General features: G+C 58.9%; 52 protein-coding genes and 1 pseudogene (1 of these 53 running past the window's edge). 30 read left to right on the top strand and 23 right to left on the bottom strand.

Going from position 1 to position 54,020, the window contains the following annotated elements:
- Positions 1–209 precede the first annotated feature (209 nt).
- Positions 210–386, top strand: a complete 177-nt coding sequence (locus KGB14_RS24260) for a hypothetical protein (RefSeq protein WP_223489156.1) — start codon at positions 210–212, stop codon at positions 384–386.
- Positions 387–408: 22 nt separating this feature from the next.
- On the opposite strand, the gene KGB14_RS24255 is transcribed toward KGB14_RS24260, so the two are convergent.
- Positions 409–1,320, bottom strand: a complete 912-nt coding sequence (locus tag KGB14_RS24255; RefSeq protein ID WP_223489154.1) for a helix-turn-helix domain-containing protein — start codon at positions 1,318–1,320, stop codon at positions 409–411.
- Positions 1,321–1,499: 179 nt separating this feature from the next.
- Between KGB14_RS24255 and pobA the strand changes: the two genes are divergently transcribed.
- Positions 1,500–2,693: a 4-hydroxybenzoate 3-monooxygenase gene (gene pobA / locus KGB14_RS24250; protein WP_223489152.1), complete on the top strand. Its 1,194-nt coding sequence runs from the start codon at positions 1,500–1,502 to the stop codon at positions 2,691–2,693.
- Between the two features lie 79 nt (positions 2,694–2,772).
- Positions 2,773–4,290, top strand: a complete 1,518-nt coding sequence (locus KGB14_RS24245; protein WP_223489151.1) for an MDR family MFS transporter — start codon at positions 2,773–2,775, stop codon at positions 4,288–4,290.
- A gap of 136 nt (positions 4,291–4,426) precedes the next feature.
- Here KGB14_RS24245 and KGB14_RS24240 read toward each other — a convergent pair whose 3' ends face one another.
- From KGB14_RS24240 to KGB14_RS24225, 4 genes are all read right to left on the bottom strand, one after another.
- On the bottom strand, positions 4,427–5,275 hold the full coding sequence (locus KGB14_RS24240) for a cache domain-containing protein (protein WP_223489150.1): 849 nt from the start codon (positions 5,273–5,275) through the stop codon (positions 4,427–4,429).
- A gap of 159 nt (positions 5,276–5,434) precedes the next feature.
- Entirely contained in the window at positions 5,435–6,304 is an 870-nt protein-coding gene (locus KGB14_RS24235) for an ATPase (protein WP_223489149.1), read from the bottom strand.
- Positions 6,305–6,421: 117 nt separating this feature from the next.
- The gene (locus KGB14_RS24230; RefSeq protein ID WP_223489148.1) at positions 6,422–7,414 is read right to left on the bottom strand and encodes an NAD-dependent epimerase/dehydratase family protein; all 993 of its coding nucleotides are present in this window, start codon (positions 7,412–7,414) and stop codon (positions 6,422–6,424) included.
- Between the two features lie 96 nt (positions 7,415–7,510).
- Positions 7,511–8,404, bottom strand: coding sequence for a LysR family transcriptional regulator ArgP (locus KGB14_RS24225; protein ID WP_223489147.1), 894 nt, complete (start codon positions 8,402–8,404; stop codon positions 7,511–7,513).
- A 96-nt stretch (positions 8,405–8,500) separates the two neighbouring features.
- On the opposite strand from KGB14_RS24225, the gene KGB14_RS24220 reads away from it, so the two are divergent.
- The 5 genes from KGB14_RS24220 to KGB14_RS24200 all read left to right on the top strand — a co-directional run bounded on the left by KGB14_RS24220 (position 8,501) and on the right by KGB14_RS24200 (position 14,313).
- Positions 8,501–8,902, top strand: coding sequence for an ACT domain-containing protein (locus KGB14_RS24220; RefSeq protein ID WP_223489146.1), 402 nt, complete (start codon positions 8,501–8,503; stop codon positions 8,900–8,902).
- Positions 8,903–8,908: 6 nt separating this feature from the next.
- Positions 8,909–9,511, top strand: coding sequence for a LysE/ArgO family amino acid transporter (locus tag KGB14_RS24215; protein WP_223489145.1), 603 nt, complete (start codon positions 8,909–8,911; stop codon positions 9,509–9,511).
- Between the two features lie 175 nt (positions 9,512–9,686).
- Positions 9,687–10,283, top strand: a complete 597-nt coding sequence (locus KGB14_RS24210; RefSeq protein ID WP_223489144.1) for a superoxide dismutase — start codon at positions 9,687–9,689, stop codon at positions 10,281–10,283.
- A gap of 425 nt (positions 10,284–10,708) precedes the next feature.
- Positions 10,709–12,760: a putative bifunctional diguanylate cyclase/phosphodiesterase gene (locus tag KGB14_RS24205; RefSeq protein WP_223489143.1), complete on the top strand. Its 2,052-nt coding sequence runs from the start codon at positions 10,709–10,711 to the stop codon at positions 12,758–12,760.
- A 209-nt stretch (positions 12,761–12,969) separates the two neighbouring features.
- The gene (locus tag KGB14_RS24200) at positions 12,970–14,313 is read left to right on the top strand and encodes an imelysin family protein (protein ID WP_223489142.1); all 1,344 of its coding nucleotides are present in this window, start codon (positions 12,970–12,972) and stop codon (positions 14,311–14,313) included.
- Positions 14,314–14,367: 54 nt separating this feature from the next.
- On the opposite strand, the gene KGB14_RS24195 is transcribed toward KGB14_RS24200, so the two are convergent.
- The gene (locus KGB14_RS24195) at positions 14,368–14,694 is read right to left on the bottom strand and encodes a DUF190 domain-containing protein (RefSeq protein WP_223489141.1); all 327 of its coding nucleotides are present in this window, start codon (positions 14,692–14,694) and stop codon (positions 14,368–14,370) included.
- Between the two features lie 229 nt (positions 14,695–14,923).
- Between KGB14_RS24195 and KGB14_RS24190 the strand changes: the two genes are divergently transcribed.
- From KGB14_RS24190 to KGB14_RS24170, 5 genes are all read left to right on the top strand, one after another.
- Positions 14,924–16,351, top strand: a complete 1,428-nt coding sequence (locus KGB14_RS24190) for a di-heme oxidoredictase family protein (RefSeq protein ID WP_223489140.1) — start codon at positions 14,924–14,926, stop codon at positions 16,349–16,351.
- Between the two features lie 27 nt (positions 16,352–16,378).
- Positions 16,379–17,443 (top strand): imelysin family protein, encoded by a 1,065-nt coding sequence (locus KGB14_RS24185; protein ID WP_223489139.1) that lies wholly within the window; start codon positions 16,379–16,381, stop codon positions 17,441–17,443.
- A gap of 14 nt (positions 17,444–17,457) precedes the next feature.
- Positions 17,458–18,555, top strand: a complete 1,098-nt coding sequence (locus KGB14_RS24180) for a DUF1513 domain-containing protein (RefSeq protein WP_223489138.1) — start codon at positions 17,458–17,460, stop codon at positions 18,553–18,555.
- A gap of 205 nt (positions 18,556–18,760) precedes the next feature.
- Positions 18,761–19,909, top strand: coding sequence for an efflux RND transporter periplasmic adaptor subunit (locus KGB14_RS24175; RefSeq protein ID WP_223489137.1), 1,149 nt, complete (start codon positions 18,761–18,763; stop codon positions 19,907–19,909).
- Positions 19,910–19,922: 13 nt separating this feature from the next.
- Positions 19,923–22,949, top strand: a complete 3,027-nt coding sequence (locus KGB14_RS24170; RefSeq protein ID WP_223489136.1) for a multidrug efflux RND transporter permease subunit — start codon at positions 19,923–19,925, stop codon at positions 22,947–22,949.
- 56 nt (positions 22,950–23,005) lie between these two features.
- Here the strand turns inward: KGB14_RS24170 and KGB14_RS24165 are convergent, their stop codons facing one another.
- The 5 genes and pseudogenes from KGB14_RS24165 to colR all read right to left on the bottom strand — a co-directional run bounded on the left by KGB14_RS24165 (position 23,006) and on the right by colR (position 26,139).
- Positions 23,006–23,233, bottom strand: a complete 228-nt coding sequence (locus KGB14_RS24165) for a hypothetical protein (protein ID WP_223489135.1) — start codon at positions 23,231–23,233, stop codon at positions 23,006–23,008.
- Positions 23,230–23,340: pseudogene (locus tag KGB14_RS24160) on the bottom strand (InaA protein); the annotation flags it as partial. The gene KGB14_RS24165 and the pseudogene KGB14_RS24160, both read right to left, overlap by 4 nt.
- 7 nt (positions 23,341–23,347) lie before the next feature.
- The gene (locus tag KGB14_RS24155; protein ID WP_223489134.1) at positions 23,348–24,016 is read right to left on the bottom strand and encodes a class I SAM-dependent methyltransferase; all 669 of its coding nucleotides are present in this window, start codon (positions 24,014–24,016) and stop codon (positions 23,348–23,350) included.
- A 169-nt stretch (positions 24,017–24,185) separates the two neighbouring features.
- The gene (locus tag KGB14_RS24150) at positions 24,186–25,466 is read right to left on the bottom strand and encodes a sensor histidine kinase (RefSeq protein WP_223489133.1); all 1,281 of its coding nucleotides are present in this window, start codon (positions 25,464–25,466) and stop codon (positions 24,186–24,188) included.
- Positions 25,456–26,139 carry a two-component system response regulator ColR gene (gene colR / locus KGB14_RS24145; protein WP_223489132.1) on the bottom strand — a complete coding sequence of 228 codons (684 nt, stop codon included), beginning with the start codon at positions 26,137–26,139 and terminating at the stop codon, positions 25,456–25,458. The genes KGB14_RS24150 and colR overlap by 11 nt, the downstream gene beginning before the upstream one ends.
- Before the next feature lie 196 nt (positions 26,140–26,335).
- On the opposite strand from colR, the gene KGB14_RS24140 reads away from it, so the two are divergent.
- Together KGB14_RS24140 and KGB14_RS24135 are read left to right on the top strand one after the other, a co-directional pair.
- Positions 26,336–28,285, top strand: coding sequence for an LTA synthase family protein (locus KGB14_RS24140; protein WP_223489131.1), 1,950 nt, complete (start codon positions 26,336–26,338; stop codon positions 28,283–28,285).
- A gap of 53 nt (positions 28,286–28,338) precedes the next feature.
- The gene (locus tag KGB14_RS24135; RefSeq protein ID WP_223489130.1) at positions 28,339–29,076 is read left to right on the top strand and encodes a phosphatase PAP2 family protein; all 738 of its coding nucleotides are present in this window, start codon (positions 28,339–28,341) and stop codon (positions 29,074–29,076) included.
- A 171-nt stretch (positions 29,077–29,247) separates the two neighbouring features.
- On the opposite strand, the gene groL is transcribed toward KGB14_RS24135, so the two are convergent.
- From groL to KGB14_RS24115, 4 genes are all read right to left on the bottom strand, one after another.
- Entirely contained in the window at positions 29,248–30,891 is a 1,644-nt protein-coding gene (groL, locus tag KGB14_RS24130; RefSeq protein WP_074874047.1) for a chaperonin GroEL, read from the bottom strand.
- Positions 30,892–30,940: 49 nt separating this feature from the next.
- On the bottom strand, positions 30,941–31,234 hold the full coding sequence (locus KGB14_RS24125; RefSeq protein ID WP_007898444.1) for a co-chaperone GroES: 294 nt from the start codon (positions 31,232–31,234) through the stop codon (positions 30,941–30,943).
- A gap of 246 nt (positions 31,235–31,480) precedes the next feature.
- Positions 31,481–31,957: an FxsA family protein gene (locus KGB14_RS24120; protein WP_223489129.1), complete on the bottom strand. Its 477-nt coding sequence runs from the start codon at positions 31,955–31,957 to the stop codon at positions 31,481–31,483.
- A gap of 66 nt (positions 31,958–32,023) precedes the next feature.
- Positions 32,024–32,755 (bottom strand): HugZ family protein, encoded by a 732-nt coding sequence (locus KGB14_RS24115; RefSeq protein ID WP_223489128.1) that lies wholly within the window; start codon positions 32,753–32,755, stop codon positions 32,024–32,026.
- A 165-nt stretch (positions 32,756–32,920) separates the two neighbouring features.
- Here KGB14_RS24115 and KGB14_RS24110 point away from each other — a divergent pair, with 165 nt between their 5' ends.
- Positions 32,921–33,679 carry an SDR family oxidoreductase gene (locus tag KGB14_RS24110; protein ID WP_223489127.1) on the top strand — a complete coding sequence of 253 codons (759 nt, stop codon included), beginning with the start codon at positions 32,921–32,923 and terminating at the stop codon, positions 33,677–33,679.
- Between the two features lie 110 nt (positions 33,680–33,789).
- On the opposite strand, the gene apbC is transcribed toward KGB14_RS24110, so the two are convergent.
- Positions 33,790–34,884 (bottom strand): iron-sulfur cluster carrier protein ApbC, encoded by a 1,095-nt coding sequence (apbC, locus tag KGB14_RS24105; RefSeq protein WP_008069516.1) that lies wholly within the window; start codon positions 34,882–34,884, stop codon positions 33,790–33,792.
- A gap of 256 nt (positions 34,885–35,140) precedes the next feature.
- Between apbC and metG the strand changes: the two genes are divergently transcribed.
- The 8 genes from metG to KGB14_RS24065 all read left to right on the top strand — a co-directional run bounded on the left by metG (position 35,141) and on the right by KGB14_RS24065 (position 42,014).
- Positions 35,141–37,192 (top strand): methionine--tRNA ligase, encoded by a 2,052-nt coding sequence (metG, locus tag KGB14_RS24100; RefSeq protein ID WP_223489126.1) that lies wholly within the window; start codon positions 35,141–35,143, stop codon positions 37,190–37,192.
- Between the two features lie 131 nt (positions 37,193–37,323).
- A complete protein-coding gene (locus KGB14_RS24095; protein WP_223489125.1) occupies positions 37,324–37,893 on the top strand; it encodes an Rnf-Nqr domain containing protein in 570 nt (189 codons plus the stop codon).
- Positions 37,890–38,897, top strand: coding sequence for an electron transport complex subunit RsxB (gene rsxB / locus KGB14_RS24090; protein WP_223489124.1), 1,008 nt, complete (start codon positions 37,890–37,892; stop codon positions 38,895–38,897). The genes KGB14_RS24095 and rsxB overlap by 4 nt, the downstream gene beginning before the upstream one ends.
- Positions 38,884–39,876: an RnfABCDGE type electron transport complex subunit D gene (locus KGB14_RS24085; RefSeq protein ID WP_223489123.1), complete on the top strand. Its 993-nt coding sequence runs from the start codon at positions 38,884–38,886 to the stop codon at positions 39,874–39,876. The genes rsxB and KGB14_RS24085 overlap by 14 nt, the downstream gene beginning before the upstream one ends.
- Complete coding sequence (locus KGB14_RS24080; RefSeq protein ID WP_223489122.1) at positions 39,873–40,481, top strand: RnfABCDGE type electron transport complex subunit G; 609 nt, start codon at positions 39,873–39,875, stop codon at positions 40,479–40,481. The genes KGB14_RS24085 and KGB14_RS24080 overlap by 4 nt, the downstream gene beginning before the upstream one ends.
- Positions 40,478–41,092: an Rnf-Nqr domain containing protein gene (locus KGB14_RS24075; RefSeq protein ID WP_223489121.1), complete on the top strand. Its 615-nt coding sequence runs from the start codon at positions 40,478–40,480 to the stop codon at positions 41,090–41,092. Before KGB14_RS24080 ends, KGB14_RS24075 begins: the two co-directional genes overlap by 4 nt.
- Positions 41,089–41,727: an endonuclease III gene (nth, locus tag KGB14_RS24070; RefSeq protein WP_223489120.1), complete on the top strand. Its 639-nt coding sequence runs from the start codon at positions 41,089–41,091 to the stop codon at positions 41,725–41,727. The genes KGB14_RS24075 and nth overlap by 4 nt, the downstream gene beginning before the upstream one ends.
- A gap of 107 nt (positions 41,728–41,834) precedes the next feature.
- Complete coding sequence (locus KGB14_RS24065; protein ID WP_007898493.1) at positions 41,835–42,014, top strand: PA3496 family putative envelope integrity protein; 180 nt, start codon at positions 41,835–41,837, stop codon at positions 42,012–42,014.
- Between the two features lie 89 nt (positions 42,015–42,103).
- Here the strand turns inward: KGB14_RS24065 and KGB14_RS24060 are convergent, their stop codons facing one another.
- Positions 42,104–42,730 carry a response regulator transcription factor gene (locus KGB14_RS24060; protein ID WP_223489119.1) on the bottom strand — a complete coding sequence of 209 codons (627 nt, stop codon included), beginning with the start codon at positions 42,728–42,730 and terminating at the stop codon, positions 42,104–42,106.
- A 550-nt stretch (positions 42,731–43,280) separates the two neighbouring features.
- Here KGB14_RS24060 and KGB14_RS24055 point away from each other — a divergent pair.
- On the top strand, positions 43,281–43,868 hold the full coding sequence (locus tag KGB14_RS24055; RefSeq protein WP_223489118.1) for a hypothetical protein: 588 nt from the start codon (positions 43,281–43,283) through the stop codon (positions 43,866–43,868).
- 171 nt (positions 43,869–44,039) lie between these two features.
- Here KGB14_RS24055 and KGB14_RS24050 read toward each other — a convergent pair whose 3' ends face one another.
- Together KGB14_RS24050 and KGB14_RS24045 are read right to left on the bottom strand one after the other, a co-directional pair.
- Positions 44,040–45,257 carry an argininosuccinate synthase gene (locus tag KGB14_RS24050; protein WP_223489117.1) on the bottom strand — a complete coding sequence of 406 codons (1,218 nt, stop codon included), beginning with the start codon at positions 45,255–45,257 and terminating at the stop codon, positions 44,040–44,042.
- Positions 45,258–45,386: 129 nt separating this feature from the next.
- Positions 45,387–46,295 carry a flagellar protein MotY gene (locus tag KGB14_RS24045; protein WP_223489116.1) on the bottom strand — a complete coding sequence of 303 codons (909 nt, stop codon included), beginning with the start codon at positions 46,293–46,295 and terminating at the stop codon, positions 45,387–45,389.
- A 157-nt stretch (positions 46,296–46,452) separates the two neighbouring features.
- Here KGB14_RS24045 and pyrC point away from each other — a divergent pair, with 157 nt between their 5' ends.
- Positions 46,453–47,499 carry a dihydroorotase gene (gene pyrC / locus KGB14_RS24040; RefSeq protein WP_105345080.1) on the top strand — a complete coding sequence of 349 codons (1,047 nt, stop codon included), beginning with the start codon at positions 46,453–46,455 and terminating at the stop codon, positions 47,497–47,499.
- Positions 47,496–48,173 (top strand): ribonuclease T, encoded by a 678-nt coding sequence (gene rnt, locus KGB14_RS24035; RefSeq protein WP_223489115.1) that lies wholly within the window; start codon positions 47,496–47,498, stop codon positions 48,171–48,173. Before pyrC ends, rnt begins: the two co-directional genes overlap by 4 nt.
- A 76-nt stretch (positions 48,174–48,249) precedes the next feature.
- Here the strand turns inward: rnt and KGB14_RS24030 are convergent, their stop codons facing one another.
- Positions 48,250–48,852: a peroxiredoxin gene (locus tag KGB14_RS24030; protein WP_007898510.1), complete on the bottom strand. Its 603-nt coding sequence runs from the start codon at positions 48,850–48,852 to the stop codon at positions 48,250–48,252.
- A gap of 315 nt (positions 48,853–49,167) precedes the next feature.
- Here KGB14_RS24030 and KGB14_RS24025 point away from each other — a divergent pair, with 315 nt between their 5' ends.
- Both KGB14_RS24025 and bfr read left to right on the top strand, forming a co-directional pair.
- Positions 49,168–49,386: a bacterioferritin-associated ferredoxin gene (locus KGB14_RS24025; RefSeq protein ID WP_123358041.1), complete on the top strand. Its 219-nt coding sequence runs from the start codon at positions 49,168–49,170 to the stop codon at positions 49,384–49,386.
- A gap of 198 nt (positions 49,387–49,584) precedes the next feature.
- Positions 49,585–50,058 (top strand): bacterioferritin, encoded by a 474-nt coding sequence (bfr, locus tag KGB14_RS24020; protein WP_223489114.1) that lies wholly within the window; start codon positions 49,585–49,587, stop codon positions 50,056–50,058.
- 152 nt (positions 50,059–50,210) lie between these two features.
- Here bfr and grxD read toward each other — a convergent pair whose 3' ends face one another.
- The 3 genes from grxD to KGB14_RS24005 all read right to left on the bottom strand — a co-directional run bounded on the left by grxD (position 50,211) and on the right by KGB14_RS24005 (position 53,184).
- Positions 50,211–50,552 (bottom strand): Grx4 family monothiol glutaredoxin, encoded by a 342-nt coding sequence (gene grxD / locus KGB14_RS24015; protein ID WP_034149018.1) that lies wholly within the window; start codon positions 50,550–50,552, stop codon positions 50,211–50,213.
- Positions 50,553–50,649: 97 nt separating this feature from the next.
- Positions 50,650–52,758, bottom strand: a complete 2,109-nt coding sequence (locus KGB14_RS24010) for a molybdopterin oxidoreductase family protein (RefSeq protein ID WP_223489113.1) — start codon at positions 52,756–52,758, stop codon at positions 50,650–50,652.
- A 135-nt stretch (positions 52,759–52,893) separates the two neighbouring features.
- A complete protein-coding gene (locus KGB14_RS24005; protein WP_223489112.1) occupies positions 52,894–53,184 on the bottom strand; it encodes a hypothetical protein in 291 nt (96 codons plus the stop codon).
- A 466-nt stretch (positions 53,185–53,650) separates the two neighbouring features.
- Here KGB14_RS24005 and argF point away from each other — a divergent pair, with 466 nt between their 5' ends.
- On the top strand, positions 53,651–54,020 hold the start of the coding sequence (argF, locus tag KGB14_RS24000) for an ornithine carbamoyltransferase (RefSeq protein WP_223489111.1). Its footprint extends 551 nt past the window's final position; 370 of the gene's 921 nt are visible here — the first part of the coding sequence; its start codon is at positions 53,651–53,653; its stop codon lies off the right edge, out of view.

Genomic DNA, 54,020 nt, shown 5'->3' with positions numbered 1-54,020 from the left:
CGGGAATAGGCTGGTCTGGTTTCGTGGTTCACCTTGGATATACGCCACAGCAAAAATGCCCCGTATCTTTCAATACGGGGCATTTTCTTGAATCGTTGCGCAAATGGCTAGGTTTTCACACAGTCTGCTTCGGCAGCTCCTACACAACTCATCCGCGCTGACCTATGCTCAACGTAGTACCGAAAGGTATTCGTTCAGAGGTCAACGCCATGAACATCAAAACAAGAAGATACCTCGCCATTTTCATCACTTGCGCGGCGACGCTGGCGCTATATGGCACAGCGGCCTGGCGTGTCGAGCAGTTGCGACAAGTGCCCCATGAATACGCGAGCTGCAACTTCGAGCGCTGCATTCCCCACAACGCGACCCTCAACGCCCTCCGATAACCCTCCGATAATGAAGGGGGGTTCAGGCCTCGCTATCCTGATCGGCATGGTCCTGATCGGCCTTCAAGCGGTCGCGAAAGGCCTTGGGCGAAATCCCCACGCGACGCCGGAACAGGCGTGTGAAGTTGGTCGGATCGGAAAACCCCAACACGTCGGACATTTCATAAATGGTCATGCTGGTGTAGGTCAGCAAGCGCTTGGCCTCCAGCAATTGACGCTCGTGCATGATCTGCAACGCCGGTTGCCCCGCCAGTTCACGGCACGTGCCGTTGAGGTGGGACACGGAAATCCCCAGCCGATGGGCCAGGTCCTCGACCTTGACGTGCTGGCGATAGGTCTCTTCCACCAGCTGAATAAAACCGTTGAGGTATTCCCGGGCACGCTGTGGGCGCTGACTGGCGGTATGGCGCTGAATCACCTGACGGCTGATCCACACCATGATCACGCTGACCAGCGAATGCATGAGCATTTCCCGAGCCGGTTGATGGCCGGTGTATTCGCTTTGCAGCGCTGAAAACAGGCTGTTGAGGTACTCGCTGTCCTTGCCCGCCGGGTAGCTTTCGGCCTGCGCCAGAGCGTTCACCGAATGACCCAGTTGCGCCTGCAGGTGGGCGATCAACGGCGCGGCCAGCGTGACGACGAACCCTTCGACGTCCTCGGAAAACCGATAACCATGCACCGATAACGGCGGCAGGATCAGGATGGCCGGCTCGGTCAATTGTGAGCGTTTACCTTCGATTTGAAGCTCTGCCTGACCTTTGAAGACGAAGAGCAACTGACACAAATCGGCGTGGCGGTGGGGTTTGATTTCCCATTGATGTTCGCGGCTGCGTTTGGAAATGGTTTCGCAGTGCAACAAGTCAGGGGTCGGCCAGTCCAGGCTTTCACCGTAGAGTTTGAACACCGGAATCGACGGCAGGTCAGGCTTGTTCATCACTTCAATCCAGGCCTCGAGGGTAACGGGGCGATAATCGCACCGATTGGCAGAATGTACAGGTATCGGCTCAGTTTTCACCTTCAATTGACAGACTCGCAAGTGAAAAATGCAAGTACTCGATCCATAAAAATCATTCACCGGCCTTGGCCGCGTGGAGCTTGCGAGTCATAAAAACAATGAAAACGCTAAAAACCCAAGTTGCCATCATCGGCGCCGGCCCCTCTGGTTTGCTACTCGGCCAATTGCTGCATAACGCCGGCATCGACACCCTGATCCTCGAACGCCAGACCCCGGACTATGTGCTGGGTCGCATCCGCGCCGGGGTCCTCGAACAAGGCATGGTAGAGCTGTTGCGTCAGGCCGGGGTGGGTCAGCGCATGGACACCGAAGGGCTGGTTCACGCAGGCTTCGAACTGGCCCTCGACGGACGCCGCGTACACATCGATCTGCAGACGCTGACCGGAGGCAAAACCGTAATGATCTACGGTCAGACTGAGGTCACCCGCGACCTGATGGCCGCCCGTCGGGACGCCGGTGCGCAGACGATTTATGAAGCCGGCAACGTCGTCCCCCACGGCATGAAAACCGCTGAACCCTATCTCACCTTCGACAAGGACGGCGAAACCTGGCGACTCGATTGTGACTACATCGCCGGTTGCGATGGTTTCCATGGCGTGGCGCGGCAGTCGATCCCCGCTGACTGCCTGAAGGTGTTCGAGCGGGTGTATCCGTTCGGCTGGCTGGGAATTCTCGCTGACACGCCGCCCGTTCACGAGGAATTGGTCTACGCGCGGCATGAACGGGGTTTTGCGCTGTGCAGCATGCGTTCGCCGACACGTACCCGTTATTACCTCCAGGTTCCGGCCCAGGATCAAGTCGAGGACTGGTCCGATCAGCGCTTCTGGGATGAGCTCAAATCCCGTCTGCCGACCGCCCTCGCCGACGCGCTGGTGACCGGTCCGTCGATTGAAAAAAGCATCGCGCCACTGCGCAGTTTCGTGGTCGAGCCGATGCAATACGGGCGGATGTTCCTGGTCGGCGACGCCGCGCACATCGTCCCGCCCACCGGCGCCAAGGGCCTGAACCTGGCGGCCAGCGATGTCAGTACGTTGTTCAATATTCTGCTGAAGGTTTACCGCGAAGGCCGTGTGGATTTGCTGGAGAAGTATTCCGAGGTCTGCTTGCGGCGGGTGTGGAAAGCCGAGCGGTTTTCCTGGTGGATGACCTCGATGTTGCATCGCTTCGACGAGCACGACGCGTTCAGCCAGCGCATCAGCGAATCGGAGCTGGCCTATTTCGTGGACTCCGAGGCGGGTCGAAAAACCATCGCGGAAAATTACGTCGGCCTTCCTTATGAGGCTATCGAATAGCTTCCTACCGACTTACACTGGCGAGCATCCCCGCTCGCCTTGCCTCTGGCGGGTCCATCACTGCCCGCAGGTTTTACCCGTGACCAATCTCAACCAGCCTGAAACGCCCAAACCGGCCATTCGCAGCGTGCTGATCGCCCTGATGCTGGCGATCTTTCTGGGCGCGCTGGACCAGACCATTGTCGCCGTATCGATGCCGGCCATTTCCGCGCAATTCAAGGACGTCAGCCTGCTGGCCTGGGTGATTTCCGGGTACATGGTAGCGATGACCGTGGCGGTGCCGATCTACGGCAAACTCGGCGATTTGTATGGCCGCCGCAGGTTGATGCTGTTCGGCATGGGGCTGTTCACCCTGGCTTCGTTGTTCTGCGGTATGGCGCAGAGCATGGAGCAACTGGTGCTGGCGCGGATTCTTCAGGGCATCGGCGCCGGCGGAATGATTTCGGTGAGCCAGGCGATCATCGGCGACATCGTGCCACCCCGCGAACGCGGTCGTTATCAGGGTTACTTCAGCAGCATGTATGCGGTGGCCAGCGTGGCCGGCCCGGTTCTCGGTGGCTACATGACCGAATACCTGTCCTGGCGCTGGGTGTTTCTGATCAATCTTCCACTGGGCCTGGGTGCCTGGCTGGTGGCCCACCGCACACTGGTGGGGCTGCCAGTGCCACAGCGCAAGCCGATCATCGACTACCTCGGTACGTTGCTGATGATCATTGGCCTGACGGCGTTGTTGCTGGGCATCACTCAGGTCGGCCAGGGCCATTCGTGGCGCAGTGCCGAAGTGGCGGGTTTGCTCGGTTGTGCGGTGGTGGTGCTGGCCGTGTTCGTCTGGCATGAACGACGGGCGCGGGAACCGTTACTGCCGATGCATTTGTTCGCCAACCGCAACGCGATCCTCTGCTGGTGCACGATTTTCTTCACCAGTTTCCAGGCGATTTCCTTGATTGTGCTGATGCCGCTGCGTTTTCAGAGCGTCACCGGTGCAGGGGCCGACAGCGCCGCGCTGCACTTGTTGCCGCTGGCCATGGGCTTGCCGATAGGCGCGTACTTCGCCGGGCGCCGGACATCGGTGACCGGTCGTTACAAACCGATGATCCTGACCGGTGCCCTGCTGATGCCGTTCTCGATTCTCGGCATGGCGCTCAGCGCGCCTCAGTCGTTTCTGCTGAGCAGCCTGTTCATGTTGCTCAGCGGCATCGCCAGCGGTATGCAGTTCCCGACTTCATTGGTAGGCACGCAAAACTCGGTGGAACAACGGGACATCGGCGTCGCCACCAGCACCACCAATCTGTTCCGTTCCCTGGGTGGCGCAGTGGGTGTGGCGTTGATGTCGGCACTGCTGCTGGCGTTGTTGCAGGATTCGAGTTTTGCCCACCTGGCCGGCTCGTCGCTGATGGCTGAAGGGCGTTCGGGGAATGTTCTGCTGGACGGTTTGAACGCCGCGCCAGGTGATGCGCAAAACGCCTTGCGCGCTGAGCTGCTGCTGACCTTCCGGCATTTGCTGATGGTCAGCGCAGCGGTGTCATTGCTGGGGTTGGCGGCGGCGATTGCCATGCCGAACAGAGTGTTGCGGGGGCGGGAGGACACGGTTAGATAGTGGGGACCGAGTCGCCTGCAATCGCGAGCAGGCTCGCTCCCACATTGGATCTCGGCCGTATGCAACATCTGTAACCAATGGAGATTTACTGTGGGAGCGAGCCTGCTCGCGATTGCGGTCTTTCAGTCACCTTGAATCAAGGGCTGTAATACCCCGCCGCCACCAGAAAATGCCCGACCTTTTTCAGGTAGGCATGCTTGTCTTCCACTTTGCCGGTCACCGGGTTTTTCCAGCGGTACTCGTATTCTCCGTCATCCTGTTTGGCCATCAGCGCCAGAATCGGCTCGCCCACCGGTTTACCTTCCGGATCCTTGATCTTGCTGAAATCGGTATTGATCAACCGCAGATTGGTGCCGTGGGCGACATAACGCTGGTTATTCAGGTCGACGACGAAGACGTACAGGTCATCCTGCAAGTAACCGCCCTTGAGGGCGTTGATGGCGGTGAGCGTGCCCTTCTCGTCCTTGGCCAGATCGGCCGCTGCTTTGTTCAACAAGGCCATCGCCTGCTCCGCTGACGCCCGTGGCAAGTAGTAACCCACCGCCAGAATCCGCTGGCCAATGCGCTGATAGAACACATGCTTGCGTTCGACCTTGCCGTCGGCCCAGTTCTGCCAACGGTATTCGGCCTGCTGAATGCCGTTACCCTCTGGCACTTTCAAGGCGTCCTTGAAGGCTTTCTGCACATCCGGCCCGAGCACCTCGGACACATCACGGCCGATCAATGCCGAAGACGGCCCGCCGCTGGCGAGCATCACGCCCTTGGTATCGACCACGAAGACATAACGATCCTTGTCGACAAACTCGCCCTGACGGCTGAACGCCGCGAAAGCCTTGTCACCCTGCTCGTGGTAATAGGCCAGGGCTTTTTCCAGCAAGGCTTTGGCGGCCTGGCTGTCATCCTTTTCCGCCGTGGCTGCGTGAACTGGACCCAGGCACAGCAAAAGCAACCCGCCCAGCCAGGCTAGTTTGTGAAGAACCCCCATAGCGCATTCCCCGTTCTTGTTAGTGTTTCAAGAGCGTAGACGGCTTGGGGCTATGTATGAATATTCAGGAAACGGTGGCGCAGAGGCTTGCCCTACTACCAGTCAGTCAAGATGCAAAACCTGTGGGAGCGGCGTTTAACTGACTGGCTCGCCTTCGGGCTATTGAGGCCGGGCGCGCAGCTGCTGTTGCAGATTCTGGATCTGCGCTTGCAGGGTGTTGATGTTGCGGGTGACCTGGCCGCGGAAGGCGTCGAACTCGGCGGTGTTGGTGCCACCTTGTGCGGCGGCCGGACGGTTGTCCTGTTGGCTTTTGAGCACAATCATGTCTTGCTCCAGGCGCTCGACAGCGGCGCTGGGGTTGCCTTGTCTCTTCAGCGCGGCGATGTCGGCGCCCAGGCTTTTGAGTTGGGCGTCGACTTTGCTGGTATCGGCCGGCGCGCTCTTCAACGCGGCCAGTTCGCCGCTCAAGGCTTTGACCTGAGCCTGCAACTGAACATTGGCGGCTTGTTGTTCGGTGGTTTGCGCAGTCATTTGCGCCAGGCGCTTGTCCAGATCGGAGGTCTGGCCGAGCACGCCTTGCTGCTGTTTGCTTTGGTCCTGAAGTTTGCTTTCCAGCTGTTTGCTCTGATCCTGGAGCTTGCCTTCCAGCTGTTTGATTTGCAGCTTCAACGCTTCACTGTCGGTGTTGACGTTGGACTGGCTGGCCACGACCTTGCCGGAAATGTCCTGCAAGCGCCCCGCCGCTTCCTCACTGATGCGCGCAAAACTTTCCTGGGTTGCCACCAGTTGTTGTTCCATCAGCGAGATCTGCTGAAAACTCCACCAGGCAAGGCCGGCGAAGGCAAAGAACAATGCGCCGACCAATGCCCACAGAGGGCCGGTGCTCGGGCCTTTGACCTTGACCACCGGAGTGGTGCGCGAATGCACGGAAGTGCGAGCGGTGGTCGGAAAATCATCGTCATCGAGGCTGTCGGCGCGCAGGCTCGGAACATCGTCGAAGTCGTCGTTGGCATCGTTACGCATGGGCATTAGGGTCAACCTTTGTGGAACGCGGTGATGGCTTGATGCGGCGAAGTATAACCCCCGCTGCCGCACCGGTTGACCCTGAACCCCGAACTCGGTTCAGTAAGGGGCCGCCCTTGTGTGTCAGCGAATGTCTTGAGCCTTCCACCAGCCGCAGAATTCATCGAGGGCGGTCCAGAGGCTGACTTTGGGATCGTAGTCCAGATAATGCCGTGCGCGGCTGATGTCCAGGGTGAAGTTCTTGTTCATGACTTGCATGCCCAGCCGCGACAGGGTTGGCTCGGGACGACCTGGCCACAGCTTGCACACGCCCTCGTTGAGCGCGGCAAGGCTGTAGGCCAGGCCGTAGGAACGGTAACGGGTAACTTGTGGGACATCCATTTTGCGCATCACGTAATTGACCACATCCCACAACGGAACCGGCGCTCCATTGCTGATGTTGTAGGCCTTGCCCAGAGCCGAGCCGCTGGCCAGCAAGCTGCTGAGCAACGCTTCATTGAGGTTTTGCACGCTGGTGAAGTCGACCTTGTTCAGGCCATTGCCAATAATCGCCAACCGTCCTTTGCGCTGCATCTTCAGCAGCCTGGGGAAAATGCTCATGTCGCCGGCACCCGTCACGAAACGCGGGCGCAGGGCCAGGGTTTCGAGGCCGAATTCCTGAGCGCCGAAGACTTTTTGCTCGGCCAGGTATTTGGTCGCGGCGTAGGGATGTTTGAAGCGCTTGGGCACCTGTTCTTCGGTCAATCCCAGATGATCGCGACCATCGAAGTAGATCGACGGCGACGACAAGTGCACCAGGCGCCGAACCCGCTGCTTCAGGCAGGCCTCGACCACGTTCTCGGTGACCTCGACGTTGCCTTGATGAAAGTCCTGATACCGTCCCCACAAACCGACTGCGCCGGCGCAATGGACCACGGCTTCGACGTCTGAACACAGGTCACGCGCCAGTTGCGGGTCGCTCAAGTCGCCCTGAATGAATTCGGCGCCACGGCGCACCAAGTGCTCGACGCTTTCGGCCCGGCGACCGTTGACCCGCACGTCCAGGCCCTGCTCCAGGGCGAAACGCGCAAAACGTCCGCCAATGAAGCCGCTTGCGCCGGTGACCAGAATCTTCATGAATTGCTCCGAATATTTCGTTTTGCGTTTTGCGTTTTGCGCTTTGCGCTTTGCATATTGCATATTGCGTAGGGCGTGAGGTCTTGACGCTGCCCGTCAGTCCAACGGCACCAGCCATTGCTTCGATGAGCGCACCAATTGATCGGTGAGTAACGCCAACAGCTGACCGCCGTTGCGCCAATGATGCCAGTACAGCGGCACATCGATCGGCTTATCTGGCAAAAGCTCCACCAGTTGGCCGCGCTCCAGTTGATCGCGCACCTGCAATTCAGGCACCAGCCCCCAGCCAAGCCCTGCTTCCGTGAGACGAAGAAAGCCTTCGGACGATGGGCATAAATGGTGTTCGAAACCGCCGTCCACACCGACGGATGCGAGGTAGCGATGCTGTAGGAAATCGTCCGGGCCAAACACCAGGGCCGGGGTTTTGGCTAACTGATCGGCGCGCACACCTTCGGGAAAATTCCGGGCAATGAACGCCGGGCTCGCCATCGCACGGTAACGCATCGCCCCCAACAGAACGCTGCGCGCACCGGCCACCGGCCGTTCACTGGCGCAGACACACCCCGCCACTTCGCCTGCGCGCATGCGTTTAAGGCCGACGGTCTGGTCTTCCACCACCAGATCGAGCAATAGATGTTGTTCCGCGCAAAAGTCGCCCACCGCCTCGGCCCACCAGGTTGCCAGGCTGTCAGCGTTCAGCGCGATGCGCAGGCGTTCGGGCAGGCCTTCTTCGTCCAGCGCCGGGACCAACGTTTGTAGATCGCGCTCCAGCAATCGCACCTGTTGCACATGGTTGAGCAATCGTCGGCCAATCTCCGTCGGGGCCGGTGGCGTGACGCGCACCAGCACCGGTTGGCCGACCCGTGCCTCCAGCAGTTTGATCCGCTGGGAGATGGCCGATTGGGACAACCCCAACACCTGCGCGGCACGTTCGAATCCGGCCTGTTCGATCACCGCGGCGAGCGCGGAAAGTAATTTATAGTCGAACATCAGTTTTCCTAATGAGCGATCAGCACTATTGGTTTTTCTTATACAGCTTTCAACCGGAGAATGGCCAGCAAGAACTTTTGAACAAGGATCACCGACATGACTGGCGAAACTTCACTGGCAACCCTGCTACGCAGCATGAGCCCGCATCTCAATGACGGCGAATACGTGTTCTGCACCCTGCGCGACGGCAAGTTGCCTACAGACCTGGAGATCGTCGGCAGCTTTCGCGAACGGGAAGGCCTGACAGTGATTCTGGAACGTTCCCACGCCGAAAAGGCCGGTTTCAGCTTCGACTACGTCGCCGCCTGGATCACCTTGAACGTGCACTCGGCCCTCGAAGCCGTCGGCCTGACCGCCGCGTTCGCCACGGCGTTGGGCCAGGCCGGCATCAGTTGCAACGTGATCGCCGGTTACTACCACGACCATTTGTTCGTCGGCCAGGCCGATGCCGAACGCGCCCTGCAGGTACTGCGGGATCTGGCGGCCAACGCGGAGTAAAAACGTATGTGGCAAAGTTATGTAAACGGCCTGTTGGTGGCCGCGGGGCTGATCATGGCGATCGGCACTCAGAATGCGTTTGTGCTGGCTCAGAGCCTTCGGCGTGAACATCATCTGCCGGTGGCGACGCTCTGCGTCATCTGCGATGCGTTGCTGGTGGCCGCCGGGGTATTCGGCCTGGCGACGGTGCTGGCGCAAAACCCGACCCTGCTGGCCATCGCCCGTTGGGGCGGCGCGGCGTTTTTGCTGTGGTATGGCAGCCTGGCGCTGCGTCGGGCCTGCTCGAAACAAAGCCTGCAACAGGGTGAAAACCAGACGGTACGTTCACTGCGGGCGGTGCTGCTCAGTGCGTTGGCGGTGACGCTGCTCAACCCGCATGTCTATCTGGACACCGTGTTGCTGATCGGCTCCCTCGGCGCACAACAGACAGAGCCCGGTGCTTATGTCGTGGGCGCGGCCAGTGCGTCATTGCTGTGGTTTTTCACGTTGGCGCTGGGTGCGGCATGGCTCGCACCCTGGTTGGCACGGCCGGGCACTTGGCGAATCCTCGATTTGCTGGTCGCTGTCATGATGTTCACCGTGGCCTTTCAATTAATCACTGCCAGCTGATTATTCCAAAAGGCTCTGGAACCTCTATTCCACACAGTTGTTGCGTGGTTATGCCGCACCCCCGGTGCTATGATCCGATCCCTGCGCCGCAAAGAGTACAAACTCTTCGGCGCATGTCTGGCCGCCCGTGATCGGCCTTGCGCTCACCGCAACTGACCTGATTAGGAGAATCATCATGGCTTTCGAATTGCCGCCGCTGCCTTACGCACACGATGCCCTGCAGCCGCACATTTCAGAGGAAACTCTGCAATACCACCACGACAAGCACCACAACACCTATGTCGTGAACCTGAACAACCTGGTGCCAGGCACCGAGTTCGAAGGCAAGACCCTGGAAGAAATCGTCAAATCTTCCTCGGGCGGTATCTTCAACAACGCCGCTCAGGTCTGGAACCACACTTTCTACTGGAACTGCCTGGCACCAAACGCCGGCGGTCAACCAACCGGCGCGCTGGCTGATGCCATCAATGCAGCTTTCGGTTCGTTCGACAAGTTCAAGGAAGAGTTCAGCAAGACGTCCATCGGCACCTTCGGTTCCGGTTGGGGCTGGCTGGTGAAAAAGGCTGACGGTTCCCTGGCCCTGGCCAGCACCATCGGCGCCGGCAACCCGCTGACCAGCGGCGACACCCCGCTGCTGACTTGCGACGTCTGGGAACACGCTTACTACATCGACTACCGCAACCTTCGTCCGAAGTACGTCGAAGCGTTCTGGAACCTGGTCAACTGGAAGTTCGTGGCTGAGCAGTTCGAAGGCAAAACCTTCACCGCTTAAGCTTCGCGCCAGTCAAAAAACCCGGCTTTGGCCGGGTTTTTTTATGGGCCGGGGAAATGGGTACATCCCTATAGCCGCCTTCGCGGGCAAGCCTCGCTCCTACGGGGGCAGCGGTCATATACAAAATCCGTGTACGACCAAATCCTGTGGGAGCGGACATTCCCACAACGCGGGTGGCATTCGCCCCCTTGTCTCCACAGCACAGCGGTCTAACATCAACTACGAGGAAAAATTGTCCCGACCTCCTCAAGTTGAAGGCCCCGACAACCGACACAGTGTTAATAGGGCAAATACTCCAAGCAGCAACATATCGGCCAAGCTACCGGCAAAACGCCCTGGGTTGGATTGTCCCTTTGACTGCCATCACGGGATTGCCAATACTCATCGCAACTTGACGCTACCCGCACGGAACAAGGAATAACCCTTTGAAGCTGGAACTCAAGAACAGCTTGTCGGTGAAGTTGCTCCGGGTCGTGCTCCTGTCGGCATTGATCGTGGGCGTGGTCTTGAGCTGCGCGCAAATCGTTTTCGATGCCTATAAAACACGTCAGGCCGTGGCCAACGATGCCCAGCGCATCCTCGACATGTTCCGCGACCCTTCAACCCAGGCCGTCTACAGCCTGGACCGGGAAATGGGCATGCAGGTAATCGAAGGCCTGTTCCAGGATGATGCCGTGCGCATGGCCTCCATCGGCCATCCCAATGAAGCCATGCTCGCGCAAAAAACCCGCGAGTTGCAGCACTCCAGAAGTCGCTGGCTGACCGACCTGATCCTTGGCAAGGAACGCACCTTCACCACCCAACTGGTGGGGCGCGGCCCCTACAGCGAGTACTACGGCGACTTGAGCATCACGCTCGATACCGCCACCTACGGTCAGGGGTTCATCGTCAGTTCGGTGATCATCTTCATCTCTGGCGTTTTGCGCGCCCTGGCCATGGCCCTTGTGCTGTATCTGGTCTATCACTGGCTGCTGACCAAACCGTTGTCGCGGATCATCGAACACCTGACCGAAATCAACCCGGACCGGCCCAGCGCACACAAGATTCCGCAGCTCAAGGGTCATGAGAAAAACGAACTGGGGATCTGGATCAACACCGCCAACCAGTTGCTCGAATCCATCGAGCGCAACACTCACCTGCGCCACGAAGCGGAAAACAGCCTGCTGCGCATGGCCCAGTACGATTTCCTCACCGGTTTGCCGAACCGTCAGCAATTGCAGCAACAGCTGGACAAGATCCTCGTCGACGCCGGCAAATTGCAGCGTCGGGTCGCAGTGCTGTGTGTCGGGCTCGATGATTTCAAGGGCATCAACGAACAGTTCAGTTATCAGACCGGCGACCAATTGCTGCTGGCCCTGGCCGATCGCCTGCGGGCTCACAGCGGTCGCCTCGGCGCCCTCGCCCGTTTGGGGGGCGACCAGTTCGCCCTGGTCCAGGCCGACATCGAGCAACCCTACGAAGCGGCTGAACTGGCCCAAAGCATTCTCGATGATCTGGAAGCGGCGTTCGCCCTCGATCATCAGGAAATCCGCCTGCGCGCCACCATCGGCATCACCCTGTTCCCCGAAGACGGTGACAGCACCGAGAAGTTGCTGCAAAAAGCCGAGCAGACCATGACCCTGGCCAAGACTCGCTCGCGCAACCGCTATCAGTTCTATATCGCCAGCGTCGATACGGAAATGCGGCGGCGCCGCGAGTTGGAAAAAGACCTGCGCGATGCCTTGATCCGCGACCAGTTCTACCTCGTTTACCAGCCGCAGATCAGCTACCGCGATCATCGCGTGGTGGGTGTCGAAGCGTTGATTCGCTGGCAGCATCCCGAACACGGTCTGGTACCGCCGGACCTGTTCATCCCGCTGGCCGAGCAGAACGGCACCATCATCGCCATTGGCGAATGGGTGCTGGATCAGGCCTGCAAACAATTGCGCGAGTGGCACGATCAGGGTTTCGTCGACCTGCGCATGGCGGTCAACCTGTCCACGGTGCAATTGCACCACGCCGAGTTGCCGCGAGTGGTCAACAACCTGCTGCAGATGTACCGCCTGCCACCGCGCAGCCTGGAGCTGGAAGTCACCGAAACCGGCCTGATGGAAGACATCAGCACCGCCGCCCAGCACTTGCTGAGCCTGCGTCGCTCCGGCGCGCTGATCGCCATTGACGACTTCGGCACCGGTTATTCATCACTGAGTTATCTGAAAAGCCTGCCGCTGGACAAGATCAAGATCGACAAGAGCTTCGTTCAGGACCTGCTCGATGACGACGACGATGCGACCATCGTTCGGGCCATCATCCAGCTGGGCAAGAGCCTCGGTATGCAGGTCATCGCCGAAGGCGTGGAAACCGCCGAACAAGAGGCCTACATCATCTCCGAAGGCTGCCACGAAGGTCAGGGCTATCACTACAGCAAACCGCTGCCGGCACGGGAATTGAGCGCCTACCTCAAGCAAGCGCAACGCAGTAACGCGGCTATTTTGTAGAAGATCAAAAGATCGCAGCCTCGTTTCACTCGACAGCGCCTACACAAGCACCCGGTTCATGCGTTCTCTTGATCTACGGCACATCTCCCGCCTGAATAAGAAATATTTACAAGCGCACCCTTTACACATAATGCGAAAGATTTGCATTATGTTGCAGTTTTGCGCCCCCCCGCGCCTGTCCAATCAACTACCGAAGCAGGATGTTCGCCATGATTCGTATGCCCCTGGCCACCGCCAGTCTGCTGGCCATCGCTATTTCCCTCGCCGGTTGCGGCGAAGGCAAAGACAAGGCTGCCGCGCCACAAGCGCCGACACCGGCTGCCAGCACTGCTGCTCAGGCTGCGCCTGCTGCCACCGGTAAAGTCGACGAAGCCGCCGCCAAGGCTGTGGTCGCGCACTACGCCGACATGGTCTTTGCCGTTTACAGCGACGCCGAATCCACTGCGAAAACCCTGCAAACCGCCGTCGACGCATTCCTCGCCAAGCCGAACGCCGACACCCTCAAAGCCGCCAAGGCTGCCTGGGTCGCGGCCCGCGTGCCTTACCTGCAGAGCGAAGTGTTCCGTTTCGGCAACACCATCATCGACGACTGGGAAGGTCAGGTGAACGCCTGGCCACTGGACGAAGGCCTGATCGACTACGTCGACAAATCCTACGAACACGCACTGGGTAACCCGGGTGCCACTGCCAACATCATCGCCAATACCCAGGTTCAGGTTGGCGAAGACAAGGTCGACGTGAAAGACATCACCCCGGAAAAACTCGCCAGCCTGAACGAGCTGGGCGGTTCCGAGGCCAACGTCGCCACCGGCTACCACGCCATCGAATTCCTGCTCTGGGGCCAGGACCTGAACGGCACCGGCCCTGGCGCCGGTAACCGTCCGGCTTCCGACTACCTGGAAGGCAAAGGCGCTACCGGCGGTCACAACGATCGTCGTCGCGCCTACCTGAAATCCGTGACCCAACTGCTGGTCAACGACCTGCAGGAAATGGTCGGTAACTGGAAGCCGAACGTGGCTGACAACTACCGCGCCACCCTGGAAGCGGAACCGGCTGAAAGCGGTCTGCGCAAAATGCTGTTCGGCATGGGCAGCCTGTCCTTGGGCGAACTGGCGGGCGAGCGCATGAAGGTTTCCCTGGAAGCCAACTCCCCGGAAGACGAACAGGATTGCTTCAGCGACAACACCCACAACTCGCACTTCTACGACGCCAAAGGCGTGCGTAACGTGTACCTGGGCGAATACACCCGCGTCGATGGCACCAAAATGACCGGCGCCAGCCTGTCGTCCCTGGTGGCCAAAGCCGACCCGGCAGCCGACACCGCGCTGAAAGCCGACCTGGCCGCCACCGAAGCCAAAATTCAGGTCATGGTCGATCACGCCAACAAGGGTGAGCACTACGACCAACTGATCGCGGCCGGTAATACCGCTGGCAACCAGATCGTGCGCGACGCCATCGCTTCGCTGGTCAAGCAGACCGGTTCGATCGAAGCGGCCGCCGGCAAACTGGGCATCAGCGACCTGAACCCGGACAACGCTGATCACGAGTTCTGATCAACGCGGGTCAAGTCACTGGAAAAGGCGACTGTCGAGTCGCCTTTTTACATTTCAGGGGCTGGCTTTTTGACCCAGGGTGCCCAATTCGATTGGCGCCTTGATGTAAAACAGGGAAAGGTCTTCGGCGTCCAGGCGCTGGAACAGGCGCGTCAACTCATCTTCAGTGAGGGCCAGGCGGATTTCGATGGGTTGGTCGGCCAATTCGAAAAGATGCGAAGAGTGCAACTGCCCGGAATGCCCGAAACCCTCGATGCCGGTGGTCATTGTCGCGCCGCGCAAACCCAGTTCCTTGGCCAGATCGACCACCCATTCACCGAGCATCCTGCCCTCATGACGGCGACTCTGTTGGGTGAAGAAAATCACCAGAAAACCATTCATGATTGACCTCCGCAAAACGCGCAAAACCTACAGGTTCAGCATAGCCATGCCGACCCTCGCAGGCTGGCCCGACTGCACCCGCACTGACAGCCGGGCAAATCGGGGAGGCTGAAGGTTCAAGGACGCCGATGTCTTGCCTTACATCAAGTAAACGATAATTCCTCTTATTCAAACTCCCCTGCCCTGTTAGACTTTGCGCCCTTGTTTGGCTCGTCTTGCAGGATGTCCGATGCCCTCGCTGCCTCTTCGCTTGTCCGCACTGTTGCTGGCCCTGGGCCTGAGTGCCTGCGATGACGCCCCGCGTTTTACCCACGCCGAACCCGGTGAAGCCCGCTCCGGTGGCAGCGCAACGGTACGCAAGACCGATCAGAACGCATTCTCCCTGCCGTCCGCCAATCTGCCGCCGTCACGGCGCGTCGATTTCAGCGTCGGCAACAGTTTCTTTCGCAGCCCCTGGGTGATCGCACCGTCGACCACCACCGCCCGCGATGGCCTCGGCCCGCTGTTCAATACCAACGCCTGCCAGAACTGCCACATCAAGGACGGGCGCGGTCATCCGCCCACGCCCGATGCGCCGAATGCGGTGTCGATGCTGGTGCGCCTGTCGATTCCCGATGCGCCGGCCTACGCCAAGGTCATCGAACAACTGGGTGTGGTGCCGGAGCCGATCTATGGCGGCCAGCTCCAGGACATGTCTGTGCCCGGCGTCGCCCCGGAAGGCAAGGTGCGCGTCGATTACACGGCGGTCCCGGTGCGCTTCAAGGACGGCAGCGAAATCGAGTTGCGTAAGCCGACCCTGCAGATCACCCAACTCGGCTACGGCCCGATGCACCCCGACACGCGTTTCTCGGCGCGTATCGCACCGCCGATGATTGGCCTGGGCTTGCTTGAGGCGATCCCCGACGAGGCCATCCTGGCGAACGCCGAGGCCCAGTCCCGGGAGAAAAACGGCATCGCCGGACGACCGAACCGGGTCTGGGACGACGCGCAGCAGAAAACCGTCTTGGGGAGATTTGGCTGGAAGGCCGGGCAACCGAACCTCAACCAACAAAACGTTCATGCGTTCTCTGGTGATATGGGCCTCACGACCAGCCTGAGACCCGTTGATGACTGCACCGACACGCAAACCGCTTGCAAACAGGCGCCCAACGGCAATGGCCCGGATGGCGAGCCGGAAGTCAGCGATAACATTCTGCGTCTGGTGCTGTTTTACAGCCGTAACCTCGCGGTGCCGGCCCGTCGCGATGTCGGCGCGCCGCAAGTGCTGGCCGGCAAGAATCTGTTTTTCCAGGCGGGATGCCAGTCCTGCCATACCCCGAAATACACCACCGCCGCCAACGCCGCGGAACCTGAATTGGCCAATCAAGTGATTCGCCCTTACAGCGACCTGCTGCTGCATGACATGGGCGACGGCCTGGCCGACAACCGCACCGAGTTCCAGGCCAGCGGCCGCGACTGGCGTACGCCGCCGTTGTGGGGCATCGGCCTGACGCAGGCGGTCAGCGGCCACACCCAGTTCTTGCATGACGGCCGTGCCCGCAATCTGCTCGAAGCCGTGCTCTGGCATGGCGGCGAGGCGGAGGCGGCGCAGCAACAGGTTTTGTCTTTCAATGCCGAGCAGCGCGCGGCGTTGCTGGCGTTTTTGAATTCCCTTTAATACGTATTCCTTCAGCGGGAGCCCGACATGTTCCGTCCCAAATTGTTGTTCACCAGCCTTGCCGCCCTCGCCCTGGGCGCCTGTTCGCCCCAGGACCCGCAAGCGGTCACGTCGGCGGCGATCGCCAAGCAAGTGATCCTGCCGACTTACAGCCGCTGGGTCGAAGCCGACCGGCAACTGGCGGTCAGCGCCTTGGCGTTCTGCCAAGGCAAGGAAACCCTGGACACCGCCCGCGCCGACTTCCTGCACGCGCAGAAAGCCTGGGCCGAGTTGCAACCGCTGCTGATCGGGCCGCTGGCCGAGGGCAACCGTTCGTGGCAAGTGCAGTTCTGGCCGGACAAGAAAAACCTCGTCGGCCGTCAGGTCGAGCAACTGGTCACCACGCAACCGCAGATCGATGCCGCCGCCCTGGCCAAGTCCAGTGTTGTGGTTCAGGGGCTCTCGGCCTATGAATACATCCTGTTTGACAGCAAGATCGACATGGCCGACAGCGCCCAGAAAGCCAAATACTGCCCGCTGCTGACCGCCATTGGCGAACGTCAGAAGCAATTGGCCGAAGAGATCCTGTCGCGCTGGAACACCAACGACGGCATGCTCGCGCAGATGAGCAAATTCCCGAACCAGCGCTACGCCGATTCCCACGAAGCCATCGCCGATCTGCTGCGCGTGCAGGTCACCGCGCTGGACACCCTGAAGAAAAAACTCGGCACGCCGATGGGCCGTCAGAGCAAGGGCACGCCACAGCCGTTCCAGGCCGATGCCTGGCGCAGCAAGTCGTCGCTGCAAGGCCTGGAAGCGAGCCTGGCCGCAGCACAGACCGTCTGGGTCGGTGTCGACAACAAAGGCCTGCGCAGTCTGTTGCCGAGCGAGCAGAAACCCTTGGCCGACAAGATCGATGCGGCCTACTCAGCGTCCCTGAAACTGTTCGCCAGCACTCAGCGCCCGCTGACCGACATGCTCACCGACGACGCCGGACGCCAGCAACTCAACGATCTCTACGACAGCCTCAACGTTGTCCATCGCCTGCACGAAGGCGAGCTGGCCAAGGCGTTGGGCATTCAACTGGGCTTCAACGCCAACGACGGTGACTGATGAGGGCAAGTGCCATGCTGCGACGCCAGGCTCTGACGTTAGGGAGTTTGCTGCTGGGTGCGGTGACACTGGGCGGCTGGACGCTGTTCAAACAGAAGGACAAAAGCCCGCTGCTGCTCTCGGCGCGGGACGATGGCGACGGCAAGCACTACGCCGTCGGTTATCGGCTGGATGGCACCCGGGTGTTTGCCACCCAGGTCGGCCAGCGCTGCCATGACATCATCAACCACCCGACGTTGCCGATAGCGCTGTTCGTCGCCCGGCGTCCGGGTACCGAGAGTTACCTGATCGATCTGCGCGACGGCACGCTGCTGCAAACCGTGACGTCGCAGTCGAACCGGCACTTCTACGGTCATGCGGTGATTCACCGGAGCGGCGACTGGTTGTACGCCACCGAGAACGATACCTCCGATCCGGGCCGTGGCCTGCTCGGTGTGTATAAGTTCGAAGGTGAGCGACTGGTGCACAGCGGCGAGCTTTCCACCCACGGCGTCGGCCCGCATCAGGTGTCGTGGATGCCCGATGGCGAGACGCTGGTGGTGGCTAACGGCGGCATTCGCACCGAAGCCGAAAGCCGGGTCGAAATGAACCTCAACGCCATGGAGCCGAGCCTGGTACTGATGCAGCGCGATGGCACGCTGTTAAGCAAGGAAACACTGGCTCAGCAGATGAACAGCGTGCGGCACTTAGGCATCGCCAGCGATGGCACCATCGTCGCCGGTCAGCAGTTCATGGGCGATGCTCACGAGTCATCGGAGCTGCTGGCGATCAAGCGCCCCGGCCAACCGTTCGTGGCGTTCCCGGTGCCCGAGCATCAATTGCAGGCCATGGGGCATTACACCGCCAGCGTTGCCGTGCACAGTGAACTGCGTCTGGTTGCCCTGACCGCGCCACGGGGCAACCGCTTTTTTATCTGGGACCTGGACAGCGGTGAAGTACGCCTTGACGCACCGCTTCCCGATTGCGCCGGTGTCGGCGCCGTGGCCGATGGTTTTGTCGTGACCTCCGGTCAAGGCCGCTGCCGGTACTACGATTGCCGCCAGACGACCCTCGTCGCAAAACCTCTGGAATTGCCTGCCGGGCTCTGGGACAACCACCTGCATCTGATCTGACTTCATCCTCCCTGTAGGAGCGAAGCTTGCTCGCGAAAGCGGTGTGTCAGCCAACTAATCTACTGACTGATACACCGCTTTCGCGAGCAAGCTTCGCTCCTACAGGGTTTGCGTCATTCTGTAATAACTGCCAGTTGGAATCCCCCTCATACTCAGAGTAATGTTCCCGACTGTCTCACCTGATTTTCTCCAAGGAACTGGAAATATGCTGCGTCGCCGCATGCTGATCATGTTGGGTGTTGTTCTGCTGATCGTGCTGCTCCTGGCCGGTTACAAAGCCTTCTCTATCTACACCATGATGAAAGGCTTCTCCGCGCCGAAACCGCCGATAAGTGTCGCCGTGGCCACCGCCACCGAACGTCCGTGGCAAAGCCGTTTGCCAACGGTCGGCACCCTCACGGCGCTGCAAGGGGTTGACCTGAGTATGGAGATCGCCGGCACCGTCAAGGAGGTGCAGTTCGAGTCCGGGCAGAAGGTCAAGGCAGGTCAACCGATCCTGCAACTCGACACCTCCGTTGAAACGGCCCTGCTGGCAACCGCTCAAGCCGACCTGGGGCTGGCGCAACTGGATTATGGTCGCGGCAGCCAATTGGTCGGCAGCCAGGCTATTTCCAAAGGCGAGTTCGACCGACTCTCGGCGGTGTTGCAAAAGAGCCGGGCCACGGTCAATCAGCTCAAGGCAGCGCTGGAGAGAAGGCGCATCCTCGCCCCGTTCAGCGGGACCATCGGCATTCGCAAGGTAGACGTCGGCGACTACGTGGCCAGCGGCACGATGATCGCCACCCTGCAAGACCTCAGCAGCCTCTACGTCGACTTCTTTGTGCCCGAACAATCGGTGCCGAAAATCGCCCTCGGCCAACCAGTACAGATCATAGTCCCGGCCTACCCGACAGAGAGTTTCCCCGGCACCATCAGTGCGATCAACCCGAAGGTCGAGAGCAGCACCCGCAACGTACTGGTGCGCGCAACCCTGGCCAACCCCGATGGCAAACTGCTGCCGGGAATGTTCGCCAGCCTGCAAGTGATATTGCCCGACCCGCAACCGCACATCGTCGTGCCGGAAAGCGCGATTACCTACACCCTTTATGGCAACTCGCTGTTCGTCGTCGCGCAGAAAAAGGCCGAAGACGGCAGCCTCGAAAAAGACGACAAGGGCGAGCCGATTCTGATCGCCGAACGACGCTTCGTCGAAACCGGCGAACGCCGCGACGGGATGGTCATGGTCATCAAAGGCGTGCAGAACGGCGAAAAAGTGGTCACGGCCGGCCAGATCAAACTGGACAACGGTGTGCACATTGCGATCAGCGACGACAAGACCCTAGCCGAGAAGAACAGTCAGCCGCGCGCGGACTGATCAAGGAATCCCCATGGCTTTTACCGACCCGTTCATCCGCCGCCCGGTGCTCGCCACCGTCGTCAGCCTGTTGATTGTGCTGCTGGGCTTCCAGGCCTGGAGCAAGTTGCCGCTGCGCCAATATCCGCAAATGGAAAACGCCCTGATCACGGTCACCACCGCTTACCCCGGGGCCAACGCTGAAACCATCCAGGGTTACATCACCCAACCGATGCAACAGAGCCTGGCCAGTGCCGAGGGCATCGACTACATGACCTCGGTCAGTCGCCAGAACTTCTCGGTGATCTCGATCTACGCACGCATCGGCTCCAACAGCGACCGTCTGTTCACCGAGTTGCTGGCCAAGGCCAATGAGGTCAAGAACCGGCTGCCCCAGGACGCCGAAGACCCGGTACTGAGCAAGGAAGCCGCCGATGCCTCGGCGCTGATGTACATCAGCTTCTTCAGCAAGGAGCTGAGCAATCCGCAGATCACCGATTACCTGTCACGGGTCATCCAGCCGAAACTGGCGACCCTGCCGGGCATGGCCGAGGCCGAGATTCTCGGCAACCAGGTGTTCGCCATGCGCCTGTGGCTGGACCCGGTGAAACTCGCCGGTTTCGGCCTGAGCGCCAGCGACGTGACCAACGCCGTGCGCCAGTACAACTTCCTCTCCGCCGCCGGCGAGGTGAAAGGCGAGTACGTGGTCACCAGCATCAACGCCAACACCGAACTCAAATCCGCCGAGGCCTTTGGCGCGATCCCGCTCAAGGTCGAGGGCGACAGTCGCGTGCTGCTACGGGACGTGGCACGGGTCGAGATGGGCGCGGAAAACTACAACTCCATCAGCTCTTTCGGCGGCACGCCCTCGGTGTACATCGGTATCAAGGCCACGCCCGGCGCCAACCCGCTGGACGTGATCAGGGAAGTGCGCAAGATCATGCCGGACCTGGAAGCCCAGTTGCCGCCGAACCTCAAGGGCGAAATTGCCTACGACGCCACATTGTTCATCCAGGCCTCTATCGACGAAGTGCTGAAAACCCTGTTCGAAGCGGTAATGATCGTGATCGTGGTGGTGTTCCTGTTCCTCGGCGCCCTGCGCTCGGTGGTGATCCCGGTGGTCACCATTCCGCTGTCGATGATCGGCGTGATGTTCTTCATGCAAATGATGGGTTACTCGATCAACCTGCTGACCTTGCTGGCGATGGTGCTGGCCATCGGGCTGGTAGTGGACGACGCCATCGTAGTGGTGGAAAACATCCATCGGCACATCGAAGAAGGCAAGACGCCGTTGGAGGCGGCCATCGAAGGTGCCCGGGAAATCGCCATGCCGGTGGTCTCGATGACCATCACCCTGGCGGCGGTCTATGCACCGATCGGTTTTCTGACCGGTCTGACGGGGGCGCTGTTCAAGGAGTTCGCGCTGACCCTCGCCGGGGCGGTGGTGATCTCCGGTGTCGTGGCCCTGACGCTGTCGCCGATGATGTGCGCCCTGCTGCTGCGCCACGATGAAAACCCTACCGGCCTGGCCCATCGCCTGGACGTGATTTTCGAAGGTCTCAAGCGCCGCTACCAGCGGGTGCTTCACGGCACCCTCAATACCCGCCCGGTGGTGCTGGTGTTCGCGGTGATCGTGCTATGCCTGATCCCGGTACTGCTCAAGTTCACCAAATCGGAACTGGCGCCGGATGAGGACCGGGGCGTGATTTTCATGATGGCCAATGCCCCGCAACCGGCCAACCTTGACTACCTGAACACCTACACCGACGAGTTCGTCGCGATTTTCAAGGAATTCCCCGAGTACTATTCCTCGTTCCAGATCAACGGCTTCAACGGCGTGCAATCGGGGATTGGCGGCTTCCTGCTCAAACCCTGGAACGAACGCAGCCGAACCCAAATGCAGATCCTGCCCGTGGTCCAGGGCAAACTGGCAAGCATTGCGGGCTTGCAAATCTTCGGCTTCAACCTGCCTTCCCTGCCGGGCACCGGCGAAGGCTTGCCATTTCAATTCGTGATCAACTCGGCCAACACCTATGAGTCGTTGCTGGAAGTGATGGGCCGGGTGAAAAAAAGGGCGATGGACTCCGGCAAGTTTGCTTTCGTCGACGTCGACCTGGCCTTCGACAAACCTGAAGTCGTGGTGGATATCGATCGCGCGAAGGCTGCACAGATGGGTGTGTCGATGCAGGATCTGGGCGGTACCCTGGCGACGTTGCTGGGTGAAGCGGAGATCAACCGTTTCACCATCGAAGGTCGCAGCTACAAAGTGATTGCTCAGGTGGAACGGCCCTTCCGGGATAACCCCGATTGGCTGAACCATTATTACGTCAAGAACACCAAGGGCGAGCTGCTGCCGCTATCGACCCTGATCACCGTGACCGACCGGGCGCGACCGCGCCAGTTGAACCAGTTTCAGCAACTCAACTCGGCGATACTTTCCGGGGTCCCGCTGGTCAGCATGGGTGAAGCCATTGACACCGTGCGCCAGATCGCTCGGGAGGAAGCGCCAGCAGGTTATGCCGTCGACTTCGCCGGTGCGTCACGGCAATACGTTCAGGAAGGCAGCGCGCTGTGGGTCACCTTTGCCCTGGCGCTGGCGATCATCTTCCTGGTGCTGGCGGCCCAGTTCGAAAGCTTCCGCGATCCGCTGGTGATTCTGGTGACCGTGCCGCTGTCGATCTGCGGCGCGTTGATCCCTTTGTTCCTCGGCTGGTCGAGCATGAACATCTATACCCAAGTGGGGCTGGTGACGTTGATCGGGCTGATCAGCAAGCACGGGATCCTGATCGTCGAGTTCGCCAACCAGTTGCGCAAGGACAAGGGGCTGTCGCCTCGCGAAGCAGTGGAGGAAGCAGCGGCCATTCGCCTGCGTCCGGTATTGATGACCACGGCGGCGATGGTATTCGGCATGGTGCCGCTGATCATCGCCACGGGCGCGGGTGCCGTCAGCCGATTCGACATCGGCACAGTCATCGCGACGGGGATGTCGATCGGGACGCTGTTCACCTTGTTCGTGTTGCCGTGCATCTACACGTTGCTGGCCAAACCCGATAAACCTTAACGTCAAAAAGCAAAAGGCCTCGCATCTGCGAGGCCTTTATTTGGGCTTCAATCTGTTCAACTCTGCGGCCTCAATCCCTGAGAAAGTCCGAACATGAACAATAACAAGTCATGATCGGGTTGAGTGGCCACGGGTGCCTTGGCAACCCGGGGCAATGGGCAATGCGCGTCACTGTTGATGGAGCTGAGGACTTGCGTGCGGGGCTGCTCCCAAGCCGCCACCGCCAATGAAGCGACTGCCAAGGCTCCCGCTAAAAACAAACCTCGTGCAATTTCGAGTTTCATTGTTTTAAGCCTTTGATAGCGCTGCCAAACGCCGTCTCATAAAAGTAGACCAGTTTTTTCCAGTCCGTAGCGCTGAACGACGAATGGCGACGTAGTTGCTTAAAGTCCATCCCGTTACCTCTTGCGTAATACGTAAACCCGCCACATGGCATAGAGCGGTAAAAAATCCAGTTGTTCCTGGATACGGAAACCCACCTGCTCGAACTCCTTTTCAACCGTGGCAGCCGGTAACACAAATCGATTCTGGTAACCCTCCTGCCCACGCTTTTTCTCGGCGCGCTTGCGTTTCCAGGCCTTGAAATTGCCGTCTACCCACAATGAAACAATCACGGTGTCGCGGGTGACGCGCTCGAATTCGCGCAGGATGGCCAGTCGATCCTCGGCTTCACCGATGTGATGGAGCAAACGCATGCAGAAAATGCAGTCGACGGCATTATCGGGCAAGCCAATGTCGAATGCAGAAGTGTGCAAGGGCTGTACCCGTTTCAACACCTCGGCGGGATGCGCCTGCATGGCGGTCTTCAACATGGACTTCGAGTTGTCGGCCCCGATGATGACTCGGTTGCGTTTTTCCGCCAGTAATGGCCAGAAACGTCCCGTGCCACAGGGCAAATCGAGGATCAGCCCAGGCTCACCGGCCAGCGTCAGCGCTTTTCGCGCCAGTTGTTCATCACGCCAGTGGGACAGTCGACGGCCGAGACCAACCTGATGCTTGTGCAGGTATTTCTGGGCGCGTTGATCGTCGTATTTTTCGGAAAAATCGAGTTTGATCGGGCCAGCCATCACTACAGCCTCCTGAACGTCTGATGACGACCACCTTAGGTAGTGCAGTGTCACTGTCAGGTCATGCCATTGTGAAAAAGTTGTCATGTAAAACCCGGAATCATTTCAGGGTTTTACATGACCGAATTCAGGCTGCATCTTTTCGTTTTTCCGGTCTGTTTCGGTCCGATCAGACCCGAGACAGACTCAACTCCACCTGAAAACGACAGCCATTGGGTTCCATGTTCGTCAGGCTGACGCTCCAGCCCTGGTTCTCGCAGATCCGCTGCACCAGCGACAGCCCTAACCCCAGGCCCTCGCCGCGTTTCTCGTTGCCACGCACGAAAGGCTCGAACATCGCCTCGCGTTTTTCCTCGGGAATGCCCACACCGCTGTCCTCGACCACGAACCCCGTGTCCGTCAAGCTGAGGCGGATGTAACCGTGCTCGGTGTAGTGCAGCGCATTACGCAACAGGTTGCCCATCACCGCATGCAAAAGAGTCGCGTTATAGCGAGTGTCCGGCGGATTGCCCGGTTCAACGTTCAGCGTCAGGCCCTTGGCTTCGATCGGCTCGCGCCATTGGCTGAGCAATCCGTCGGCCACCTGGCTCAGGGTCTGCTGAGGGGCCATGCTGGCGTCTTCATGTTGAGCACGAGCCAGCATGAGGAAGGTTTGCACCAGCTCGCGCATCTCGGCACACGCACGGGCGATTCGCTCGACCTGGGCACGCCCGCGCTGATCGATGCCAGGGTTTTCCAGCAACAGCTCACAGGAACTGGCCAACACCATCAACGGCGTGCGCAGCTCATGGCTGACGTCACTGGTGAACAATCGCTCACGGGTCAACGCCTGACGCAAACGCCCGAGGGTGGCGTCGAAGGCCACGGCCAGTTCGCCCACTTCATCGGCGGCATAATCCGGCGCCAGCGGCGGTGCCAGGCCTAACAACTGATCCCGATGACGCACCTGACGGGCCAGGCGCACCACCGGCGCCATCACCTTGCGCGCCAGCACCCAGCCGAGAAACACCGCCAGTGCCAGACTCAGCACGAAGCCGACCAGCACCACGGCGAACAGCACCCGCTCACGCTCTTCGAAATCGCTCTGGTCCTGCAACAGCACGTAACGCCGACCGTCGACGATTTCGACCATCGCGTGATACGACAGATGCTCGCGAAAGACTTCATGAAAACCCGAGTCCAGGTGCCGCAAATCCTTGGGTAAGTCAAAGTCGCCTGGCCCGCCGCTGAAATAGAACAATTGGTCCGGCTCGGGGCGATGGCTCCAGTCCGACACACTGTCCATCAGCAACAGGCGTTGCAAATCGCCGCCTAAACCTGCCGAGATCAGTTTCTCTTCCACCAGGTGCACGGTCGCGATAATGCCGATAGCGAAGGCCCCCGCCACCAGTGCGCTCATCAACGCAAAGGCGATGATGATCCGTTGAGCAAGGCTCTGCTTAAACTCCATCACGGCCCTCGGCCAAGCGATAACCGACACCATGCACCGTATGCAGCAAGGGTTTGGCGAACGGTTTGTCGATCACTTGACGCAGTTGGTGGACGTGGCTGCGCAGGCTGTCGCTGTCCGGGCAGTCGTCACCCCACAGGGCCTCTTCGAGAATTTCCCGGCGCAATACGTGCGGGCTTTTCTGCATCAATACGGCCAGCAATTTCAGGCCCACCGGGTTGAGTTTCAACAGGCGGCCTTCACGCGTCACCTCCAGCGTATCGAGGTCGTAGCTCAGATCGCCGACCTGCAAGGCGCGGCGACCGCCCCCCTGGGTTCGGCGCATGACCGCCTCGATGCGTGCCGCCAGTTCGGACAGGGCAAAGGGTTTGATCAGGTAATCGTCGGCGCCGGACTTGAAGCCTTGCAGGCGATCGTCCAGTTGATCGCGGGCGGTGAGCATGATCACCGGTGTATCACGGCGGGCATCTTCGCGCAGGCGCTTGCACAGGGTATAACCGTCGATGCCGGGCAACATGATGTCGAGCACGATCAAGTCGTAATGCTCGGTGGCCGCCAGGTGCAGGCCCGACAAACCGTCCTGCGCGCAATCCACGGTGTAACCTTTGAGCCCCAGATAATCGGCCAGATTGGCCAGGATATCGCGGTTGTCTTCAACCAATAGAATACGCATAGGCACCTCCTCCGCACACAACGGCTATCTTGGCGCGCAGCTTAAGGCCAAGTGTGGCTCAGGGCTAGGGCGATGAGTCATAGTATCGATTCGACCAGGCAATTGGTCGGGGTGGACAAGTTTTTCACTATCGGTTCACAACCTGACTACAGTAGTCGGGTTAAAATCCCGCGCTTTGATAAGGAATGTAGACACAATGGACTTTTTCAAGACGGCGCCAATGCGCTTTCTGCTGCTCTTGACCAGCGTCTGGCTGGTGATCTTCTTCCTGACTCGAACGGTTCTGCTGCTGACCCACCTGGATGAGGCCGGCAGCGGCTTCCTGCCCGTTTTTGGTGTCGGTCTGTTGTACGACCTGGGTTTCATTGCCTACGCGGCGCTGCCCATGGGCCTCTATCTGCTGCTGTGCCCGCCGGCCTTGTGGCGCCGCCGTGGCCATCGCTGGTTCCTTCAAGGGCTGCTGACCGTCAGCCTGTTCGCCATGCTGTTCACTTCGGTGGCCGAATGGTTGTTCTGGGATGAATTCGGTGTGCGCTTCAACTTCATCGCCGTCGACTACCTGGTGTATTCCGACGAAGTGCTGAATAACCTGCTGGAGTCGTACCCGATCGGCACGCTGCTGAGCATGCTCGCAGTGCTGGCGGTAGCCCTGAGCTTCGTATTGCGCAAACCCTTCAATACCGCGCTGGACGCACCATTGCCCGCAATGCGCGGGCGTCTGCGCAATGCGCTGGGCCTGCTAATTGTTGCAGGTCTGAGCCTGCAACTGCTCAGCCAGGATGCGCCACGCGCTCAGGGCGGTAACGCCTATCAGAACGAACTGGCGAGCAATGGCCCGTACCAATTCTTCGCCGCCTTTCGCAACAACGAACTGGATTACCCGCAGTTCTACAGCAGCCTGCCGACCTCCGTCGTCGCGCAACAGATTCGCACTGAACTGACCGAACCCAATGCCCGTTTTATCGGCAAGGATCCGCAGGACATCCGCCGGACAATCGACAATCCCGGCACCGAGCGAAAACCCAACATCGTGCTGGTGACCATCGAAAGCTTCAGTGCCAAGTACATGGGCAGCAACGGCGACGATCGCAACCTGACACCCAACCTCGATGCCCTGCGCAAACAGAGCCTGTACTTCAATAATTTCTACGCCACCGGCACCCGCACCGATCGCGGCCTGGAGGCCATTACCCTGGCCATCCCGCCAACGCCGGGCCGTTCGATCGTCAAGCGTGTGGGCCGTGAAAGCGGGTTCGCCAGCCTCGGCCAGCAACTCAGCGCCGTGGGTTATGACAGCGTGTTCGTCTATGGCGGGCGCGGTTACTTCGACAATATGAACGCGTTCTTCAGTGGCAACGGTTACCGCGTGGTGGACCAGAGCAGCGTCGATGAATCGGAGATTCACTTCAAGAACGCCTGGGGCATGGCCGACGAAGACCTTTACAACCAGACCCTGAAACTGGCCGACGCCGACTACGCCAAGCAACAGCCGTTTCTGCTGCAACTGATGACCACGTCCAACCATCGCCCTTACACTTACCCGGACAACCGGATCGATATCAAGTCTGGTAATGGTCGCGACGGTGCGGTGAAATACACCGACTACGCCATCGGCCAGTTCCTCGAGCAGGCGCGTAAAAAGCCGTGGTTTGACAACACCATTTTCGTGTTCGTCGCCGACCACACGGCAGGCAGCGCCGGCAAAGAGGACTTGCCGATCAGCAACTATCAGATTCCGCTGTTTATTTATGCGCCCAAGCTGATCGATGCTCGGGAAACCGCACAGCTGGCCAGTCAGATTGACCTTGCGCCAACGTTGCTGGGTCTGCTAAATCTGGATTACCAATCGACGTTCTTCGGGCGCAACCTGTTGCAGGATAATCCTCTGCCACCGCGGGTGGTGGTCGGCAACTATCAGCACCTGGGGCTGTTCGACGGCAAGAACCTGGCAATCCTGAGTCCGCGCCAGGGCCTGCGCCGTCATGACGATGCGCTGACCGAGAGCCGCGAATCGAAGGCCGATGCCAGTGACCCATTGATCACCCGCGCCATCACGTATTACCAAAGCGCCAGTTATGGCTTCAAGCAACAGCTGCTTGGCTGGAGGGGGCCCAAGGAGGGCACCGACCAAGTCAGCGAACGTTAACCGAATGGCCCCGAGCTGATGCCCCGGGGCTTTTTCATTAATCTGGATCTGTCATGTCATCAACCGCTGTACGTCCCGTCTCCCGCCCGCTCAACCTCTGGCTGTGCCTGGGAGTGCCCGTCATTGCGGCGATCACTCTGCTGCTGCTTGAGCTGACGTCCCTGGACATGGACCTGGCCAAACTTTTCTATGACCCGGTCGCCGGCGAATTCATCGGGCGGCACAGTTACTTCCTGGAAGACATCCTGCATGACCGGGCCAAGCAAGTGGTCATCGCCTTTTCGGTGTTCTCCATCCTGGGCCTCATCGCTTCTTTTTTCGTGGACAGGCTCAAACCGTTCAAACGGGAATTGGCTTGCCTGGTGGTGTCCCTGGCGCTGGCGACATCCTTTGTCACCCCGGTCAAAGCGGTGACGGCGGTGCAATGCCCGTGGAGCCTGGAACAATTCGGCGGGCACGAAACCTACAGCGAACTGCTCAGCCCTCGCCCGCACACCAACAAACCTGGCCGCTGCTGGCCTGGCGGTCATGCAGCGACTGGCTTCACGTTGTTTGCGCTGTTCTTCGCCCTGCGCGACCGTCGTCCACGTCTGGCGCGCAAGGCGTTTATCTTCGCCTTTGCGCTGGGCTCGGTGTTTTCCATCAGCCGGATGATGCAGGGCGCGCATTTCTTTTCGCACAACGTATGGACGGCGATTTTCTGCTGGCTGATTTGTCTGGGGGCGTATTACTTCATCCTCTATCGACCGGCTTCCAAGGCTGAACGGGTAGCGGAACCTGTCAGCGCCTGAGCTGACGCCTTCGCGGGCAAGCCTCGCTCCTACAGGTTTAACGCAATCCAGTGTGGGAGCGTGGCTTGCCCGCGATGGGCGCGACCCGGTCTCCAGACCTACCAAAATGAAGGCAATAAAAAACCCCGCCTGCTCAACGCAGGCGGGGTTTTTTATAGGGGTAAGGCTGGCTTACATCATGCCGCCCATGCCGCCCATACCGCCCATGTCTGGCATGCCGCCGCCAGCTGGTGCGTCGTCCTTGATCTCGGCGATCATGGCTTCGGTGGTGATCATCAGGCTGGCAATCGACGAAGCCGCTTGCAGAGCCGAACGAGTCACTTTAGCCGGGTCCAGGATACCCATTTCGATCATGTCGCCGTATTCGCCGGTCGCAGCGTTGTAACCGTAGTTACCCGAACCCTGCTTGACCTTGTCGACCACTACGCTTGGCTCGTCGCCGGAGTTGGCAACGATCTGGCGCAGTGGCGCTTCAACAGCGCGACGCAGCAACTGGATGCCAACGTTCTGGTCATCGTTGTCGCCTTTCAGCTCGGAGATAGCCTGCAGAGCGCGAACCAGTGCCACGCCGCCGCCAGGTACCACGCCTTCTTCAACGGCTGCACGGGTAGCGTGCAGGGCGTCTTCAACGCGGGCTTTCTTCTCTTTCATTTCAACTTCGGAACCCGCGCCAACCTTGATCACTGCAACGCCGCCGGACAGCTTGGCCAGACGCTCTTGCAGTTTTTCACGGTCGTAGTCGGACGAAGTATCAGCCACTTGCTGACGGATCTGCAGAACGCGAGCCTGGATGTCAGCCTCAACGCCGGCACCGTCGATCACGGTGGTGTTTTCTTTGGACAGGATCACGCGCTTGGCATTACCCAGGTGTTCCAGGGTAGTGCTTTCCAGGCTCAGGCCGATCTCTTCGGAGATAACGGTACCGCCAGTCAGAACAGCGATGTCCTGCAGCATGGCCTTGCGACGATCGCCGAAGCCTGGAGCCTTGACGGCTGCGACTTTAACGATGCCACGCATGTTGTTCACAACCAGAGTCGCCAGGGCTTCGCCTTCAACGTCTTCGGCCACGATCAGCAGTGGACGGCCGGCTTTGGCAACGGCTTCCAGTACTGGCAGCATTTCGCGGATGTTGGAGATCTTTTTGTCGACCAGCAGGATCAGCGGACCGTCCAGCTCGGCAGTCATGGTCTCTGGCTTGTTGACGAAGTACGGAGACAGGTAGCCACGGTCGAACTGCATGCCTTCAACAACCGACAGTTCGTTTTCCAGGCCCGAGCCTTCTTCAACGGTGATCACGCCTTCTTTACCGACTTTTTCCATGGCTTCGGCAATGATGTCGCCGATGGAGCTGTCGGAGTTGGCCGAGATGGTGCCGACCTGAGCGATGGCCTTGGTGTCAGCGCAAGGCTTGGACAGGGCTTTGAGCTCTTTGACGATTGCGATGGTCGCTTTGTCGATACCGCGCTTGAGGTCCATCGGGTTCATGCCGGCAGCGACGGCTTTCAGGCCTTCGTTGACGATCGACTGAGCCAGAACGGTAGCGGTGGTGGTGCCGTCGCCTGCGTCATCGTTGGCACGGGAGGCAACGTCTTTGACCAGCTGCGCGCCCATGTTTTCGAAGCGATCTTTCAGCTCGATTTCTTTGGCAACGGAAACGCCGTCCTTGGTGATGGTCGGAGCGCCGAAGCTCTTCTCGATGATCACGTTACGGCCTTTAGGGCCCAGGGTCGCTTTTACTGCGTCAGCCAGGACGTTCACACCGGCGAGCATTTTCTTGCGGGCGGAATCGCCGAATTTAACTTCTTTAGCAGCCATGATCGATATTCCTTAAATACTTTGTAGTAGCGGGAAAATGAGCGGGGAATCAGCCTTCGATTACTGCGAGGATTTCGCTCTCGCCAATAACCAGCAGGTCTTCGCCATCAACTTTCACAGTGTTGCTGCCGGAGTAAGGGCCGAACACAACCTTGTCACCCACTTTCACGGCCAGCGCACGCACTTCACCGTTGTCCAGTGCTTTGCCTGGGCCTACGGCGAGGACTTCACCCTGGTTTGGCTTTTCAGCAGCCGAACCTGGCAGGACGATACCGCCAGCGGTTTTCTTTTCTTCTTCGCTGCGACGGACGACGACGCGGTCATGCAGAGGACGAAGCTTCATTGTCGATCTCTCCTAATTGTGGTTTTCATCGGCCGGTGTAGTCCCGGCGGGTTTAACAAATCCGGCGGCGCCGGGTGCGGTTCGTCAAGCGAACCGCGGAAGTCTGTCTGGCGCAATTGCCAGAAACCTTGCGGTGACCGTTACATAAGGGCGCACAAGCTTATTTCAAGGGCGGGGAGCGAAATTTTTTACGTCAATGCCCTGAAAACGAACACGGCACCCGAAGGTGCCGTGTCGATCGAAGTGTTACTTGGTATCGCGGTGTTCGAACTCGCCTTCGATCACATTGGGCTCGCGGCCCAAAGGCTGCTGCGGAGCGGGACCGCCCCGTGGCTGCAGGTCATCGGCGAACGCACGCTGACGCATCGCTTGTTCCTCGGCGCGCAGACGCATTTTATTGGCCAGCAGGCGACGAGAAATCGGCAGCAACATGATCAGACCGAACACGTCGCTGACGAAGCCCGGCAGAATCAACAGGCCACCCGCCAGGGCCAGCATCAGGCCTTCGAGCATGGTCTGGGCCGGCAGCTCGCCACGGTTCAGGCTTTCACGGGCGCGCAGTGCAGTTGCCAGACCGGCGATACGCAGCACGAACACGCCGAGCATCGAGCCGAGAATGATCAGCAGCAGGGCCGGGAAAAACCCGATCGCCCCGCTAACCTTGACGAATACGAACAGCTCCAACACCGGGAACAGTACAAAAAGCAACAAAAAAGGGCGCATCAAATGGTTCCTCAACGCAAGAGTACCTTGCCAGTTTTCCTTAGATGACGTCGCCGTTTCGTGAATTCAAGCGTCGGCCACTTCATTTTTCGGCCAATGCTCGGCGTGAGCCAGGAAAACCAAGGCTTCCCGGACTTGTGTCGGCGTATTACAAGGTGCTTGAAAGGGTAACCAGTAGAGTCCCTGACCGATGCGTAAATGCATGCCTTCAGAGTCGATGCCGGTTAATTGCGCCGGAGCGGTTTTCGGCAGCCCCGCCAGTTCGACGTAGTGGGCGATGGCTTTGGCGTGATCGGCGTTCATGTGCTCGACCATGCTGACTTCGGCTTTGCCGGCGAACGGATTGGCGAGGGTCAACTGATCGATCCAGTGGATCGCACCGAAGCCGCCAATGTAGCGGTGACGTACCTCGTTGAGCACCCAGAAATCGAAATCATGGGCCTTGTGATAGTTCTGCGAATCGGGGAAATAGCGATAGTAACGCTCGGCGGCCGCTTCGATGGCAGCGGCGTCCTTGAGCTTTTCCGCCTCGGCCAGGTAGGTCAGCCGACCAACGGCTTGTACGTCTTCGGCCTCACGCTCACCCACCAACAGTGAGCATTTTGGATCTTTCTGCAGGTTGTGAGTGTGCTGAGCGATGCGGCTGATAAGGATCAGCGGCCGGCCCTGTTCATCCAGACAGTACGGAACCACGGAGCCAAACGGGAAACCGGGCATCGCCTTGGAGTGCGTCGAGAGCACTCCACGGTATTCCTTGAGAAGCAATTCTCGGGCATGCTTAGCCACTACAACGCTCAATTTATGACTCCTTATATAGAACCCGTCAAAAAAACGGACAGGCGCCTGGGGAAAGTTCCAGAACGCCACAGGGGCAGTTCTCATGTGCAGCCAAGCCATATCAGGCTCAGATCGAGAGGCCCTCTAGGAAGGAAAACCACTCCGATCTGCCATGGGGCTATGCGAATGCAACTCACTGACAAAGTAATCATTATCACCGGCGGTTGCCAGGGTTTAGGCCGCTCCATGGCCGAGTATCTCGCAGGCAAAGGCGCGAAGCTGGCGTTGGTGGACCTGAACCAGGAAAAACTCGACGTCGCCGTCGCCGCTTGTAAAGCCAAGGGTGTCGAGGCTCGTTCCTATCTGTGCAACGTCGCCGATGAAGAGCAAGTGAGCTACATGGTCGCCCAGGTGGCCGACGATTTCGGCGCGATCCATGGCCTGATCAACAACGCCGGCATTCTGCGCGATGGCCTGCTGCTGAAGGTCAAGGACGGCGAAATGACCAAGATGAGCCTGGCCCAATGGCAGGCGGTCATCGACGTCAACCTGACCGGGGTGTTCCTGTGCACCCGTGAAGTCGCGGCGAAAATGGTCGAGCTGAAAAACAGCGGCGCGATCATCAATATCTCGTCGATTTCGCGCGCAGGCAACATTGGCCAGACCAACTACTCCGCCGCCAAGGCCGGTGTCGCCGCGGCGACCGTGACCTGGGCCAAGGAACTGGCGCGCTACGGCATTCGCGTGGCGGGCATTGCGCCGGGTTTCATCGAAACGGAAATGACCCTGAGCATGAAGCCGGAAGCGCTGGAGAAAATGACGTCCGGGATTCCGCTCAAACGCATGGGTAAACCTGAAGAGATTGCCCAGTCGGCAGCCTACATTTTCGAGAACGACTACTACACCGGTCGGATTCTCGAACTGGATGGCGGGTTGCGGATATAAAGCAAGATCAAAAGATCGCAGCCTCGCTTCGCTCGACAGCTCCTACATTGATTGGCTTAAAGCTGTAGGAGCTGTCGAGCGAAGCGAGGCTGCGATCTTTTTTCAACGAATCAATCGTCGCTGACGGTAATGTTCGGCATCGCCGGCGTTGCCGCTTCCTGCAACACAATCCGCGCGCCGACGTGGCGGGCCAGTTCCTGGTAAACCATCGCAATCTGGCTGTCAGGCTCGGCGATCACCGTTGGCTTGCCGCCATCGGCCTGTTCACGGATCAGCATCGACAGCGGCAACGAAGCCAACAGTTCGACACCGTACTGGTTGGCCAGCTTCACACCACCGCCCTCACCGAACAGATGCTCGGCATGCCCGCAGTTGGAGCAGATGTGCACGGCCATGTTCTCGACCACGCCCAGCACCGGGATGTTGACCTTGCGGAACATCTCCACACCCTTGCGCGCGTCCAGCAATGCCAGGTCCTGCGGGGTAGTCACGATCACCGCACCGGCCACCGGGACTTTCTGCGCCAGGGTCAACTGGATATCGCCGGTGCCTGGCGGCATGTCGATGACCAGGTAATCCAGGTCGCCCCAGGCTGTTTGCGTGACCAGTTGCAACAAGGCGCCGGAAACCATCGGCCCGCGCCAGACCATCGGCGTGTTGTCATCAGTCAGAAAGGCCATGGACATCACTTCGACGCCATGGGATTCAATCGGAATGAACCACTTCTGATCCTTGACCTTTGGTCGGGTGCCTTCAGGGATGCCGAACATGATGCCCTGGCTCGGGCCGTAGATGTCCGCATCGAGAATCCCGACCTTGGCGCCTTCACGAGCCAGCGCCAACGCGAGGTTGGCTGCGGTGGTGGACTTGCCCACACCGCCCTTGCCGGACGCCACCGCCACCACGTTCTTGACGTTGGCCAACCCCGGAATCTGTGCCTGAGCCTTGTGCGCGGCGATCACGCTGGTGATCTCGACGCGGGCGGTGACGACACCGTCCAGGCCTTCGATGGCCAGTTGCAGCAATTGCGCCCAGCCGCTCTTGAACAGACCGGCGGCGTAACCCAGCTCCAGCTGGACGCTGACGCGATCGCCCTGAATATCGATGCTGCGCACGCACCCGGCGCTGACCGGGTCCTGGTTCAAGTAAGGGTCGGTGTATTGGCGAAGGACGGCTTCCACCGCTGCACGATTGACGGCGCTCATGGGCAACTCCGATAGCAAGACTGGAAAATCAGGCGGGTATCGTACCTGTTCTGATCGTTCGGCGGGATGCCATCAAAAGATCGCAGCCTTCGGCAGCTCCTACAGGGATTGCGTCGAACTTGTAGGAGCTGCCGAAGGCTGCGATCTTTTGACTGAATCATCCATTACTCATCCAATGAAACAGGCTCACGGGGTGAAAAATATGCGCCGGCGCTTTATAGTGGCCGACCTCCGTTTCATCAAGTAGCCGAGCCCCATGTCCGAGCCACGCAAGATCCTCGTCACCAGCGCCCTGCCCTATGCCAATGGTTCGATCCACCTCGGCCATATGCTGGAATACATCCAGACCGATATGTGGGTGCGCTTCCAGAAGCATCGCGGTAATCAATGCATTTATGTCTGCGCCGACGACGCCCACGGTTCGGCCATCATGCTGCGCGCGGAAAAGGAAGGCATCACCCCGGAACAACTGATCGCCAACGTCCAGGCTGAACACAGCGCCGACTTTGCCGAGTTCCTGGTGGACTTCGACAACTTCCACTCCACTCACGCAGAAGAAAACCGTGAGCTGTCGAGCCAGATCTACCTGAAGCTGCGCGACGCCGGGCACATCGCCACGCGTTCGATCACTCAGTACTTCGACCCGGAAAAGAAAATGTTCCTGGCCGACCGCTTCATCAAGGGCACCTGCCCGAAATGCGGCACTGAAGACCAGTACGGCGACAACTGCGAGAAATGCGGTGCGACCTACGCGCCGACCGATCTGAAGGATCCGAAGTCGGCAATCTCCGGCGCCACGCCGGTGCTCAAGGACTCCCAGCACTTCTTCTTCAAACTGCCGGACTTCCAGGAAATGCTGCAAGCCTGGACCCGCAGCGGCACCTTGCAAGAGGCCGTGGCCAACAAGATCGCCGAATGGCTGGACGCCGGCCTGCAACAGTGGGACATCTCCCGCGATGCGCCGTACTTCGGTTTCGAAATCCCGGACGAGCCCGGCAAATATTTCTACGTGTGGCTGGACGCACCAATCGGCTACATGGCCAGCTTCAAGAACCTCTGCGCCCGCCGTCCGGAACTGGACTTCGACGCGTTCTGGGGCAAGGACTCCACCGCCGAGCTGTACCATTTCATCGGCAAGGACATCGTCAACTTCCACGCCCTGTTCTGGCCCGCCATGCTCGAAGGCGCCGGGTTCCGTAAACCGACCGGCATCAACGTACACGGCTACCTGACCGTCAACGGCCAGAAGATGTCCAAGTCCCGCGGCACGTTCGTCAAGGCGCGGACGTACCTGGATCACCTGTCGCCGGAATACCTGCGTTACTACTACGCCGCCAAGCTGGGCCGTGGCGTCGACGACCTGGACCTGAACCTCGAAGACTTCGTGCAGAAGGTCAACTCGGATCTGGTCGGCAAAGTCGTCAACATCGCCAGCCGTTGCGCCGGTTTCATCCATAAAGGCAACGCAGGCGTACTGGTAGCCGGCAACGCCGCGCCGGAACTGACCGATGCCTTCCTGGCCGCAGCGCCAAGCATTGCCGATGCCTATGAGGCTCGCGACTTCGCCCGGGCCATGCGCGAAATCATGGGCCTGGCCGATCGGGCCAACGCCTGGATCGCCGACAAGGCGCCGTGGTCGCTGAACAAACAGGAAGGCAAGCAGGATGAAGTCCAGGCCATTTGCGCCCTGGGTATCAACCTGTTCCGCCAACTGGTGATTTTCCTCAAACCGGTGCTGCCGCTGCTGGCCGCCGATGCCGAGGCGTTCCTGAACGTCGCCCCGCTGACCTGGAACGATCACGCCACCTTGCTCAGCAACCATCAGCTGAACGAGTTCAAACCGTTGATGACCCGCATCGACCCGGTAAAAGTACAAGCCATGACCGACGCCTCGAAAGAAGACCTGACCGCCAGCGCAACCGACACCGGCGAAGCAGCACCCGCCGGCAACGGCGAACTGGCCAAGGATCCGCTGTCGCCAGAGATCGAGTTCGACACCTTTGCCGCTGTAGACCTGCGCGTTGCGCTGATCGTCAAGGCAGAAGCCGTGGAAGGTGCCGACAAGCTGTTGCGCCTGACCCTGGACATCGGTGACGAGCAACGCAACGTGTTCTCCGGCATCAAGAGCGCCTACCCGGACCCGTCCAAGCTCAATGGTCGCCTGACCATGATGATTGCCAACCTCAAGCCCCGCAAAATGAAATTCGGGATCTCTGAAGGCATGGTGATGGCGGCAGGCCCAGGCGGTGAAGAAATCTACCTGTTGAGCCCCGACAGCGGCGCCAAGCCAGGTCAGCGCATCAAGTAAAGCCCTGCGGTAAATCGATCCCACAGTCGTGCCCGGCGCGACTGTGGGATTTTCATGTCTGGCCCACCCTCCTTCCTTGCCGGATAATGCCTAATCTCTTTTTAGAGAGCCCTGTCCTTGCCGGCACGATCATGACCGAACTGCTTCTTACGCTTATCAGCGCTGCCCTGATCAACAACCTCGTGTTGCACTGGCCGCTGGGCGTCGATCCGGTGTTGGCCAGCGAGCGGTCGCAGGTCCACGCGCTGGGCATCGCAACGACGTGTCTGATGCTGATCGTCGGCACACTCGGCTATGCGCTCTACCACTGGCTATTGGTGCCGCTGGAACTGACATCCCTGCGTCTGTTTGTGTTCCTGCCACTGAGCGTTCTGTTGATCAGCCCGCTGCTGAAGCTGCTGTCACCGTTGTTTGCGAAGCTGTCATTCGATGGCCTCTGGCCCCTGCTGCTGGGGAATGCCGGCGTGCTTGGGCTGACATTGCTCAACGCTCAGAACGACAAGGGAATTTTCCACGCCTTAGCCCTGAGCCTTGGCGCCGGGCTGGGATTCTGGCTGGTGCTGAGTCTGTTCAGCGACTTGCGCCAACGCACACTCGATAACGATATCCCCCTGCCCTTTCGCGGCCTGCCGATCGAATTGATCGGTGCCGGATTGATTGCGGTGATTTTTCTCGGATTCAGCGGGCTGATCAAAACATGAGTCTGATTCAACGCATCGACGCCCTCTTGCCGCAAACCCAATGTGGCAAGTGTGGCCATCCCGGATGCAAACCCTACGCCGAAGGCATCGCCAGCGGCGAGCCGATCAACAAGTGCCCGCCGGGCGGCAGCGAAACCATCGCGGCCCTGGCCGACCTGCTGAAAGTGCCGGTGCTGGAACTGGACGTCAGTCGCGGTTCGGCACCGGCGCAGATCGCTTATATCCGCGAAGCCGAATGCATCGGTTGTACCAAGTGCATTCAAGCCTGCCCGGTCGACGCCATCGTCGGCGCGGCGAAATTCATGCACACGGTCATCGTCGACGAATGCACCGGTTGCGACCTGTGCGTGGCACCCTGCCCGGTGGATTGCATCGAGATGCATCCATTACCGCTGGCCACGGTACTACCGATTGTCGGCGGGCTGGCGTTCAGCCCGGCAGAACAACAGGCCCGGGCCGCCAAACGCAACCGCGCGCGACGCCGCTTCGAACAGCGCAATGCCCGTTTACATCGCGAAGAAGAACAGAAACTCGCCGAGCGCCAGGCCCGAGCCCAACGCGCCGTACAGCCCAGTGAAGTGACACTCGACCCGGTTCAGGCCGCGCTCGAGCGCGTTCGTGTACAGAAGGCCGCCAATGCCGATGCGGCGCTGAAAAAAGCCAAGGTCGATCTGGCGATGAGTCGGGCGCAACTGAACAAATCGCTCAAGGCCTTCGGGCATCCGCCGACCTTCGAACAGCAATCGCAACTGATCGTGCTGCAACAGCAGTTCGAAGCCGCCGAACAGGCGCTGGCACAACTGGAGAGCAGTGCGCCGCAAATCCCTGCTCCGCCTGCACCGACGAAAGATGTCGAGCTGAAACGGGCAAAGATCCAGTTGGCCATGCGCCGCGCCGAACTCAAGAAAGCTCAAACAAGCGAGGCACCGGCCGAACAGATCGAAACGTTGCAACAGGCGCTCAGCGAAGCCGAGCGTCAGGTGGATGCCTATGTCGCCCCTTGAATCGGTGGACGAACGCCTTCAGCAGGCCATGAAACTGGTATTGCTGGCCACCGTGCCGGGGATGTTGACCTTGTTCTGGCTATACGGCTGGGGGGTGTTGATCAACCTGATTCTGGCCGCCGCTACCGCGTTGTCCGTTGAAGCGGTGGTGTTGCAGTTGCGCAAGGAACCGCTCAAACCGACCCTGAGCGACGGCAGTGCGCTGGTCAGCGCGACGCTGTTGGCACTGGCCTTGCCGCCTTATTGTCCGTGGTGGCTGACGGTCAGCGCTGCGGCGTTCGGACTGTTTTTCGGCAAGCAATTGTATGGTGGCGTCGGCAAAAATCCGTTCAATCCGGCGATGCTCGGTTTCGCGCTGGTCCTGGTGACGTTTCCCCAGCAAATGACTCATTGGCCCTCGCCCCATGGCATGAACCTGCTCGGTGGTCTGCAACAGGTGTTCGGTTTCAGCCTCGGCCAGACGCCGGATGCCTGGGCCCAGGCCACGGCGCTGGACAGCCTGCGAATCAACAAAAGCCTGACCATGGACGAACTGTTCGCCGACAACCCGGCATTCGGCCGTTTCGGCGGCCGAGGCGTGGAATGGGTCAACCTGGCGTTCCTGGCGGGTGGTGCGTTTCTGCTACAGCGGCGGGTGTTCAGCTGGCATGCGCCGGTCGGCATGCTCGCCAGCCTGTTCATCATCAGCCTGCTGTGCTGGAACGGTACAGGCTCCGACTCTCACGGCTCGCCATTGTTTCATCTGCTGACCGGTGCGAGCATGCTGGGTGCCTTCTTCATCGTCACGGAACCGATATCCGGCGCGAAAAGCCCCATTGCCCGATTGTTGTTCGGCACCGGCGTGGGGTTACTGACTTACCTGATTCGGACGTGGGGCGGATATCCGGACGGTGTGGCGTTTGCAGTGCTGCTGATGAACCTCTGTGTGCCGGCATTGGAGCGGTTTGCTGCGTCCAGGCAGGAGCCAGTTGCCCCATGAACCGAGCGACGAGCGTTGTGATCCTGATTGTGCTGGCAGGCCTGGGAATGGGCACGACTTACCTCGTGCATCACACCAGCGCGCCGCGCATTGCCGCCGAACAACGCTTGATCGACAGTCGCAATCTGCTGGATCTGCTACCACCTGGCAGCTACGACAATCAGCCACTGGAACAGCCGCTCAGCCTCCCAAGTACTCGTCTGGCCAATAGCACGTTGCTGGGTGGCTACCTGGCGACCAAAGCCGGCCAACCGAGCGCCGTGCTGCTGCGCAGCCAGACACTCGGCTATGCAGGCTCCATCGATGTGCTGATCGCCATCGACGTCAATGGCAAATTGCTGGGGGTCAAAACCCTCAAGCAATCGGAAACCCCGGGATTGGGTGGCAAGCTCGCCGATTGGCCTAATACCTGGCTTCAGGTGTTTACCGGCAAGTCTCTGAGCGAGCCCGGCGACAATGGCTGGGCCTTGAAAAAAGACCAAGGGCAATTCGATCAGATCGCGGGCGCGACCATCACCTCAAGAGCGGTGATCAATACCCTGCATGACGCATTGCGCTACTTCGATGAGCACCGGCAACCGCTGACCGGGAGCAACCCCCCATGAATAAATCATCGACCCTGCAGAACTCGCTGATGCTTGCGCCGCTGATCGGCGCGACTGATTCGTTGGTCACAGCCCTGGGCCTGTGGCTGATGTTCATCGTGGTGGTGGGCGCTTATGGTATGAGTATGGGCGCGTTACGATCCCGACTCATTCCGGCGACATGCTTGCCTGCCAGCGTCCTGCTGGCTGCGACGCTGACCGGTTGCGCGGAACTCGTCATGCAAGCCTGGTCACTTCAATGGCACCAGCATCTGGGGTTCTATGCAGGACTGATCGCGTTGCAATGTGTCGTACTGGAACACAACGGTTTTTTCCAGGCCCCATGGCCCGATCGCCTGCGCCGAGGCGGCCTGTTTGGCGCATTGATGGTCGGCCTGGGCCTGCTGCGCGAGCTCATCGGCAGCGGGACGCTCGGCGGTCATCTGTCCTGGTTGGCGGGTGCCATGCAACCCGACTGGCAAGGCTGGGTGCTGACCGCTGATGGCGGCCTGCGCCTGGCTACACTGGCCCCTGGCGGGTTTATTCTACTGGGCCTGTTGATTGCCGCACATCAAGCCTGGACCCGCCCGACGCCCTCACCGACCTCCCCTGAGGAAACTCATCACCCATGAATGCCGCAAAACGTCTCGAAATTTTCCGCAGGTTTCATGAAGACAACCCGGAGCCGAAGACCGAACTGGCTTATTCCTCGCCGTTCGAATTGCTGATCGCCGTGATTCTCTCGGCTCAGTCGACCGATGTCGGTGTCAACAAGGCCACCGCCAAACTGTACCCGGTGGCCAACACGCCGGCGGCGATTTATGCATTGGGCGTCGAAGGGCTGTCGGAGTACATCAAGACCATCGGCCTGTTCAACAGCAAAGCGAAAAACGTGATCGAAACCTGTCGCTTGCTGATGGAGCGTCATGGAGGCGAAGTGCCGCAAACCCGCGAGGAGCTCGAAGCGCTGCCCGGCGTCGGCCGCAAGACTGCCAATGTGGTGCTCAATACCGCCTTTCGTCAGCTGACCATGGCCGTGGACACTCACATTTTTCGGGTGAGTAACCGCACCGGCATTGCCCCGGGCAAGAACGTGGTCGAGGTGGAGAAGAAGCTGATGAAGGTCGTGCCAAAGGAGTACCTGCTCGACTCTCATCACTGGCTGATTCTCCATGGTCGCTACGTTTGCCTGGCTCGCAAGCCTCGTTGTGGCAGTTGCCGGATCGAGGATTTATGCGAATACAAGCAAAAGACCTCGGACGATTGACGCGCTATTAGTTTTATTGATCGACCGATTGAAAAAATCTTTTTTACCCGCCGAGCGATTGTCGATATAAGGAGCGCCAAAGGCAGTCTTAGCCTGGAGTTAACCTTATGAGCACTGGCAAAGAGCAATTGGACGTAGAAGACGACTTCACCCCCGTTGAGGCCGATGACGCAGAACCGGTGGTGGAAGTGGCAAAGACCAACCTGAGCAAACGCCGCACCATCGACAATTTGCTGGAGGAGCGCCGACTGCAAAAGCAATTGGCCGATTACGATTTTGACCTGTGACACCTAAAAGCCTCCCGAAACGGAGGCTTTTTACTAAGTGCCGATCCCTGACAGGCGCCCGTTCACCGCGCCTCTCGTCAAACGCCGTGTCAAACCAAACCATTGCGTTGAGCCAATTCGATCAGATCGACCAGTGAGCGAGCATTCAGTTTCAGCAACAGGCGAGTCTTGTAAGTACTCACCGTTTTATTGCTGAGGAACATTCCATCCGCTATTTCCTTGTTTGTTTTTCCTCGGGCCAATTGCTGCAGGACCATCATTTCCCTACCGGACAGACGATCCACCATATCCGCTTCACTGGCATTCCCAAGACTGGAGCGCACAGTGTGCAGCGCCTGGTTAGGAAAGTAACTGTAGCCTGACAGTACCGCTTTTATTGCACTGAGCAACTCAGTGAGATCCTGTTGTTTGCAAACATATCCGGCAGCCCCCGACTGCATGCAACGCATGGAAAAGTGCCCTGGCGCCTGGGATGTCAATATCAGTACTTTAAGAGGCATCGCCGTCGATGTCAGGCGCGCGATGACTTCCAGTCCATCCAGTTTCGGTATTCCAATATCCAGAATGACAATATCCGGCATAAGTTCACGGGCAAGTTGTAATGCATCCACGCCATTATCTGTTTCTCCAATGACTTCGTAGCCATGACGCTCCATTAGCATACGTACCGCAAGACGAATGACGGGATGATCATCCACGATCAGCACTTTATTCATGGGCAAGTCCAATTTCGCTGTTCGAATTTTTAGAGCCCGCACCATAGCCTAGTCGTTTCATCCATGGCATGCCGCCCCCCCCGGCCACTCGCACCGAGAGACATCACCTACAAACAACACGGATTAATCCTACAAAAAATCATTGCATATGATGAACCACTAACTTCATTGGCCAAACCCTGTTCAGCACTTCGACAGGTTCTTTGTATCAATTTACAACAAAAAAACTAAAAAAACGGATTCCACCCTGGCGACCGGACATACTTTGACGGTTGAGCTACCCTTAAAAGTAACTGCTATTTTCCAGAGCCCACCCTCACTCAACCCAAATATTTCAAAAAAAACTTACATACAGCAATACTTCACAAACCAAACAAACCCATATAGCTTTAAAACAAATAAACAGCCATACCCGAAACAGAAACAATACAGTTACTATCACCAACTAAGCCACACAGTAAAAAAAAAACACCAAACTCAACAAAGAAACTCTCAAAAACCATACCCCCACAAACCAACAGAGAAACATAATATCTCATGAGTAAAAAACATGATAAAACTCAAAAGAAAAATCACCAACCCCATGACAATCATTGCGATATTTGCAGCATTATCCGAAACATCAGCTGCTGTATCCCTGCCCTTTCTTGAAGACAGCGAGAGAGAACTCTATGTCTGGTTTCTAATCAGCTTTCCCTTTTATTTGCTGTTTCTTTTTTTTGTCACACTAAACTTCAACTATCGATCGCTTTACGCACCCAGCGATTTCGAGAAGGGAAAGCACTTCATAAAAGTCATGGCTAATGCTGATCAATCAGGAAACAGCGCTTCAAGGGACGCACCTGAAAGCTCGGCCCAACATCACGTACGCCTGCCCGTCCCCCTAAAGGATCTGCAGATTATTGATGCACGGTGGATAGACAAGAAAATGGCGTTCAGCGCCTTGATGGACAGTATCCAGCACCCTTCGGATAATCCGGCACAACTGGTCGTATTTCTCACATGCGCCGATTCGGACATAGTGCTGAAGGAAAACGCGCTCAAACATTTGAAACAAATAAAGAAACGCAACAGCGCAACATTCTGTGTTTCTTACAATTTGAGTTCACACGGGGTGACCATTATGACCAGGTCTTGATCTGTCACTGGAAGAGAGGCAGCCTTTGAGCTGAAATCAAAGACAGGAAGCAGAAGGAACCGTTAGCAGAACAAGAAGAAAGCGAGCGTAATGTGCAACAGCTCCCCCCCTTTTTCAAAAGTGTGGCCTTGTCGTCGACAAGGCCACACTTTTATCGATGTCTCAAAGGTCTCAGAAAAGCTTCCGACCTTTGTTCGCCGCGATACGCATGCGCAAGGCGTTGAGCTTGATGAAGCCCGCCGCATCGGCCTGGTTGTAGGCGCCGCCATCTTCCTCGAAGGTTGCGATGTTGGCGTCGAACAACGACTCGTCGGACTTGCGACCGGTGACGATCACGTTGCCCTTGTACAGCTTCAGGCGCACGACACCGTTCACGTGGGCCTGGGACGCATCGATCATCTGTTGCAGCATCAGACGCTCAGGGCTCCACCAGTAACCGGTGTAGATCAGGCTGGCGTATTTAGGCATCAGCTCGTCTTTGAGGTGAGCCACTTCGCGGTCCAGGGTGATCGATTCGATCGCACGGTGAGCGCGCAGCATGATGGTGCCACCCGGGGTTTCGTAGCAGCCGCGGGACTTCATGCCGACGTAACGGTTTTCGACGATGTCCAGACGACCGATACCGTGTTCGCCACCGATACGGTTCAGGGTCGCCAGCACGGTAGCCGGGGTCATTTCGACGCCGTCCAGTGCAACGATGTCGCCGTTACGGTAGGTCAGTTCCAGGTACTGCGCTTTATCAGGAGCCTTCTCCGGGGAGACGGTCCAGCGCCACATGTCTTCTTCGTGCTCGGTCCAGGTGTCTTCCAGCACGCCGCCTTCATAGGAGATGTGCAGCAGGTTGGCATCCATCGAGTACGGAGATTTTTTCTTGCCGTGACGCTCGATCGGGATCGCGTGCTTCTCGGCGTAGTCCATCAGCTTTTCACGGGACAGCAGGTCCCATTCGCGCCACGGAGCGATCACTTTCACGCCTGGCTTCAAGGCGTAGGCGCCCAGTTCGAAACGAACCTGGTCGTTGCCCTTGCCGGTCGCGCCGTGGGAAATGGCGTCAGCGCCGGTTTCATTGGCGATTTCGATCAGGCGTTTGGCGATCAACGGACGAGCGATGGAAGTACCCAGCAGGTACTCGCCTTCGTAAACGGTGTTGGCGCGGAACATCGGGAACACGAAATCGCGCACGAATTCTTCGCGCAGATCGTCGATGTAGATTTCTTTTACGCCCATGGCCTGAGCCTTGGCGCGGGCCGGTTCGACCTCTTCGCCCTGACCCAGGTCAGCGGTGAAGGTCACTACTTCACAGTTATAAGTATCCTGCAGCCACTTGAGGATCACCGAAGTGTCCAGGCCGCCGGAATACGCCAGAACGACCTTGTTTACGTCCGCCATGCCATCACTCCACGGGGTTCTACGGAAAGCCGTCAAGTCTAACGCTCATGCAGGATAATTTACAGAGGCGCGACAGCTTATGACGACGAAGCGACAGATTATGTCGAGTGAGCGACGATTTCGACGGGTTCAGGAGGTCGTCGCGCTGCTCGTGGCGGCAGTGGCTTGAGGCGCCGGCTTCTCGGTGGGCGCAACCCGCTCCAGGCGTACGGCAACCCGGCGGTTCTTCGCCCGATTGGCGGCATTGGTGTTCGGCGCCAGCGGATAGCGCTCACCGTGAAAACGCATCGTGATCTGCGATTCCTGGAAACCATTGGCTTTGAAGAAGTCCATCACGGCCAGCGCTCTGCGCCGTGACAATTCACGGTTGGTCAGGCGGTTGCCGCTATTGTCGGAGTGGCCATCGAGTTCAATGTGGTTGACCGTCGGATCGGCTTTCATGAATTCCAGCATGACCTGCAACTGGGCCTTGGCCCTGGCGTCAAGATCGACGCCCTCCCCCGGAAAACCAACCTCGGACTGCTTCACCTGCTCGAAATTCTGCGGCAACAACTTGGCCACGCAACCCTGATAGTCGCCATAGGCCTTGCTGAACTTGACTGGCAGCAGACGGACTTCAGACACCCGACCGTCACCCGAGGAGTGTCGAACGACCGGGCTGCGGCCATCCATCAACCCGCTGATCAGGCGCCCGGCCTGAACTTGCGAACTATTGAACAGCACGTTGCCACTACCGATTTTCACCGAGCCCAGGTTGATATCACCACGCCCCGGCTGCCACGGCGCAGCGGCCGCCAGCAGGGTTGCCGAACCGCCACCGATCATCGAGTTGTAGGCCTTCAGACGAAATGTCGCCTGCTCGCCGGCGCGACGCACGAACTCACCCGCACCGAAATCAGTGATCGGTTGAGTCAGGCGGCATTCGAACTTGTCACCTTCGACCGTCCACTCGATGCTCTCCAGACGGGTCTGGAAAGTGAGCGCCATCGCAGGAAGGCTGGCAAACACACTGAGCAAGGCTAAATAACGCTGGCGCACGGGAGGCTCCACTGGCTTCTACAACAAAAAGACCGATACACATGTTTACGGCATACCTGTTGGATATCGGAAGCTTGCCGCAAAACTTGATAGCGAGTGCCTGCAAGAGTCTTTTCCGGTAGCATTCCCCTGAGTTTGACCCGCCTGGAATCCCCTCATGTCCGACCGCCTGACCCTGCTGCGTCCCGACGACTGGCATATTCATCTTCGCGATGGTGCTGTGTTGACCAATACCGTCGCGGATGTCGCGCGCACCTTTGGTCGCGCCATCATCATGCCCAACCTGGTACCTCCGGTGCGCAATGCTGCAGAAGCCAATGGCTATCGCCAGCGAATTCTCGCCGCACGCCCGGCCGGCAGCCGTTTCGAACCGCTGATGGTTCTGTACCTGACCGACCGCACCCAGCCCGAAGAAATTCGTGAGGCCAAGGCCAGCGGTTTCATTCACGCCGCCAAGCTGTACCCGGCCGGCGCGACCACCAACTCGGACTCTGGCGTCACCAGCATCGACAAGATTTTCCCCGCACTCGAGGCCATGGCCGAAGTCGGGATGCCCTTGTTGGTTCACGGTGAAGTCACCCGTGGCGATGTCGACGTGTTCGATCGCGAAAAAATCTTCATCGATGAGCATATGCGTCGTGTGGTCGAACGTTTCCCGACCCTCAAAGTGGTGTTCGAACACATCACCACCGCCGACGCCGTGCAGTTCGTCAATGCAGCTTCGGCCAACGTTGGCGCGACCATCACCGCGCATCACCTGCTGTACAACCGCAACCACATGCTGGTGGGCGGGATTCGGCCGCACTTCTACTGCCTGCCGATCCTCAAGCGTAATACCCATCAGGAAGCCCTGCTCGACGCCGCCACCAGCGGCAGCGACAAGTTTTTCCTCGGCACCGACTCGGCCCCCCATGCCCAGCACGCCAAGGAAGCAGCTTGCGGCTGTGCCGGTTGCTACACCGCTTATGCCGCGATCGAGATGTATGCCGAAGCCTTTGAACAGCGCAACGCGCTGGACAAACTCGAAGCCTTCGCCAGCCTCAATGGCCCGCGTTTTTACGGCCTGCCGGCGAACACCGATCGCATCACCCTGGTCCGCGATGAGTGGACCGCCCCAACCAGCCTGCCATTTGGCGAGCTGACCGTAATCCCGCTGCGCGCCGGTGAAAAACTGCGCTGGCGCCTGCTGGAGGAACACGCGTGAGTGATGACCATTTCGACGACGAACAGGACGGTCATGGCGGCGGAGGCGGTTCCCGTCATCCAATGGCTGCCAGGTTCCGTGGTTACCTGCCAGTCGTCGTCGACGTAGAAACCGGTGGCTTCAACTCGGCCACCGATGCCCTGCTGGAAATCGCCGCCACCGTGATTGGCATGGATGAAAAAGGCTTCGTGTTCCCTGAGCACACCTACTTTTTCCGGGTCGAGCCTTTCGAAGGCGCGAACATCGAAGCGGCCGCTCTGGAGTTCACCGGGATCAAACTCGATCACCCGCTGCGCATGGCCGTGAGTGAAGAAGCGGCCCTGACCGATATCTTCCGCGGTGTGCGCAAGGCCCTGAAAGCCAACGGTTGCAAACGGGCGATTCTGGTCGGACACAACAGCAGCTTCGATCTGGGCTTTCTCAACGCCGCTGTCGCGCGCCTGGACATGAAACGTAACCCGTTTCACCCGTTCTCCAGCTTCGACACCGCGACCCTGGCCGGTCTGGCTTACGGTCAAACCGTACTGGCCAAGGCCTGTCAGGCAGCGGATATCGACTTCGACGGTCGCGAGGCCCATTCGGCTCGCTACGACACCGAGAAGACTGCCGACCTGTTCTGCGGCATCGTCAATCGCTGGAAACAAATGGGCGGCTGGGAAGACTACAACGACTGATGCCAGTCGCCGGTTTATTCCGCCCATAAAAAAACCGGCCTCGCAGAGGCCGGTTTTTTATTGCCTGACGCCTGCCTTACAACGCAGCAGCGTTCTCGGTCAGGTAAGCCGCAACACCTTCGGTGGAAGCGGTCATGCCTTTGTCGCCTTTTTTCCAGTTGGCAGGGCAAACTTCGCCGTGCTCTTCGTGGAATTGCAGAGCGTCGACCAGACGGATCAGCTCTTCGATGTTACGGCCCAGCGGCAGGTCGTTGATGATCTGCGAGCGGACAACGCCTTTGTCGTCGATCAGGAACGCGCCACGGAAAGCCACGCCGCCTTCGGACTCAACGTCATAGGCCTTGGCGATTTCGTGCTTCAGGTCGGCCGCCATGGTGTAGCGAACTTCGCCGATGCCACCATTGTTGACCGGGGTGTTGCGCCAGGCGTTGTGGGTGAAGTGCGAGTCGATCGAAACGGCGACCACTTCCACGTTGCGTGCCTTGAAGTCAGACATACGGTTGTCCAGAGCGATCAGCTCGGACGGGCAAACGAAGGTGAAGTCCAGTGGGTAGAAGAACACCAGGCCGTATTTGCCTTTGATGGCCGAGGACAGGGTGAAGCTGTCTACGATTTCGCCATTGCCGAGTACGGCCGGTACGGTGAAGTCAGGGGCTTGTTTGCCTACGAGTACGCTCATTGGATATCTCCTGGTGTAATAACATTGAAGAACAGGGTTCGCACCAGCCTGCCACCCTCAGGCGACAGCCCTGTGACACGATCCCCCTTCGCAAGGACCGACCATCATACACGGCGTTTTTGACCTGTCCTTGCGGTTTTTTTCGAGACCGGTAAAAAGACCGCCGCCCTGTTTCGTCATGAAGGACGTGAAGGGAAACCGTTCGTCAGTCACTTGCCCTTATGACCGAAAGCGTTCAGAAACCACTTTGACAATCATTCTCGTTAACATTAAGATCCATCGCAATTGAGTCACAACCAGCGACGGTTTTCACTTATGTATGTCTGCCTCTGCACTGGCGTCACCGACGGTCAAATCCGCGATGCAATCTATGAAGGTTGCTGCAGCTATCGGGAAGTACGTCAGGCCACCGGCGTTGCCAGCCAATGCGGTAAATGCGCCTGCCTTGCCAAGGAAGTGGTTCGTGATACCTTGGGCAAAGTGCAATCGGCCCAGGCGGCAATTCCCTACCCTGCAGAATTTACCGCCGCCTAACTACCCTATTTGAAAGAACCGGACTTGATGTCCGGTTTTTTTATGTCTGAAAATCAATTGCTTAGGGTGTAGACGCGGAACACAAACATTCTTATTCCGATTAATTTTCATTTAACTTTCAATAACTTAGGTTTGACACTCGTAATTACGCGGCTCAAACTCTGCCCGATAGACAGCTAATAAGGGCAGGACCCCACCATGAAAGGCGACATTACAGTCATCCAGCATCTCAACAAGATCCTTGCCAATGAACTGGTCGCGATCAATCAATACTTCTTGCATGCGCGCATGTATGAAGATTGGGGCCTGGACAAGCTCGGCAAGCACGAGTACCACGAATCCATCGACGAGATGAAGCACGCCGACAAGCTGATCAAGCGCATTCTGTTCCTTGAAGGCCTGCCGAACGTCCAGGACCTGGGCAAGCTGCACATCGGCGAACACACCAAGGAAATGCTTGAGTGTGACCTGAAGATCGAGCGCGACGGCCATGCCGATCTGAAAGTCGCTATCGCTCACTGCGAAACCGTCGGCGACTTCGGTAGCCGTGAACTGCTCGAAGACATTCTTGAATCCGAAGAAGAACATATCGACTGGCTGGAAACCCAACTGGGCCTGATCGATAAAGTCGGTCTTGAGAACTATCTGCAATCGCAGATGGGCGAAGAGTAGGAGCTGTCGAGTGAAACGAGGCTGCGATCTTGGCGATGGCCCGCAATAAAAAGCCCCGCCCCTCGATAGAGGGGCGGGGCTTTTTAGTTGCCGGAGATCAAAAGATCGCCGCCTCGTTTCACTCGACAGCTCCTACAGGGGAGCCAATCGTCTTAAGCTTCGGACTTATTGGCAGCGGCAGCTTCAACAGCAGCCTTGATGGTGGTCTGCAACGAACCATCTGCAGCCATCTCAGTCATGATGTCGCTACCGCCGACCAGTTCACCACCGACCCACAGCTGTGGGAAAGTTGGCCAGTTGGCGTACTTCGGCAGGTTGGCGCGGATTTCCGGGTTCTGCAGGATATCCACGTACGCAAATTTTTCACCACACGCCATGACGGCCTGCGCAGCTTTCGCGGAGAAGCCACACTGTGGGGCATTCGGCGAACCTTTCATGTAAAGCAGAATGGTGTTGTTGGCAATCTGCTCTTTAATCGTTTCGATGATATCCATGGAGCACCTCGGCTGAACTTTCCGACTCAGTGGTCGGCACGGTGGCGCATTGTAACGGAAACCCGAGCGCCATGCTCGGCCTCCCCGACAGACATGTTCACGCCGCCGCCACGGTCACCGGCACGCCGTTCAACGCCGCATTGCCCGACAACTCATCGAGCTGACATTCGTCAGTCAGGTCATTGGCGCTGGAGCCTGGCTGGCCACTGGCAATGCTCATCTGCACACCCGGTCGCGCATGGCCCCAACCGTGAGGAAGGCTGACCACACCTTTCATCATATCCACGCTGGCGACCACTTCAACCTCGATCACCCCGACCCGCGAACTGACGCGCACCCGTTGCCCATCGCTGAGCCCCCGGCTGGCCAGATCGTCCGGATTCATCAGCAGTTGATGGCGCGGTTTGCCCTTCACCAGACGGTGATAGTTGTGCATCCACGAATTGTTGCTGCGCACATGGCGGCGACCGATCATCAACAGCTCATCGGCGACCGGTGCTTGCAGCGCCGCGAAGCGCGTCAGGTCGGCAAGGATCTCGACAGGCGCTGCCTGGACGCGCTGACTGGCCGTTTTCAGGCGTGGCGCCAGGTTGGGCTTGAGCGCGCCGAGATCGATACCGTGAGGATGATCGAACAGGGTTGCCAGCGACAGCTTGTGTTCCGAAGCATCGCCGTACAGCCCCATCCGCAGCCCTCGGTCGATCATCTGCGCGGGCGCGATAGTCGGTTTCAGTTCCTTGCCGGTCTTGGTCGCAAAGGCTTTGGCCAGCCCCACGAAGATTTCCCAGTCATGCAGCGCGCCTTCCGGCTTGGCCAGGATTGCCCGGTTGAAACGAGTGACGTTACGCACCGCGAACATGTTGAACGTGGTGTCGTAATGATCGTTTTCCAGTGCGCAGGTCGACGGCAGGATCAGGTCGGCATAACGCGTGGTTTCATTGATGTACAAGTCGATGCTGACCATGAACTCCAGCCCGTCCAGTGCCTGCTCCAATTGTCGGCCATTGGGCGTCGACAGCACCGGATTACCCGCCACGGTGATTAGCGCACGGACCTGCCCTTCCCCTTCGGTGAGCATCTCTTCGGCCAGTGTCGATACCGGCAATTCTCCAGCGTATTCCGGACGCCCGGACACCCGGCTCTGCCAGCGATTGAAATGCCCGCCCGAGGTCGACGCCACCAGATCAACCGCGGGCTCGGTGCACAACGCACCGCCCTCCCGGTCGAGGTTGCCGGTGACCAGATTGATCAGTTGCACCAGCCAATGGCACAGCGTGCCGAAAGCCTGGGTCGAAACACCCATGCGGCCGTAACAGACCGCTGTCGGCGCTGCCGCGAAGTCGCGCGCCAGCTGGCGGATTTGCTCGGCGGGCACCGCGCACAGCGGGCTCATGGCCTCGGCGGTGAAACCCGCGATCGCCTCACGCACCTCATCCAGACCATCGACGGGCAAATGGCTGTCGCGGGTCAAGCCTTCGGCAAACAAGGTATTGAGCAGCCCGAACAACAGCGCCGCATCGCCACCGGGGCGCACGAACAGATGCTGATCGGCAATCGCCGCCGTTTCGCTGCGACGCGGATCGACCACCACCACTTTACCGCCCCGGGCCTGAATCGCCTTGAGGCGCTTTTCCACGTCTGGCACGGTCATGATGCTGCCGTTGGAGGCCAGTGGATTGCCGCCCAGGATCAGCATGAAATCGGTGTGATCAATGTCCGGGATCGGTAACAGCAAGCCGTGGCCATACATCAAATGACTGGTCAGGTGATGAGGCAACTGATCGACCGACGTCGCGGAAAACCGGTTACGGGTTTTCAACAGGCCGAGGAAGTAATTGCTGTGGGTCATCAACCCGTAATTGTGCACGCTGGGGTTGCCCTGATAGACCGCCACCGCGTTCTGCCCGTGATGCTCTTGAATCGCCGCCAGGCGTTCAGCCACAAGGCTGAACGCATCTTCCCACTCGATAGCCTGCCATTCGCCGCCCACTCGCAGCATTGGCTGACGCAGGCGATCCGGATCGTTCTGAATGTCTTGCAGGGCAACCGCTTTGGGGCAGATATGCCCGCGGCTAAAGGCATCCTGAGGATCACCCTTGATCGAGGTGATCTGCACGGCGCCGCCTTCGACCTCGGTGGTTTCGATGGTCAGGCCGCAGATGGCTTCACACAGGTGGCACGCACGGTGGTGGAGAGTCTTGGTCATGGCCAGTCTCTGTTTTGTTCTGGGCGGGCAATGTCGGCCGCGGGAACAAAACTATGGCGCGCGATTCGCCCCTTTGCCAGCGACGTTCGTCTTGTGAATCGGCGACCATCAGGCCAGCCGATGGCCGCAAGGGGATCAGTTCGACGGCAGACTCGGCGGCGCCTGCAGCTGGATCTCCTCGATGGTTTCGATCTGCTCATGGGCGATGTGCACGCCGGTGAGCTCGCCAATCAATCGCCAATGCTCATCGAGCCCGGCGCTGACAGTGGCCATGCGATCAATCATGCGTCGGCCGGCGGCCTTGGTCACTTCGTCTTCACTGCGCAACAACTCGAAAGACATCGAGGTCATGGAAGCAGTGAGGTGGGTCAGAGAGCGTGCCGTGAGGCCGAGTAATTCCATTAACAGTTGTTCTTTCGATTCCATTCCTAGGGCTTCCTGGGTCGCTCATTTGGGCTTGTCCTCCAGCATTTCCTGGGCCTGAGGCGGGCTTGGTCAATAGTGGACGACAGACCCTAGTTATAACCCAGCACTTTGCATTAGCAAATGTTTCGGACCAGACACATTGCCCCTCGAAAGTTCGAATGACAGGTCAAAAAACCGACCGCCAGCGTGTCGCCCACGCCCCGTTTGATTGCCAAGCCCGGCGGGCCCGGTGTACAAATGGTTAGCTGCTGTCAGGAACAGGCTTCAAAAGCGCTACTGCGGTCACCCCGTAGCCCCTCTGAAATCCCCTAAACACCGTAGCCTATTGGCATAACGCGACATTTAATGTCAATATCGCGCCTCCCCCTATTTCGTCGCCCCGTGCGGCTTACGCCGCAGGTCTCGCCCGTTTTTCAGTTAAACAAGGCTTTGAGTATCTGCGGTCTGTTGCAAAAGGTAGTCAATGATGAGCGCAAGGCACTTTCTCTCCCTGATGGATTGCACGCCCGAAGAGCTGGTCAGCGTGATCCGTCGAGGCGTTGAGCTCAAGGACCTGCGTAACCGCGGCGTACTGTTCGAGCCTTTGAAAAACCGCGTCCTGGGGATGATTTTCGAGAAGTCCTCGACCCGTACCCGCATCTCGTTCGAAGCCGGCATGATCCAGCTCGGCGGCCAGGCAATCTTCCTGTCGCCGCGCGATACCCAACTGGGTCGCGGCGAGCCGATCGGCGACTGCGCCATCGTCATGTCGAGCATGCTCGATGCAGTGATGATCCGTACCTTTGCCCATAGCACCCTGACCGAATTCGCCGCCAACTCCCGCGTGCCCGTGATCA

The organism is Pseudomonas sp. A-RE-19 (assembly GCF_019956555.1).
Taxonomy (GTDB): Bacteria; Pseudomonadota; Gammaproteobacteria; order Pseudomonadales; family Pseudomonadaceae; genus Aquipseudomonas.
Note: the sequence above shows the minus strand (reverse complement) of the source record. Positions and strands in the feature narration are given on the sequence as shown.

Excerpts from the sequence above, each read along its gene's own strand:
- KGB14_RS24210 (WP_223489144.1), top strand. The coding sequence starts at position 9,687 with ATGGCTTTCGAATTGCCGCCGCTGCCTTACGCACACGATGCCCTGCAG.
- KGB14_RS24055 (WP_223489118.1), top strand. The coding sequence starts at position 43,281 with ATGATAAAACTCAAAAGAAAAATCACCAACCCCATGACAATCATTGCG.
- metG (WP_223489126.1), top strand. The coding sequence starts at position 35,141 with ATGTCCGAGCCACGCAAGATCCTCGTCACCAGCGCCCTGCCCTATGCC.
- KGB14_RS24110 (WP_223489127.1), top strand. The coding sequence starts at position 32,921 with ATGCAACTCACTGACAAAGTAATCATTATCACCGGCGGTTGCCAGGGT.
- pyrC (WP_105345080.1), top strand. The coding sequence starts at position 46,453 with ATGTCCGACCGCCTGACCCTGCTGCGTCCCGACGACTGGCATATTCAT.
- KGB14_RS24260 (WP_223489156.1), top strand. The coding sequence starts at position 210 with ATGAACATCAAAACAAGAAGATACCTCGCCATTTTCATCACTTGCGCG.
- KGB14_RS24050 (WP_223489117.1), bottom strand. The coding sequence starts at position 45,257 with ATGGCGGACGTAAACAAGGTCGTTCTGGCGTATTCCGGCGGCCTGGAC.
- KGB14_RS24190 (WP_223489140.1), top strand. The coding sequence starts at position 14,924 with ATGCCCTCGCTGCCTCTTCGCTTGTCCGCACTGTTGCTGGCCCTGGGC.
- KGB14_RS24095 (WP_223489125.1), top strand. The coding sequence starts at position 37,324 with ATGACCGAACTGCTTCTTACGCTTATCAGCGCTGCCCTGATCAACAAC.
- KGB14_RS24065 (WP_007898493.1), top strand. The coding sequence starts at position 41,835 with ATGAGCACTGGCAAAGAGCAATTGGACGTAGAAGACGACTTCACCCCC.
- KGB14_RS24180 (WP_223489138.1), top strand. The coding sequence starts at position 17,458 with ATGCTGCGACGCCAGGCTCTGACGTTAGGGAGTTTGCTGCTGGGTGCG.
- KGB14_RS24175 (WP_223489137.1), top strand. The coding sequence starts at position 18,761 with ATGCTGCGTCGCCGCATGCTGATCATGTTGGGTGTTGTTCTGCTGATC.
- KGB14_RS24060 (WP_223489119.1), bottom strand. The coding sequence starts at position 42,730 with ATGAATAAAGTGCTGATCGTGGATGATCATCCCGTCATTCGTCTTGCG.
- KGB14_RS24135 (WP_223489130.1), top strand. The coding sequence starts at position 28,339 with ATGTCATCAACCGCTGTACGTCCCGTCTCCCGCCCGCTCAACCTCTGG.
- rsxB (WP_223489124.1), top strand. The coding sequence starts at position 37,890 with ATGAGTCTGATTCAACGCATCGACGCCCTCTTGCCGCAAACCCAATGT.
- groL (WP_074874047.1), bottom strand. The coding sequence starts at position 30,891 with ATGGCTGCTAAAGAAGTTAAATTCGGCGATTCCGCCCGCAAGAAAATG.
- KGB14_RS24235 (WP_223489149.1), bottom strand. The coding sequence starts at position 6,304 with ATGCCCATGCGTAACGATGCCAACGACGACTTCGACGATGTTCCGAGC.
- KGB14_RS24225 (WP_223489147.1), bottom strand. The coding sequence starts at position 8,404 with ATGTTCGACTATAAATTACTTTCCGCGCTCGCCGCGGTGATCGAACAG.
- KGB14_RS24170 (WP_223489136.1), top strand. The coding sequence starts at position 19,923 with ATGGCTTTTACCGACCCGTTCATCCGCCGCCCGGTGCTCGCCACCGTC.
- KGB14_RS24085 (WP_223489123.1), top strand. The coding sequence starts at position 38,884 with ATGTCGCCCCTTGAATCGGTGGACGAACGCCTTCAGCAGGCCATGAAA.
- KGB14_RS24155 (WP_223489134.1), bottom strand. The coding sequence starts at position 24,016 with ATGGCTGGCCCGATCAAACTCGATTTTTCCGAAAAATACGACGATCAA.
- KGB14_RS24120 (WP_223489129.1), bottom strand. The coding sequence starts at position 31,957 with ATGCGCCCTTTTTTGTTGCTTTTTGTACTGTTCCCGGTGTTGGAGCTG.
- nth (WP_223489120.1), top strand. The coding sequence starts at position 41,089 with ATGAATGCCGCAAAACGTCTCGAAATTTTCCGCAGGTTTCATGAAGAC.
- pobA (WP_223489152.1), top strand. The coding sequence starts at position 1,500 with ATGAAAACGCTAAAAACCCAAGTTGCCATCATCGGCGCCGGCCCCTCT.
- KGB14_RS24075 (WP_223489121.1), top strand. The coding sequence starts at position 40,478 with ATGAATAAATCATCGACCCTGCAGAACTCGCTGATGCTTGCGCCGCTG.
- KGB14_RS24080 (WP_223489122.1), top strand. The coding sequence starts at position 39,873 with ATGAACCGAGCGACGAGCGTTGTGATCCTGATTGTGCTGGCAGGCCTG.
- bfr (WP_223489114.1), top strand. The coding sequence starts at position 49,585 with ATGAAAGGCGACATTACAGTCATCCAGCATCTCAACAAGATCCTTGCC.
- KGB14_RS24185 (WP_223489139.1), top strand. The coding sequence starts at position 16,379 with ATGTTCCGTCCCAAATTGTTGTTCACCAGCCTTGCCGCCCTCGCCCTG.
- KGB14_RS24005 (WP_223489112.1), bottom strand. The coding sequence starts at position 53,184 with ATGGAATCGAAAGAACAACTGTTAATGGAATTACTCGGCCTCACGGCA.
- KGB14_RS24230 (WP_223489148.1), bottom strand. The coding sequence starts at position 7,414 with ATGAAGATTCTGGTCACCGGCGCAAGCGGCTTCATTGGCGGACGTTTT.
- KGB14_RS24150 (WP_223489133.1), bottom strand. The coding sequence starts at position 25,466 with ATGGAGTTTAAGCAGAGCCTTGCTCAACGGATCATCATCGCCTTTGCG.
- KGB14_RS24255 (WP_223489154.1), bottom strand. The coding sequence starts at position 1,320 with ATGAACAAGCCTGACCTGCCGTCGATTCCGGTGTTCAAACTCTACGGT.
- grxD (WP_034149018.1), bottom strand. The coding sequence starts at position 50,552 with ATGGATATCATCGAAACGATTAAAGAGCAGATTGCCAACAACACCATT.
- KGB14_RS24125 (WP_007898444.1), bottom strand. The coding sequence starts at position 31,234 with ATGAAGCTTCGTCCTCTGCATGACCGCGTCGTCGTCCGTCGCAGCGAA.
- KGB14_RS24215 (WP_223489145.1), top strand. The coding sequence starts at position 8,909 with ATGTGGCAAAGTTATGTAAACGGCCTGTTGGTGGCCGCGGGGCTGATC.
- KGB14_RS24200 (WP_223489142.1), top strand. The coding sequence starts at position 12,970 with ATGATTCGTATGCCCCTGGCCACCGCCAGTCTGCTGGCCATCGCTATT.
- KGB14_RS24220 (WP_223489146.1), top strand. The coding sequence starts at position 8,501 with ATGACTGGCGAAACTTCACTGGCAACCCTGCTACGCAGCATGAGCCCG.
- KGB14_RS24165 (WP_223489135.1), bottom strand. The coding sequence starts at position 23,233 with ATGAAACTCGAAATTGCACGAGGTTTGTTTTTAGCGGGAGCCTTGGCA.
- colR (WP_223489132.1), bottom strand. The coding sequence starts at position 26,139 with ATGCGTATTCTATTGGTTGAAGACAACCGCGATATCCTGGCCAATCTG.
- KGB14_RS24010 (WP_223489113.1), bottom strand. The coding sequence starts at position 52,758 with ATGACCAAGACTCTCCACCACCGTGCGTGCCACCTGTGTGAAGCCATC.
- KGB14_RS24195 (WP_223489141.1), bottom strand. The coding sequence starts at position 14,694 with ATGAATGGTTTTCTGGTGATTTTCTTCACCCAACAGAGTCGCCGTCAT.
- apbC (WP_008069516.1), bottom strand. The coding sequence starts at position 34,884 with ATGAGCGCCGTCAATCGTGCAGCGGTGGAAGCCGTCCTTCGCCAATAC.
- KGB14_RS24030 (WP_007898510.1), bottom strand. The coding sequence starts at position 48,852 with ATGAGCGTACTCGTAGGCAAACAAGCCCCTGACTTCACCGTACCGGCC.
- KGB14_RS24025 (WP_123358041.1), top strand. The coding sequence starts at position 49,168 with ATGTATGTCTGCCTCTGCACTGGCGTCACCGACGGTCAAATCCGCGAT.
- KGB14_RS24240 (WP_223489150.1), bottom strand. The coding sequence starts at position 5,275 with ATGGGGGTTCTTCACAAACTAGCCTGGCTGGGCGGGTTGCTTTTGCTG.
- KGB14_RS24140 (WP_223489131.1), top strand. The coding sequence starts at position 26,336 with ATGGACTTTTTCAAGACGGCGCCAATGCGCTTTCTGCTGCTCTTGACC.